The organism is Shewanella abyssi, assembly GCF_023284025.1.
Lineage (GTDB): Bacteria > Pseudomonadota > Gammaproteobacteria > Enterobacterales > Shewanellaceae > Shewanella > Shewanella abyssi.
In genome coordinates, this window is record NZ_JAKIKR010000025.1 from 1 (window position 1) to 54740 (window position 54740).

General features: G+C 45.0%; 65 protein-coding genes and 1 other RNA gene (1 of these 66 running past the window's edge). 48 read left to right on the forward strand and 18 right to left on the reverse strand.

The window, feature by feature from the left end:
• Positions 1-289 precede the first annotated feature (289 nt).
• Together L2755_RS12035 and L2755_RS12040 are read left to right on the forward strand one after the other, a co-directional pair.
• Positions 290-583 (forward strand): helix-turn-helix domain-containing protein, encoded by a 294-nt coding sequence (locus L2755_RS12035; protein WP_248980942.1) that lies wholly within the window; start codon positions 290-292, stop codon positions 581-583.
• On the forward strand, positions 567-1874 hold the full coding sequence (locus L2755_RS12040; RefSeq protein WP_248980943.1) for a HipA domain-containing protein: 1308 nt from the start codon (positions 567-569) through the stop codon (positions 1872-1874). The genes L2755_RS12035 and L2755_RS12040 overlap by 17 nt, the downstream gene beginning before the upstream one ends.
• A 141-nt stretch (positions 1875-2015) precedes the next feature.
• On the opposite strand, the gene L2755_RS12045 is transcribed toward L2755_RS12040, so the two are convergent.
• Positions 2016-2408, reverse strand: coding sequence for a hypothetical protein (locus tag L2755_RS12045; RefSeq protein ID WP_248980944.1), 393 nt, complete (start codon positions 2406-2408; stop codon positions 2016-2018).
• Positions 2409-3117: 709 nt separating this feature from the next.
• Here L2755_RS12045 and L2755_RS22305 point away from each other — a divergent pair.
• Positions 3118-3993, forward strand: coding sequence for a DUF2971 domain-containing protein (locus tag L2755_RS22305; protein WP_248980945.1), 876 nt, complete (start codon positions 3118-3120; stop codon positions 3991-3993).
• Positions 3994-4422: 429 nt separating this feature from the next.
• Here L2755_RS22305 and L2755_RS12055 read toward each other — a convergent pair whose 3' ends face one another.
• Genes L2755_RS12055 through L2755_RS12070 form a run of 4 tightly spaced genes read right to left on the reverse strand, consistent with a single transcriptional unit; the run spans position 4423 to position 7212 of the window.
• Complete coding sequence (locus L2755_RS12055) at positions 4423-5010, reverse strand: hypothetical protein (RefSeq protein WP_248980946.1); 588 nt, start codon at positions 5008-5010, stop codon at positions 4423-4425.
• Between the two features lie 7 nt (positions 5011-5017).
• Positions 5018-6091 (reverse strand): phage integrase, encoded by a 1074-nt coding sequence (locus tag L2755_RS12060; protein WP_248980947.1) that lies wholly within the window; start codon positions 6089-6091, stop codon positions 5018-5020.
• Positions 6051-6515 carry a hypothetical protein gene (locus tag L2755_RS12065; RefSeq protein WP_248980948.1) on the reverse strand — a complete coding sequence of 155 codons (465 nt, stop codon included), beginning with the start codon at positions 6513-6515 and terminating at the stop codon, positions 6051-6053. The genes L2755_RS12060 and L2755_RS12065 overlap by 41 nt, the downstream gene beginning before the upstream one ends.
• 22 nt (positions 6516-6537) lie before the next feature.
• Positions 6538-7212 carry a helix-turn-helix domain-containing protein gene (locus L2755_RS12070; protein WP_248980949.1) on the reverse strand — a complete coding sequence of 225 codons (675 nt, stop codon included), beginning with the start codon at positions 7210-7212 and terminating at the stop codon, positions 6538-6540.
• A 93-nt stretch (positions 7213-7305) separates the two neighbouring features.
• On the opposite strand from L2755_RS12070, the gene L2755_RS12075 reads away from it, so the two are divergent.
• The 11 genes from L2755_RS12075 to L2755_RS12125 all read left to right on the forward strand — a co-directional run bounded on the left by L2755_RS12075 (position 7306) and on the right by L2755_RS12125 (position 14967).
• On the forward strand, positions 7306-7512 hold the full coding sequence (locus L2755_RS12075) for a DNA-binding protein (RefSeq protein WP_248980950.1): 207 nt from the start codon (positions 7306-7308) through the stop codon (positions 7510-7512).
• Between the two features lie 67 nt (positions 7513-7579).
• Complete coding sequence (locus L2755_RS12080; protein ID WP_248980951.1) at positions 7580-8119, forward strand: phage regulatory CII family protein; 540 nt, start codon at positions 7580-7582, stop codon at positions 8117-8119.
• A gap of 29 nt (positions 8120-8148) precedes the next feature.
• A complete protein-coding gene (locus L2755_RS12085) occupies positions 8149-8628 on the forward strand; it encodes a hypothetical protein (RefSeq protein WP_248980952.1) in 480 nt (159 codons plus the stop codon).
• Positions 8629-8702: 74 nt separating this feature from the next.
• Positions 8703-8948 carry a hypothetical protein gene (locus L2755_RS12090; RefSeq protein ID WP_248980953.1) on the forward strand — a complete coding sequence of 82 codons (246 nt, stop codon included), beginning with the start codon at positions 8703-8705 and terminating at the stop codon, positions 8946-8948.
• 2 nt (positions 8949-8950) lie between these two features.
• On the forward strand, positions 8951-9187 hold the full coding sequence (locus L2755_RS12095) for a hypothetical protein (RefSeq protein WP_248980954.1): 237 nt from the start codon (positions 8951-8953) through the stop codon (positions 9185-9187).
• Complete coding sequence (locus tag L2755_RS12100) at positions 9184-9762, forward strand: DNA methyltransferase (RefSeq protein WP_248980955.1); 579 nt, start codon at positions 9184-9186, stop codon at positions 9760-9762. The genes L2755_RS12095 and L2755_RS12100 overlap by 4 nt, the downstream gene beginning before the upstream one ends.
• Positions 9762-12257, forward strand: a complete 2496-nt coding sequence (locus L2755_RS12105; protein ID WP_248980956.1) for a replication endonuclease — start codon at positions 9762-9764, stop codon at positions 12255-12257. Before L2755_RS12100 ends, L2755_RS12105 begins: the two co-directional genes overlap by 1 nt.
• Complete coding sequence (locus tag L2755_RS12110; protein WP_248980957.1) at positions 12244-12477, forward strand: hypothetical protein; 234 nt, start codon at positions 12244-12246, stop codon at positions 12475-12477. Before L2755_RS12105 ends, L2755_RS12110 begins: the two co-directional genes overlap by 14 nt.
• A 5-nt stretch (positions 12478-12482) precedes the next feature.
• The gene (locus tag L2755_RS12115; RefSeq protein ID WP_248980958.1) at positions 12483-13907 is read left to right on the forward strand and encodes a DNA cytosine methyltransferase; all 1425 of its coding nucleotides are present in this window, start codon (positions 12483-12485) and stop codon (positions 13905-13907) included.
• Positions 13907-14218 (forward strand): adhesin biosynthesis transcription regulatory family protein, encoded by a 312-nt coding sequence (locus L2755_RS12120; RefSeq protein ID WP_248980959.1) that lies wholly within the window; start codon positions 13907-13909, stop codon positions 14216-14218. Before L2755_RS12115 ends, L2755_RS12120 begins: the two co-directional genes overlap by 1 nt.
• Positions 14219-14745: 527 nt before the next feature.
• Entirely contained in the window at positions 14746-14967 is a 222-nt protein-coding gene (locus L2755_RS12125; protein ID WP_248981012.1) for a hypothetical protein, read from the forward strand.
• Here the strand turns inward: L2755_RS12125 and L2755_RS12130 are convergent.
• Entirely contained in the window at positions 14891-15142 is a 252-nt protein-coding gene (locus L2755_RS12130) for an Ogr/Delta-like zinc finger protein (protein ID WP_248980960.1), read from the reverse strand. The two genes, L2755_RS12125 and L2755_RS12130, sit on opposite strands and share 77 nt — an antisense overlap.
• Positions 15143-15277: 135 nt before the next feature.
• On the opposite strand from L2755_RS12130, the gene L2755_RS12135 reads away from it, so the two are divergent.
• Positions 15278-16807 carry a tetratricopeptide repeat protein gene (locus L2755_RS12135; protein WP_248980961.1) on the forward strand — a complete coding sequence of 510 codons (1530 nt, stop codon included), beginning with the start codon at positions 15278-15280 and terminating at the stop codon, positions 16805-16807.
• Positions 16808-16872: 65 nt separating this feature from the next.
• On the opposite strand, the gene L2755_RS12140 is transcribed toward L2755_RS12135, so the two are convergent.
• Together L2755_RS12140 and L2755_RS12145 are read right to left on the reverse strand one after the other, a co-directional pair.
• Positions 16873-17892 carry a phage portal protein gene (locus tag L2755_RS12140; RefSeq protein ID WP_248980962.1) on the reverse strand — a complete coding sequence of 340 codons (1020 nt, stop codon included), beginning with the start codon at positions 17890-17892 and terminating at the stop codon, positions 16873-16875.
• On the reverse strand, positions 17880-19661 hold the full coding sequence (locus L2755_RS12145; RefSeq protein ID WP_248980963.1) for a terminase large subunit domain-containing protein: 1782 nt from the start codon (positions 19659-19661) through the stop codon (positions 17880-17882). The genes L2755_RS12140 and L2755_RS12145 overlap by 13 nt, the downstream gene beginning before the upstream one ends.
• A gap of 212 nt (positions 19662-19873) precedes the next feature.
• Between L2755_RS12145 and L2755_RS12150 the strand changes: the two genes are divergently transcribed.
• The 25 genes from L2755_RS12150 to L2755_RS12270 all read left to right on the forward strand — a co-directional run bounded on the left by L2755_RS12150 (position 19874) and on the right by L2755_RS12270 (position 37716).
• Positions 19874-20779: a GPO family capsid scaffolding protein gene (locus L2755_RS12150; protein ID WP_248980964.1), complete on the forward strand. Its 906-nt coding sequence runs from the start codon at positions 19874-19876 to the stop codon at positions 20777-20779.
• A 49-nt stretch (positions 20780-20828) separates the two neighbouring features.
• Complete coding sequence (locus L2755_RS12155) at positions 20829-21866, forward strand: phage major capsid protein, P2 family (protein ID WP_248980965.1); 1038 nt, start codon at positions 20829-20831, stop codon at positions 21864-21866.
• An 84-nt stretch (positions 21867-21950) separates the two neighbouring features.
• Positions 21951-22541, forward strand: coding sequence for a hypothetical protein (locus L2755_RS12160; protein WP_248980966.1), 591 nt, complete (start codon positions 21951-21953; stop codon positions 22539-22541).
• A gap of 41 nt (positions 22542-22582) precedes the next feature.
• Positions 22583-23248, forward strand: coding sequence for a phage terminase small subunit (gene gpM / locus L2755_RS12165; protein WP_248981009.1), 666 nt, complete (start codon positions 22583-22585; stop codon positions 23246-23248).
• A 147-nt stretch (positions 23249-23395) separates the two neighbouring features.
• Positions 23396-23851 (forward strand): head completion/stabilization protein, encoded by a 456-nt coding sequence (locus L2755_RS12170; RefSeq protein ID WP_248980967.1) that lies wholly within the window; start codon positions 23396-23398, stop codon positions 23849-23851.
• Positions 23848-24363, forward strand: coding sequence for a phage tail protein (locus tag L2755_RS12175; RefSeq protein WP_248980968.1), 516 nt, complete (start codon positions 23848-23850; stop codon positions 24361-24363). Before L2755_RS12170 ends, L2755_RS12175 begins: the two co-directional genes overlap by 4 nt.
• A complete protein-coding gene (locus L2755_RS12180; RefSeq protein WP_248980969.1) occupies positions 24360-25010 on the forward strand; it encodes a hypothetical protein in 651 nt (216 codons plus the stop codon). The genes L2755_RS12175 and L2755_RS12180 overlap by 4 nt, the downstream gene beginning before the upstream one ends.
• 4 nt (positions 25011-25014) lie before the next feature.
• Positions 25015-26118 (forward strand): DUF2586 domain-containing protein, encoded by a 1104-nt coding sequence (locus tag L2755_RS12185; RefSeq protein ID WP_248980970.1) that lies wholly within the window; start codon positions 25015-25017, stop codon positions 26116-26118.
• A gap of 36 nt (positions 26119-26154) precedes the next feature.
• Positions 26155-26604 (forward strand): phage protein, encoded by a 450-nt coding sequence (locus tag L2755_RS12190; RefSeq protein WP_248980971.1) that lies wholly within the window; start codon positions 26155-26157, stop codon positions 26602-26604.
• A 22-nt stretch (positions 26605-26626) separates the two neighbouring features.
• A complete protein-coding gene (locus tag L2755_RS12195; RefSeq protein WP_248980972.1) occupies positions 26627-26830 on the forward strand; it encodes a TraR/DksA C4-type zinc finger protein in 204 nt (67 codons plus the stop codon).
• On the forward strand, positions 26827-27375 hold the full coding sequence (locus L2755_RS12200) for a glycoside hydrolase family 108 protein (protein WP_248980973.1): 549 nt from the start codon (positions 26827-26829) through the stop codon (positions 27373-27375). The genes L2755_RS12195 and L2755_RS12200 overlap by 4 nt, the downstream gene beginning before the upstream one ends.
• Positions 27376-27385: 10 nt before the next feature.
• Entirely contained in the window at positions 27386-27955 is a 570-nt protein-coding gene (locus L2755_RS12205) for a hypothetical protein (RefSeq protein ID WP_248980974.1), read from the forward strand.
• Positions 27952-28218: a hypothetical protein gene (locus L2755_RS12210; RefSeq protein WP_248980975.1), complete on the forward strand. Its 267-nt coding sequence runs from the start codon at positions 27952-27954 to the stop codon at positions 28216-28218. Before L2755_RS12205 ends, L2755_RS12210 begins: the two co-directional genes overlap by 4 nt.
• Positions 28215-28481, forward strand: coding sequence for a putative phage tail assembly chaperone (locus L2755_RS12215; RefSeq protein ID WP_248980976.1), 267 nt, complete (start codon positions 28215-28217; stop codon positions 28479-28481). The genes L2755_RS12210 and L2755_RS12215 overlap by 4 nt, the downstream gene beginning before the upstream one ends.
• A gap of 41 nt (positions 28482-28522) precedes the next feature.
• The gene (locus tag L2755_RS12220) at positions 28523-28675 is read left to right on the forward strand and encodes a DUF6890 family protein (RefSeq protein WP_248980977.1); all 153 of its coding nucleotides are present in this window, start codon (positions 28523-28525) and stop codon (positions 28673-28675) included.
• Positions 28676-28699: 24 nt separating this feature from the next.
• Positions 28700-31168 carry a phage tail tape measure protein gene (locus L2755_RS12225; RefSeq protein WP_248980978.1) on the forward strand — a complete coding sequence of 823 codons (2469 nt, stop codon included), beginning with the start codon at positions 28700-28702 and terminating at the stop codon, positions 31166-31168.
• Positions 31165-31527: a DUF2590 family protein gene (locus L2755_RS12230; RefSeq protein WP_248980979.1), complete on the forward strand. Its 363-nt coding sequence runs from the start codon at positions 31165-31167 to the stop codon at positions 31525-31527. Before L2755_RS12225 ends, L2755_RS12230 begins: the two co-directional genes overlap by 4 nt.
• Positions 31508-32695, forward strand: a complete 1188-nt coding sequence (locus tag L2755_RS12235; protein WP_248980980.1) for a baseplate J/gp47 family protein — start codon at positions 31508-31510, stop codon at positions 32693-32695. The genes L2755_RS12230 and L2755_RS12235 overlap by 20 nt, the downstream gene beginning before the upstream one ends.
• Positions 32695-33273, forward strand: a complete 579-nt coding sequence (locus tag L2755_RS12240; RefSeq protein ID WP_248980981.1) for a phage tail protein — start codon at positions 32695-32697, stop codon at positions 33271-33273. Before L2755_RS12235 ends, L2755_RS12240 begins: the two co-directional genes overlap by 1 nt.
• A gap of 10 nt (positions 33274-33283) precedes the next feature.
• Entirely contained in the window at positions 33284-33865 is a 582-nt protein-coding gene (locus tag L2755_RS12245) for a phage tail-collar fiber domain-containing protein (protein WP_248980982.1), read from the forward strand.
• Positions 33862-35130, forward strand: a complete 1269-nt coding sequence (locus L2755_RS12250) for an SUMF1/EgtB/PvdO family nonheme iron enzyme (protein WP_248980983.1) — start codon at positions 33862-33864, stop codon at positions 35128-35130. The genes L2755_RS12245 and L2755_RS12250 overlap by 4 nt, the downstream gene beginning before the upstream one ends.
• Positions 35131-35226: 96 nt before the next feature.
• Entirely contained in the window at positions 35227-35520 is a 294-nt protein-coding gene (locus L2755_RS12255) for a hypothetical protein (RefSeq protein WP_248980984.1), read from the forward strand.
• Between the two features lie 23 nt (positions 35521-35543).
• A complete protein-coding gene (locus L2755_RS12260; protein ID WP_248980985.1) occupies positions 35544-36095 on the forward strand; it encodes a baseplate complex protein in 552 nt (183 codons plus the stop codon).
• Between the two features lie 653 nt (positions 36096-36748).
• On the forward strand, positions 36749-37501 hold the full coding sequence (locus tag L2755_RS22310) for a hypothetical protein (protein WP_346348092.1): 753 nt from the start codon (positions 36749-36751) through the stop codon (positions 37499-37501).
• A gap of 17 nt (positions 37502-37518) precedes the next feature.
• Positions 37519-37716 carry a hypothetical protein gene (locus tag L2755_RS12270; protein WP_248980987.1) on the forward strand — a complete coding sequence of 66 codons (198 nt, stop codon included), beginning with the start codon at positions 37519-37521 and terminating at the stop codon, positions 37714-37716.
• Between the two features lie 557 nt (positions 37717-38273).
• Here L2755_RS12270 and L2755_RS12275 read toward each other — a convergent pair.
• The 3 genes from L2755_RS12275 to smpB all read right to left on the reverse strand — a co-directional run bounded on the left by L2755_RS12275 (position 38274) and on the right by smpB (position 39889).
• Complete coding sequence (locus L2755_RS12275) at positions 38274-38651, reverse strand: hypothetical protein (protein WP_248980988.1); 378 nt, start codon at positions 38649-38651, stop codon at positions 38274-38276.
• A gap of 278 nt (positions 38652-38929) precedes the next feature.
• Positions 38930-39284: a transfer-messenger RNA gene (gene ssrA / locus L2755_RS12280) on the reverse strand.
• Positions 39285-39394: 110 nt separating this feature from the next.
• Complete coding sequence (smpB, locus tag L2755_RS12285; RefSeq protein WP_248980989.1) at positions 39395-39889, reverse strand: SsrA-binding protein SmpB; 495 nt, start codon at positions 39887-39889, stop codon at positions 39395-39397.
• A gap of 192 nt (positions 39890-40081) precedes the next feature.
• Between smpB and L2755_RS12290 the strand changes: the two genes are divergently transcribed.
• Both L2755_RS12290 and L2755_RS12295 read left to right on the forward strand, forming a co-directional pair.
• The gene (locus L2755_RS12290) at positions 40082-40513 is read left to right on the forward strand and encodes an SRPBCC family protein (protein WP_248980990.1); all 432 of its coding nucleotides are present in this window, start codon (positions 40082-40084) and stop codon (positions 40511-40513) included.
• The gene (locus L2755_RS12295; protein WP_248980991.1) at positions 40510-40842 is read left to right on the forward strand and encodes an RnfH family protein; all 333 of its coding nucleotides are present in this window, start codon (positions 40510-40512) and stop codon (positions 40840-40842) included. The genes L2755_RS12290 and L2755_RS12295 overlap by 4 nt, the downstream gene beginning before the upstream one ends.
• Positions 40843-40965: 123 nt before the next feature.
• On the opposite strand, the gene L2755_RS12300 is transcribed toward L2755_RS12295, so the two are convergent.
• A complete protein-coding gene (locus tag L2755_RS12300) occupies positions 40966-41463 on the reverse strand; it encodes an outer membrane protein assembly factor BamE (protein WP_248980992.1) in 498 nt (165 codons plus the stop codon).
• Positions 41464-42811: 1348 nt separating this feature from the next.
• Between L2755_RS12300 and aceB the strand changes: the two genes are divergently transcribed.
• Positions 42812-44437: a malate synthase A gene (gene aceB / locus L2755_RS12305; protein WP_248980993.1), complete on the forward strand. Its 1626-nt coding sequence runs from the start codon at positions 42812-42814 to the stop codon at positions 44435-44437.
• A gap of 536 nt (positions 44438-44973) precedes the next feature.
• Positions 44974-46434 carry an HDOD domain-containing protein gene (locus tag L2755_RS12310; RefSeq protein ID WP_248980994.1) on the forward strand — a complete coding sequence of 487 codons (1461 nt, stop codon included), beginning with the start codon at positions 44974-44976 and terminating at the stop codon, positions 46432-46434.
• Positions 46435-46491: 57 nt separating this feature from the next.
• Here L2755_RS12310 and L2755_RS12315 read toward each other — a convergent pair whose 3' ends face one another.
• From L2755_RS12315 to L2755_RS12330, 4 genes are all read right to left on the reverse strand, one after another.
• Positions 46492-46938: a nuclear transport factor 2 family protein gene (locus L2755_RS12315; RefSeq protein WP_248981010.1), complete on the reverse strand. Its 447-nt coding sequence runs from the start codon at positions 46936-46938 to the stop codon at positions 46492-46494.
• Between the two features lie 87 nt (positions 46939-47025).
• Entirely contained in the window at positions 47026-47850 is an 825-nt protein-coding gene (locus tag L2755_RS12320; protein ID WP_248980995.1) for a M90 family metallopeptidase, read from the reverse strand.
• 275 nt (positions 47851-48125) lie between these two features.
• The gene (locus L2755_RS12325; protein WP_248980996.1) at positions 48126-48587 is read right to left on the reverse strand and encodes a CopG family transcriptional regulator; all 462 of its coding nucleotides are present in this window, start codon (positions 48585-48587) and stop codon (positions 48126-48128) included.
• The gene (locus L2755_RS12330; protein WP_248980997.1) at positions 48547-49290 is read right to left on the reverse strand and encodes a division plane positioning ATPase MipZ; all 744 of its coding nucleotides are present in this window, start codon (positions 49288-49290) and stop codon (positions 48547-48549) included. Before L2755_RS12330 ends, L2755_RS12325 begins: the two co-directional genes overlap by 41 nt.
• A 570-nt stretch (positions 49291-49860) precedes the next feature.
• On the opposite strand from L2755_RS12330, the gene L2755_RS12335 reads away from it, so the two are divergent.
• From L2755_RS12335 to L2755_RS12350, 4 genes are all read left to right on the forward strand, one after another.
• The gene (locus tag L2755_RS12335) at positions 49861-50088 is read left to right on the forward strand and encodes a DUF3820 family protein (protein ID WP_202288925.1); all 228 of its coding nucleotides are present in this window, start codon (positions 49861-49863) and stop codon (positions 50086-50088) included.
• 182 nt (positions 50089-50270) lie between these two features.
• Positions 50271-50573 (forward strand): NrfJ, encoded by a 303-nt coding sequence (locus L2755_RS12340; protein WP_202288926.1) that lies wholly within the window; start codon positions 50271-50273, stop codon positions 50571-50573.
• Between the two features lie 134 nt (positions 50574-50707).
• On the forward strand, positions 50708-51247 hold the full coding sequence (locus L2755_RS12345; protein WP_248980998.1) for a GNAT family N-acetyltransferase: 540 nt from the start codon (positions 50708-50710) through the stop codon (positions 51245-51247).
• On the forward strand, positions 51228-51728 hold the full coding sequence (locus tag L2755_RS12350) for a GNAT family N-acetyltransferase (RefSeq protein WP_248980999.1): 501 nt from the start codon (positions 51228-51230) through the stop codon (positions 51726-51728). Before L2755_RS12345 ends, L2755_RS12350 begins: the two co-directional genes overlap by 20 nt.
• Positions 51729-51805: 77 nt before the next feature.
• Here L2755_RS12350 and L2755_RS12355 read toward each other — a convergent pair whose 3' ends face one another.
• Together L2755_RS12355 and L2755_RS12360 are read right to left on the reverse strand one after the other, a co-directional pair.
• Positions 51806-53548 carry a bifunctional metallophosphatase/5'-nucleotidase gene (locus L2755_RS12355; RefSeq protein ID WP_248981000.1) on the reverse strand — a complete coding sequence of 581 codons (1743 nt, stop codon included), beginning with the start codon at positions 53546-53548 and terminating at the stop codon, positions 51806-51808.
• A gap of 122 nt (positions 53549-53670) precedes the next feature.
• On the reverse strand, positions 53671-54740 hold the 3' portion of the coding sequence (locus L2755_RS12360; RefSeq protein WP_248981001.1) for a CNNM domain-containing protein. It continues 1 nt past the right edge of the window; only the last 1070 of its 1071 coding nucleotides appear in the window; its start codon straddles the right edge of the window (only 2 of its three bases are visible, at positions 54739-54740); its stop codon occupies positions 53671-53673.

Genomic DNA, 54740 nt, shown 5'->3' on the forward strand with positions numbered 1-54740 from the left:
AATAGACTTATAGAACAGATTATAGGCTGAGCACGATAAAGTCTATATTTTTAGACTTTTAGCCAAAAGGTATGTTCAGGAAGCATAAAGTACATAAAGTTAGACTTTATGTACTTTATGCTTCCTGAACATACCTTTTGGCTAAAAGTCTAAAAATATAGACTTTATCGTGCTCAGCCTATAATCTGTTCTATAAGTCTATTAATATAGACTTATACGATTACATTAGCGTTTAACTAAGCAGTTTAAATTAACCCTGTATGCAGGAGCTCACGGTAGGAGATATTAGATGGCCAAATCTGTAAAAGCCATAGCAAGCCCGGATCTCTCAAAGACCTTTTCGGTTGAGTTATTAGGGGCTGCAATAAAAGCTAAGCGCACCCAAAGCGGCATAACTCAAACAGACGCAGCGGCATTGTGCGGAATTGCTAAGCAGACCTACATTAAAATAGAGCAGGGGCGAGATGACATTCGTCTATCTGCGGTAATGGATGTAATGCAAGGATTAGGCGTCCAGCTCTCAATAAAACCATGGGACCAGGTATCTAGTACTGAAAGTGAGGCTAATGATGGTTGGGTCTAACGCATATAGTTTAAATGTTATTTTTAATAATCAGACTATCGCTGACTTAAGTTTTGATCCAGATACTGATAACTTTCACTTTGTATACCAACCACAATGGAAGCAGCAGGGCTTTGCGCTGTCACCACACTTACCTCTAGAAGGTAACATTCAATCAAGTGCTATTCGGCGCTACTTACAAAACCTACTGCCAGAGAACCAAGGTTTAGATCACTTAATCGACTACCTTGCGGTGTCTAAGCAAAATACCTTTGCACTGATCCATGGGATAGGGCAAGACACATCGGGGGCCGTCTTGTTCGTTCGCCAAGGTGAGCAAAATGAAACAAGGACTGAGTTTAGAGCAATTACCACTCCTGAGTTAGTTCAGCGCTTAACTGACCCAAGCTTGTTTGCTATGGAGGTATGGGATGATAAACCAAGGCTCTCTGTTGCTGGTGTGCAGTCAAAAATTAACGTTTTGCAGCTAAACGGTGAGTTTGGTTTTGGTAGCGGTGACTTATGCTCAACTCACATTATCAAATTTGAAAAGAGTACTCAGCAGCACCTAGTTATTAATGAGTTTGTGACGATGAAGCTCTCCCAGTTAGTAGGGTTACAGACAGCTAATGTTGAGTTGCACTACTTTGACCAATATCCCGCGCTGGTGGTTGAGCGCTTTGATCGTAAATTGATTAATGACGTGGTAAAGCGAAAACATCTTATCGATGCCTGCCAAGCCTGTAACTTGGGAGTTGATAGAAAATATGAACGTAACTTAGGTAAGCAGCGAGATGTTGCTCATATTCGGGATGGTGTCAGTCTTAAAAAGTTGTTTGAGCTAACTCAAGTGTGCCAGAACCCCATTGCAGCAAAGCTAACACTATTGAACTGGGTACTGTTCAACCTGTGTGTGTTCAACCACGACGCCCATGGTAAGAACATGAGCTTCTTTGTCAGTAATGCTGGATTAGAGCCAACACCCTTGTATGACTTAGTTAATGTGCAGATGTACCCAGAGTTTGAACAAGAGCTTGCGATGGCAATAGGGGATGAGTTTGAGCCCCATGCCATCAATGCTTACCAGCTCATGGAGTTTGCCGATGATTGCCAGATCAACAGCAAGCTGCTTATGCGCCAGCTACAAAAAATAGCCAAATCTATTACTGACCAGCTTAGCTGTGCAATTGGTCTGTTAGGGGAGCTAAGTCCAGCTCAACAAACGTATATGGCTAAATACCACCAGCAAGTAGAAAAACGTTGTCAGCATTTTATTGAGCAAGCGCAAGAGATCCCTAAGATAGAGTTGTGAGCACCTAGTGAAACACCAAGAGCAACTCACTAAGCTGAAAGACGTATGGAGGGCACTTGCATGTTGAACACGACTAATGAGTATTACCTGAGCGTGTCGGGTGGCTTTCTATGTGTAGGTCTAAACCACTCGCACCGAAATTTACTCCCAGCTTTTTGATAAACTACCATGCTGACTTCGTTTAGCGAGTTCTGCATGGGTTAGCAGCCACTGAATCGTCGTTGAATTGCAAGGTGCCGAAGCAATATTGCAAATCTCCTTGATGCAGAGTTCACTAGCACTGAGCACTGCATACACGTCCACCAGCTCTCTAGTGGAAACAAATTTCTTGTTTGACTCACCTACTCGAAAGTAGATATTGCCGTTTTCATAAATATCTAATATTACCGAAGTTACTCTTGGCTTATGAATGATGTCACCCACCTGAATCGCATCGTATATTGTCGATACAAACCCACTCTTGAAGTGGTCAACTAATTTTGGCCACAAACACGGCAGCAGCCCCACACCAAACCAAGCGAGCGTAGCAGCCAAGCATCACAAGCCAGTAACCAAAAGGGGAGGCTCGACCCCATCACGAAGTAAATGTACACATAGTATTATTATACTCTGTGTACAGTTGCACAGCCCTGTACCTAAGCAGGGCTTTTTGTTGCCTGCAGTAAAGCCACATTTATCTATACTCGATACGATTCAACCAAAGCCAAACGACTCGAGCAAAATATAAAGCACTCACATTGAAACTATCGACGCGGGTTCGGTTCCTGTCGTGGGGCTCGAACCCGCGTCTAACTTTAGCCATTCAGCTTTGAGCCACGGAAACCAAGCCACGGAGAAAGAAACACACGGAATCCGCACTCTTCCTCCCCTCCTGCGCGCTTCTTATCATTTTTCTATTTCATTTATCGATTATTGCAGTTCATAGGCGCAGCCAGCGCTGCTCCTAGGGCTTTAACATGATCGGAGATCTGAAACGATCGCGATTATTTTCACTGTTTTACAGTTCTCTATGAGGCATGGATGCATCGCGTCCGCTTGAAACCTGCTTGAATACTGAATTGCACCAGATTACGTGGTAAGACTTTCTGTGAGTGGGAGTTAGCAATGAAATGAAAATTAATTAAATAACAGTAGGTTATTCTGAAGTAAAACTGAAATAAGGTAATCACATCTCCAGCTTGAACAGGTTAATATATCTGTTTATAGTGCATCATGAATGAAGTTGTAACTAACTGAGGCTATTGTGAATTTTGAACAGCTAACCAAAGATTGTGTATTTAGATACAGGTTTTTTAACGATAACACCCTGTCGGAAATCGTTGATAGCAAGATTTGGCACGGATCCCTTGAGAGCTTGAATGATCCTTATGAATTACCATTTATATTCGACTGGTCATGTTTCGATGCTGAAGACTTACCAAGCGCTTTAGCGCGTATAAATAAAAGGCTGTTACTTTTTGACCCTATGGATAAGTTGACTTCTTATTTGGTTAACGATGAAGCCGTGGCCGCCGCTGATGAGATGAAGTCAATACTTAGCAGTGCAGTTAACCGATTGAAAGAACACTATAGTTACTCACTTGTTACCTGCTTCAGTAAAGAGCCATTTGATGGTTTAATGTGGTCTCATTATTCAGATGGGATGAGAGGTCTTTGTATTGCATATAATGTTGATAAACTTAAAGAAACTGATGAGTTTTCCACGTTTTATGATGTGAAATATATCGACGAAGTCGTACCATTTACTTATTTCGATTTCGACCTAACGAATCCTGATTCTAAGAAAGGTAGGCTGACTTATAGTCATTCCTATGAACGTGAGGTTACAGTAATTGGTAAACAACTCGTTTTACGCAATACAGACCATATTTTCCAGAAGCATACTCGTTGGAAATATGAGCAAGAAGTTCGCAATGTTATAATTGCACCTACTGAAAAAGTGGCTGGAAAGTCTGTGTCTATCAGAAAGGATTCTATAAAAGCTATTATGTATGGCTCAAATATCCGCTCTACGAATCTTCACATCCTTAAGTTAATTTGCAAAGAGAGAGATATAAAGCTATTCGAAGTTTCACCAGATAAAACTAATTTCGGAGTAATAATCAAGCCTGCAATATAGGTATATTCCTTGTTGCGGCGGTCAATAAATGGACTTCCACTAACAGGTTCAATTCCTTAACAGCTTTCTCCAGTGATTAATTTATTGATAATGCCCGTTTGTTATAGAATAAAAGACTATCTAGTCATAGGTGTTTTAATTAGGCTGTCGCCACTTTGCCGCCATTCAGCCATTTTCTGCCATTAATAAATGATGAAATAATGGTTATTTAGGAAGGCATTCACGCTGAATAACGGGAAGGGTTGGCGCGCAACTGCTTGAAATTAAGCGTAAAAAAAGGCCAACCCGTTAAGGTTGGCCTTTTTTAGTATTTGGTGGAGGCGGCGGGGCTCGAACCCGCGTCCAAAAAGCCTACATCCTATCCACGGTGTATGTTTATCAATGACTTACAGTGTTTTCAAAAGCTTACGTGTTTGTGACTATAGTTCACTATCGGTAGCTGTCGGCCTCTGTGGGCACTTTGTGGGCATTTGGTAATTCAGAATCTTCATTACCTTGATTTATGTAGTTCTCAATGGAAGAGCTTTTGAAGTTCAATTCTTCATAAATTTCGGTGACCATTTTGATGTTATTAGAGGTTGATGAAAAGTCTTTACAAACATTTTCTAATTCAGCGCAAAGGCTACGATGGTATAGACTTTGAATTTTTTTCTGTATGAAACTCACAGTTAAGAATAAAGTTAATGCAGGAAGGGCTAACCATATCAGCCCAAAGCCCACAGGGTACTCGGTACGCATTAGGACTAATGCCACCAAACATAAGAAGATTGCCGCGCTCATCATTCCATCTAGCGTGTCGAGTAAGTCCCACCAAATGGTTTTACGTTTCTTTTTTTTAAAAATAAGGTCGCGAATGTCAGAAAAAGCATAAAGCAAGCAGTACGATAAACAGCAAGTAGCTAATGTCACTATCAAGAAAAAATAATCAGTTCCTTGATTAACTTCTGGAAGCTGAAGTGTGAATAGCAGTAATGACCAACTTAATGCAATATGTACCGCATATGATTTCTTCATCATTAGATGTTTATTCCTTTGACAATAAAGACGCTATTGGGTTTTTGGTGATAGCGTCGTCCAGGTGATCGGGGGCGAAGTGGGCGTAACGCATGGTGTCTTTAATATCTGAGTGACCGAGTATCTGTCTTAGTACCAGAATGTTACCACCGTTCATCATAAAGTGGCTGGCAAATGTGTGGCGTAAGATGTGGGTCATTTGTCTATCTGGGAATTCTAAGCCGGTTCGTTTAATTGCTTGCTCAAATGATTTACGGCAAGGTCTGAACAATGGGCCACGAACGCGGGGCAGTATGTCGGCCAATTCATGGGCTATGGGGACTGTGCGGTTTTTCTTACCTTTGGTTTTAACAAAAGTAATGCGGTTGTGGGCAATTTGGCTACCGCGTAAGCCTTCGGCCTCTGACCAGCGGCAACCCGTGGCTAAGCAGATAAGCACAATGGTTTTAAGGTGCTCATATTTAGCATTGGCACATTCGCGCAGTACAACGGGTATTTCTTCTTTATAGAGAAATGCTAATTCGATATCTTCAATTTTAAACTGTTCAATACCATCTAATGGGTTCGGCAGTGACCATTCACCCAGTTTTTTAAGCGTATTGAATACCGTGTTTAAATAGGCGTGTTCATGGTTAATTGTGTTTGGTTTTACTTTTGTCTTGTTACCTTGCGCATCGGCGACTTCACCATCTAAGCGCATTTGGCGATAATTCGCAAAATCGTTAACCGTGATCTTGTTTGCGACGGGGTCACCCAGCGCACCGCAAATCATCTTGAGTTTGGTCATACGCTGAGCTGGCTGTGTCAGTTGTCGACCATGCAGATCATGCCAACGTTCGATTAATTCAGATAAACGGCGGTTATCAACTTTTTCACCTAGCCAAGGTTTAGCATCGACTTTCTTTAGCACAAAAGCTTCATAAGCAGCTGCTTCGCCCTTGGTGGCAAATGTTTTACGAATGCGCCTACTCTCTCGGCCATCGACACGCATGTCGAGCTTCCAAGGCTTATTACTGCCATCTTTAGTGTTTATTATCGACATATCAGTTGGCAGCATCCCACTCTGGCCGACATGCTTTATCAATATTTTTCCAGCTGTCGTTGATTAATTGGTATTGTTTGTTTACAGAGTAAGGTTGATTCGGAGATTTCTTCAGTTGCATATGAATATCACGACTCATTTGGCCAACTAAGAATTCAAGATTATGAGCTGCTTTTGATTGCTCCATTGATAATTTAAATACACTTGGGTATCTATTGCTAAAAGCATTACGCTGATCTTCAAAGCCAAAATCCTTGCGCCAATTATAAAAATTAAGATCGTTTGTAGATGGGTTTTCGTTAATATAAAAAACTAAGCCGTCAATAATAGGCTTGAGTTCTACTAGCATGGTCCCTGCAAGTTGGCAATCTGTTACGTTATCAAACTTATTTGATGATGCATAAGAGCTGGCGCTAGTAAATAAATAAGCGGAAACCATACATAATATTAGATTGGTTTTTAACATAGTCACATCCTTGTTTAATAAGTTAAACGCTCTTTAATTCAGAAACCACTTTGCCGTGGATCTTGGTTACTTCTGGGTTGATAGGGTATTTTTCATCACCCTCTAATAGATAGATGTTGCCATCGGGTAACAGTTTTAATTCTCCAAGTTGGTATCTATTATTTGTGGAGAATAAATACTTGCCTGAAACACCCTCATTTTCTTCTGAGTTGATAAATAGCAAATTATCAGCGTCTTTAATGACTAAGTCGTGATCGTTACCTTTAATCTTGAAGTGGCCAATGATGTTATCCGTCGCTTCAAATTTTTCGTAAGGCTCAAGATTACCATTCTTTATGGAGTAAACCTGTAAGACACCACGAGGATAAGGAAGTGTAGGTTCTGATATTTCGTTTCGAAAATCTTCCGTTGTTACATTACTCCCGCCACGTTCACCAGTGCCAAAGCATAGGTATTCCATAGACCAGCCGGTTAAAAGATGAATCCTAATCAGTAGTTCGTACGGTGTTGTTTTACGAGTTGTCCAAGTTGAAAAAGTACCTGGAGTTATCCCCAATAAGTCGCCCAGTTCAATTCTGTTTCTAACCTCAAATAGATGAATAAGACGTTCAATTAGATGCTTTCCTCCATCGTATTCAAGCGGAGCATTCAATTGTTTGAATTTTTTATCTTGTTTATATTTGACGAATCCACTCATTTGATCAATAATCCTGTCATTCGAATTAAAACGGAATCAGATAGCCTCGAAACCAATCTGATACAAACGCGATTAAATAAAGGATAACACCAAATGAGTAACTTCACATATCAAATTGATGCACCTTTCATTTCATTTGAAGAGTATGCCCGCCGCGCAGGCATTCAACCGAGTGCCGTACGTGCGCAGGTAAGAGAAGGGCGTCTTCCGATTAGACCGAAACTAAAGCCGCAAGAACGACCTTTCATCAACATGTTAGCGCTAGCAAAAGAAGCCGCTGAGTTAGCTGAAGCGCATTAATTATCACCCTATTCAAATTGTAATTTTTATCTTCAATTGAATATTAGCAAAAATGGAATTTGCGAACATGTATACAGACAACAGCAGTAAACAAGGTGAACAGGTTAGTCATTTGAATGGCGCTTTACGCCAGTTCGCGCAGGATGAGAACTTAAAAGAGGTCGCACAGGCTGCTGAATTTTATCGTCCTCAAATGTTACGCAATAAGCTGTGTTTGGAACAACCGCACCAACTCTCAGTTCACGAACTCGTTAACATCAGTAAAGCCAGTAATAACCGCTGCATTGTTGATGGCATTCTGCTTGAACTCAATTGTGCTCCTTCGGTCAATTTGGGCGACTTAGCGAATGCAGACCAAACCCCGCTGACTGATCGCGCTCTTGATATATCTGCAAACACCGCGCAACTCGGCGCACTTGCACTCGATGTTAAAACCACTAAGCGTGTCACTGAACGTATGCGTCACGAAACCCTAAAACGCGCGTCCTATGTGATGGCCGAACTCGCCATTTTTGTGCATGACGTTGAGCAAAAATTTCAAGCTATCCCTGTTCTAACAGTCGCTAGCGATGCTCTACAAGCAATGCCTATGCCTGGTCTGATGTAACTCATTTTTTCACTTAAAAAGGTTAAGCAATGAATACAGTAACAAAGCCACTCGTCAGTCAATTGGCTCATGCAGCCAACGAACACATACAAAGCAGCGATGCTCACGCAAACGCGATTTACGCAGTGCGCCAAATGCTAGGTAAAAGCAGTGCAGCAAGCCGTTTTGACAAGTTGCCAGCACAACAACGCGCAATGATTTTGATTACGGCTCGACTAAAACCGAGTGAGTACATCAACAAACCACTTTTGAGTATGTCGCCTTCTGATTGTGATGCGGTTCGTTTAGCCATAATCGGCCTCACTGACTTAGCAAAAACCTTTAGCTGTGTGCCTTTGGCCCGTGACCGCTTTATAACACCGCGCAAACCAAAGTCGGTTAAGCAAATCGGTGTGCAGCGTAATGCAATTGAAGATGAATTGAGCCGTGATCTAAAAGATATTAACGCGCTGGCGGCAGAGTTGGCGCTGGAAGTCGAGAGGGCAAATCAATGTTCAGTAAAACAGTAAATCGTAGAAAGCAAAAAGCCACTTTCGCTGTAACGAAAATGGCTCAAGTCAAATCAACTATCAAAGGCATCAATATGACAGAGCTAAATATAACAGACCAATGTTTAACAGTCGAGCAAGCAATAACACAAGAAGCAAACCGCGTTATTGCTTCACTTTTCTTTAGCACCCCAGCCGACAAAGACATGGTTGAAGCGGCACTTGAATCAATCAAAGCCATCGCTGATGTGGCCTGCCCACAAGTTGCAAAGACCATTCACATTCGTTTGGTTGCCATTCGTAACGGTATTCACGTCAACCAAATACAACTGGTGGCCTGATTATGAAAACACGTGATATTGAACCCACTGAAATTGAAGTGATGAGTGTCTTTGTGATCACTTGTTTTATGTGCAGTGAAAAACATTACGTCTCGCTAGTCAAGAGTGTCTCTGAGGCGATTCAATCAGCGAGTAAAGAGGGGTGGCACGGCTACGAAACTGACGATGAAACATGTTCTACAGCTTGCCCTAAATGTATAAAAGAAGCTCGAGAGAACGAAACCTGGTATGCAGCATGAGCAGCACTCACGGAAATGTAAGAGCAAACGAACTTTACCCTACACCCGACAATGTGGTTGATGCACTCATGGCACAGCTGGTATTGCGCCCAGATGATAAATTCTTAGAACCTTGTCGTGGTACAGATGCTGTTTATAACAAAGTGGCATTGCCTGATTCGCAAAAAAGCTGGGCAGAACTTGACCGTGGGGTTAACTACCTCACTACTGCATTTGCACAGCAAGATGTGATCATTACCAATCCGCCGTTCTCACTTACTGTTGATTTTCTGACTAAGTCATTAAGTGAGTTGGCGCCAGACGGTACGCTGGCCTATTTGCAACGGGTTAATTTTCTCGGCAGTAAATTGCGAGTGCCGTTTTGGGCTGAGGTTGGTTTCCCGAATAAAACACCCATCATAGTGCCACGTCCTCGCTTTGTCGGTGGTGGCAGTGATTCGTGTGAATACAGTTGGTTTATTTGGGATAGAGGCAATCGTTTCCCGAATATGCCACAAGGATTAAGCCATATCATTAGCGCGGATCCTGTTAAGCAACCTAAAGCGAAAAAGTTAAACGTTAAAAAGGCTGCTTAATGGACCTCCAGCAAATCGAACGCAAAGCGGGGATTAATCTCTCCGCTATTTTTTCGGCTCCGCATCAGCAAGAAGATCTCAAGTGGGCGCAAAAACAACTCGATGGCTTGCCCGATGGTGTTGCTGCGAGCTTGTTTAAAGAGTACGTACGCAAACATAAAAAATACAGCCGTAGCAGTAGTGCCAACATTTGGCTGCGTAACCGCATTAAATCCACCCGCGCCATGCTGCGTCAATTCCCGCTGCCGTTGTGGCATATCAATACCGAAGTTCGCCGCGCTGCGGTTGCGCAAGAGTGGGCAAATCGCTGCGCCAGTATTTTAAATAATATGACTTATGGCGGTACACAAGTTGACGCGGTTGAACTGCTCAAGGCGGTAAAGCAACCTGCTGATCAATGGGGCTTTAGTCCAGTGTTGCCAAGCCTTATCGGGTACGAACAGCGCAAAGCCAGTGGCGAGTTAGACGAAGATCCAACCTTATACAACATTATCGCGGGCGCGCTAGCCCGTTTAGTCGATGATGCTTGGTGGCTACGTAAACTCGAAAAATCATTTCGGCAATACAAAGAGCACGCCGCGATTATCACGGGCAAAGTGCGTGCAGGGGTGTCGCCATACGCCAGCGTTCACGCACTTAAAGAATATCAAAACCGTAAAAAAGCCGCCGAAAGATGGCTTAACGAAATGACTGTGGTTAACGATAATCTTGGTCTTGAAATCAGTTTAGCTGATGCCGTTGCCGCATCAGTGTCAAACCCCACAGTTCGCCGCGCAGAATTAATGGTGCGTATACGTGGCTTTGAAGAGCTCGCTAACGAGCAAGGCATGATGGGAGGCTTCTTTACCGTTACTGCGCCCAGTTGTTATCACAGTTACATGAAAAGTAAAAAGGGACCTACTTACTCAAACAAGCGTTATTTGGGGGCAAACCCTAAAGACACCCAAGCCTATTTATGCAAAGAGTGGGCAAAAGTGCGGAGTAAGCTAGCACGATTGGATTTGCCTTTATTTGGCTTTCGTGTGGTTGAACCGCATCACGATGCCACGCCGCATTGGCACATGTTGCTGTTCTTCAAGCCAGAGCACGAACAAGCGATCAGGTTTGTTATGGCTGATTACTTTACTCGCGCCAACCGTGATGAATTAAAAACCACCAACCGTGATTTTGACGAATGGGGTTTAACCCTTGATACATCAATCAATATGCCGATGCGCAGTATCTTCAAGAAAGCGCTAATCGCAGAAGCAAAAGCGCTAAATCATAATGATGAAAATCAGCATGCTTTTCTATTGACTCACATCGATAACGTGAAACAGCAGTACCGCACTAGATTAGAAAGTACCTTTAAAAAAATATCCCCGCGCTTTGACTACAAAGTGATTGACCCAAACCAAGGCAGTGCCACTGGCTACATCGCCAAGTACATCGCTAAGAATATCGACGGGCTTAATGTTGATGATGATTTAGAAGCAGAAAGCAGCGGCAAACATGGCGCAATGGGCGTAGCCACTTGGGCGAGTGACTGGAACATTCGCCAGTTTCAGCAAATCGGTGGCCCCGCCGTTACCGTATGGCGTGAACTGCGGCGTTTACGTGAAAGCATCGACTATGACGACATATTAGAGCTGGCTCGAAAAGCATCAGACGGTAACAGCTCTAACAACTGGAAACGCTACATCGATGTAATGGGCGGCACTTTTTGTAAACGTGCGGATCGTCCTATTCAGCTTTCAAAAGTGACCAATCCAGAGGCCAATCTATACGGCGAAGATATCACCAAAATCATGGGTGTTATGTCCATGAACAACGCAGTACAAACCCGCTTTGAGGGCTGGGAGATACGCCCGCAAGGCCAAAGCAAACCCACTGTGGCGAGTGCAAACCCCGTTTTTGATGTGGCTGTTGATTTGTCTTTTGACTCTTCTTTGAAAAGTGGCGACAGCCGCGCACCTTGGAGTTCTGACAATAACTGTACGCGGTCGATCAAAACAGCAAATTCGATCGCGAAAATACCATTAAAGGATCGTCAATTAATCAAGGAGGCCAAAAAACTCGGACTCGACAGCGATTCACTTAAACGCCTACGTGCGGGTGCTGTAATTGATGTTGTTGATCCCGTCGATAGTGATGCTCATAAATATGTACGCTTGCGTGATGGCATGTTGATTGTCAGTAAACAGTTGCCCAGCGGGCATCACAAGGCTGATAACGATTGGCGCGATAGCGCATTAGAGAGTCAGTTCGATGCTATTGAGCGTCAGCGCTTAAAAGTGATTGATGCGCAGCTGCGCGAACAAGCGTGGCGATTGCTCGATACCGGTTCAGATGTAGAAAATTGGATAAGCAGCAAAACACCCGATATGGCCAAACGCGCACTTGAACAATTGCGCCAGGTACTCGACACCCAAAAAGCCGAGCAGTGGGCGAGTTCATCTACTTATCACGATAACAAAAACACTGAACAGTCAGAGGATGAAAATGAACCTTTCTAATTTAATGACTGCTAGCGAACGCCAGCACCTTAACGCATTAAACGCAAAAAAGGGCGAGTGCTTAGAACGTTATCAGCGTTGCAAAACGCAATTAAAGCAATGTAACCGTGACGGCGTAAAGCAATGGCTCGCACGTTTACCAGAGGTTGAGCGCGAACAGTGCCGCACAGTACTCAATGGTTTAGTCAAACAACGCGCCGCCAAGCGCCAACAGGGGTAAAGAATATGTTTAGAGGTGATAATCAGTTTTCATTCAACTTAGACCAACATGAGTTAGTGATAGATAATTTTGCAGGCGGTGGCGGTGCTTCTACAGGTATTGAAATCGCTATTGGTCGACCTGTGGATGATGCTATCAATCATGATCCTGCGGCGCTAGCGATGCACAAAACTAATCACCCATTAACCAATCATCATTGCGAATCGGTATGGGATGTTAACCCTGTTGAACTGTGTGCTGGTCGGCCTGTTGGTCTTGCATGGTTTAGCCCAGACTGTAAGCACTTTTCAAAAGCAGCAGGTGGCAAACCTCTCGAAAAGAAAATCCGTGGTTTGGCATGGGTAGCAATGCGTTGGGCTGCTATGGTTCGCCCGCGTATTATTATGCTCGAAAATGTTGAAGAGTTTGTTTCTTGGGGTCCGTTAGTTGATGGTAAGCCTTGCCAAAAGCGCAAAGGTAAAACCTTCAACAGTTTTGTACACCAATTACGCCAGCATGGTTATAAAGTCGAGTGGAAGCAATTAATCGCCAGTGACTATGGTTGCCCGACCATTCGTAAACGCTTCTTTCTTGTTGCTCGTTGTGACGGCCAGCCAATCACGTGGCCAGCACCTACACATGGTAATCCAGAAAAGCAGCCAGTTAATGGTCCACAATTAAAACCGTGGAAAACAGCCGCAGACATTATTGATTGGTCAATTCCTTGCAAGTCAATTTTTAACAGGAAGAAACCACTCGTAGATAAAAGTTTAGCCAGAATATTTAAAGGCATTGTTAAGTTTGTTGTAGACAACCCCAAGCCATTTATCGCGCCTAGTTCAGCCACAATCGTTCCTTTTATCACTGAATATGCTAATGCAAGCAGCCAACGGAATATGGCAGCAAATGAGCCGTTAAGAACCATTTGCGCTCAAGTTAAAGGTGGTCACTTCGCACTTGTTACGCCAAAGCTTGAAAAAGTGACAGATTTAAACAGCGAACAGCAAGCGTTAATCGCTAGCTTTATGGTTAAGTATCGTGGGACAAATGTTGGTTTCCCTGCGAATGAACCTATGCATACGGTAACCGCTGGCGGTAATCATATTGGTGAGGTTCGCTGTTTTTTAGTTAAGTATTACGGCACAGGTGTGGGGCAAGATCTTAACCAACCATTGCACACCATTAGAACAGGTGATTGCTTTGGTTTAGTCATGGTTAAAGGGGATCTTTATCAAATTGTAGATATTGGCCTTAGAATGCTAGAACCCCACGAATTGTTTGCTGCTCAGTCGTTCCCGAGTGATTACATTATTGACGTTGATCATACAGGTCAGAAATATTCAAAAGCTAAACAGGTCGCTAGGTGCGGCAACTCGGTACCACCTTTGTTAGCTGCTGCGTTAGTAAGTAGTAATTACCAGGTACCCGATGCAATCGAAAAGGTGGCTTAATGCAAATATTAGTTCAAGGCCATGAAACGAGTGAAAGTATTGCAGTGCTGCTTAAACTCACTCGTATCAACAGCAAAAATAAAATAGATGCGTTAACTGCGCACTTGGTCGATGGCCTGCCACCCAATCGGGCTTATTGGCGTTATCAGGTTTCGCAGCAACATTTTAGTGAGGCCCTAGCCAAATTAAATGCCACGGCGGATCTTGCTCTGCAGTTTCAAGAGCAAAAAAAGCAGCTAAATAATAAAAATATCAAAATTTGCGGCTATCAACCTACAGATCGATTAACGTCACCACCTGGCGATGATTAGTCATTCAGTAAGTATTTAGTAATCACTTAAAAAACAGAAATTAACACGGTTTAACTAGTGTTAATTTTACTGTTTTTTACGTGGGAAGTGAGCATTCTCACTTTTCAACTTAGTAATCGACAATAGTCTATTTACAACAATATGTTACCACTTCCTTTAGTGTAAATGAGCAAGCTAAACGCGCAAGCGCACTATATAAATGTTTAGAAAGTATAGAGTTTTTCGCTTTTCTTACCCTTGACAAATGCTGTTGGGCGGCGTTAACCTTGGGCATCGAAGCAAGTCAGATTGTTGTTCATTTTACTGAGCTGTTGGTTTTGCAGCGTAGACGAATTGAGGCAAAAAAGAGACACATGAATGCATTTTTGTCGAAGTGCAAAGTTTTCAATGAAAACTCAGTTGCGCGTTTTTCAAAGCGTGTTTACACAGCTATTTTCAAATAGCGCAGCAGCTGGTTGCGCGATTTTTTATATGTGGATAATAGATTAGGCACCGCAGTTGGTGTGCCAATTATGGAAAATTGAATTATGACTGATGAATTTATGTTGTACGAAAAGATGGACATGCTAAATGGGTTGTTTGCAACATTACATACTGAGGCAGACAAGGTCGTGTGGCATGCCATGTTCGGAGACGTATTAGTGAGTTATGCAGTGCAATATAAGGATTTAACTATAGAAGGTTCAACTCCTGCTGCAGTTGCTGGCGTTGAGTTGGTGAAAGCGCACGAGCCAGCTCTGACACAATAGCACTAGACGTTCGTGAACTCGGACTTAGGGTGTGACTAAAGCTTAAATTGGTCACAAACGTGTGGCCGCACTCTGGGTCAGAGCATGAACAATACAGATCGGCATGGGCCAGACTCAGCCGATTTGTTTTACCTATTACTGCAACAGAACCACAGCCTGGACAAAGTACCCGCATTACAATCTCCCAATTGATTTAATCTGCTTAGCTTACGCTAAAGCACTGGGTTTTTGAACAGTGATTCATTTCATGTAAATATGTGTATTATATGCAGTTCTTGTTTATGAAAACTCTTTGAGGCTGGAAACAGTTATGTCACGCTTACTAATATTTCTTTTCATAATGTGCACAGTTGTCAGTGTGCCGGCTGTTTCCACGGATATTATTCCGCAAACACTAGATACTGAATTAGTGAACTCTTTGAATTCTCAGCAATGGTTTGCTGAGCAAGTGATAATTTTGCAAAAGGAGGTTGCCGTACTGGATGCTAAATTGCAGCAAGAGTCAAAAAATATTGAATCATCCAATGAACTCAAAACTGATTTTGAGCAGTTAAAGTCAAAGCTTAACCTTTTAACTATGGAAGTTGAGTCCTCGACGATCTCAATCGATACGCGGATTGAGGATGTGAAGTTCTATACTAATGCATATGGGTTCGGGATAGGTGCTTTAACTATGGTACTAACTTTTTCTGCTATAGCACTTGGTATTATTGTGCGAACTAATGCTATTTCTGAGGCCAAGAATCAGGCGAGTAAGCAAATTGATGAATGGATTGCTGAAAAACAAAGTACTATTGTTAACGAAATTAAAATTGAAGTTGAAAAAGATGTGGGAATACTAATTAAAGGTGGTGAGGTACAGATAGATAAATATGTAAAGGAAATGGAAGTAAAAGTAGGTGAAGCTAAAGAATCTCACAGAGTTATATTAAAGCTTCAGGAATTCATTGAAACTAACTCTTCATCAGCCACAAAGAAAAACGATTCTGAAAAAATAAGTGAAGTACATGAAAATGGTGATGATAGTTTATCTTATAGTAATAACAGTGAAGAAATGATTAATTCAGCTATTCAACATTACAAAGATGGTGAGTTCAGAATAGCTATGGATTATGCTAATAAAGTATTTGGAATAGAAAAATCTTTACTCTTAAATTCTAGTGAGCCAGTTTCTGAACTAAGAAGAGTCATTGTGACAGGTGCTCAGTTTGTTATGGCACTTTCTCACACGCGGATGGGTGATTATGAGGTTGCAATCGATATATTTACTGAAATTATAATTAAAAAGTCAGAGCCTAAAAGTTTAGAACAAGATGAAGAATTGTATTTAACATCGCTGGTAGTTAATAGTATTTTATCTCGTGGTTTTTGTTATGGAAAACTAGGGAAGTTGGAGCTTTCTCGTGCAAGTTATCAAAGCCTTATTGATAAATATTCAACCAACGAATCATTAGAAATTTCAAGTCTTGTTAATAGTGCTTATGTTAATCTCATTGAGTTATATTTAAAACTTTATAGTCCACAAGTTTGTCTTGATAAAATTAGTGAAATTGAAAAAATTGAAAAAATGACTGGATGGGACAGAATAGTTATAATGTTTTTTAAATTCTTACTGGATGATATCAGTCTTGATTTTCTAATTGCAGAAATGGATTTGTTATCAAATGACGAACTTGGCACTACGCAGTGGGAATTTGAATTAATAGAAGACTATTTAGGGGGGTTCGATGGTGAGAAATTATTACATGTAGGGTATGTGGTTGACTATATTGTTAACCATAACAATTTGTTAAAGTTGAAACAAGATATAGGTGAACTTGGTGTAGTCAGTAATGGGTAATGATTGTATATTGAGCTAAAGGAATAATGGCGAGATTATTCCTTTAGATTAGTATTACTTGGTTATCACTCCAAATCAAACACCAACTCCAACTTGCCGCCCACCTCTGCATCACGGGCCACGGCATCGACTAAATTGTTGATCAGCGGCTTAGTCTCGTTCTTAAAGTAAACCGCATCGTATTTTGCGGGGTCGCCAAGGCCTGCTGTGTTGGCGGGGATAATGCCTGCAAGCCCGGGTGGAAAGCGATGGGCGTTAAGTACGTCTTGGGCAGACACGTTCTTCACATTCATAAACTCATCTTTCGATTCAAAGTTGCCCACGGGGATGATCTGCAGTCCTTTCTCTTTACCGTTGGGAATATTCACAAACAGGCTTTTAAAATTACCTACGCCCTTAGAATCTTGGATCTTCTCTTTAATGTCTTGCTCAACATTCGGGTCCAGGTTCGGGTCGGTGGCGTACATGATAAAGCCCATGTGCGCGCCGTTAATGTAGTACTTACGGCGAAACAGCGTGGCGTCTTCATTCAGTAGCGCAGCTTGCAAGCCGCCGAGGTAATCGGGGCAACCGTAAATTTGTTGCACAGGATCGTACTGGCGCACCCAAATAATATCTTTGGCTTTATAACGCTTAAACTGGTTATCACGTTCAAGTACCACTGCGCCGCCATCGCTACCCACGCGGGTGCGGTAGCTGGGCAGTGGGAATAAACGCACCACTTGCCTAAATCCATTACGGATCTTGAGCAAGGCTACATCACCAAACTGCACCAGGTTTAAAAAGGTCGCGGTGACCTCTTGGGCACTCATGCCGCCAGAGGTAAAACGGCTCGCGGCCATATTGGCGCGGCTTTGCACTATGCCGCCATGTTGAGCATTACGGCGGGTTAAATTTGCCAGCAAGTGTCTATCAACGGGCGGTTCCCAGTATTGATCCCCATCGTTGTAATACAGTGAGTCATAGTCGGTGAGCCACATGTTGGGCATCACGGTTTCGGGCATACTGAATACCACGGGCGAATTAGTTGTTGGTTCGGTATCGATGTGTGTTTCATCGTTAGCGGCTTGCGTTACATCGACCATGTTGATGTCCTTTGATGTGCGTGGTTTAACGGTTCATTAATAACGGCATGGCTGATGGCAAAAAACACATCGGCGTGGCCTGTGGTGTTGTCGCGGCTGGCTTTAAAGGTAATGGCGCCCCCCGTGTCGGTGACGGTGCGGCGGATAGATAAACAGCTCATGGCAATGTCTTTGTGCGAGGCATCCCATTCGAGGCGACCGCCCTCAATCACATCAATCATTTTTAATACCAAGCGGCTTTTACTCGATACGCTGTAATGAATCGCGGTGGCTTCGCGTGGGAATAGGGTATTGATAGAGTCAAATACCCCCGCACCTATACCAGTGGTATCTACGCCAATGTAGGTGACGTTATAGCGGGCATAGATTTTTTGAATTTCACTAACGTGGTACGAAAAGTTCAAACCGCGCCAGTAGTGTTTTTCAAGTACTCTAAATTTTTCGCCTTTCTTTTCGCCTGGTGCCACCACTACGAGCGCGGCATTGTCGCGGGTGCGTGACGGGTCGTATCCTAGCCACACTTCACGGTTAGCAAAGGGCCGTGTATTTTTCGGTTTGTGATCCTGCCAACGTGCAGCATCAACCATGCATTTTTCAAGGTCGCTGAATTTAAACACGCTGTCGGCATCATCAACAAAGATGCACATAAACAGGTTATTAAAATCATCGGCGTTGTATTCGTCGCGCAGCTCGTCGATATCGAACAGTTCACAACCACCCCGTAATGCATCCTCGATAGTGACTACATAACGCCACTGTTTGTCTGGGCATAATCGGCCACGGTCGCGCATTTCTAAAAAGGTGGGGAACTCTACGGTTTCGCGCTCACTTCTACCTTGGCGCCAATGATCCCCCGTCCAAAATGAATATGCAGGGTGGGCTTTGGTTGATGGGGTCGAAAAGTAGGTTTTGCGCCAGTTCTTATGGGTGGCCATGGCCGAGGCCAGTTTATTAAGCACATCAAACTTACCAATCCAGAAGTATTCATCGACATACACATGGCCGTGGTAACTCTGGGCGGTTTTGCTATTGGTACTTAAAAAGCGCAGCTCTGCATCGCCATGCTTGGTGTGCAGCACAATCGGGTTACCGGTTAATTCAATCTCAAAAAACTGTTGGGCGATTTGTACAATATAGGTGCGGAATACTTCGGCCTGTGAGCGAGAGGCTGATAGGAATATTTGCGGATCCCCCGTTAATACCGCTTGCTCGAATGCTTCCCCAGCAAAGTAGTAAGTAGCACCAATTTGACGAGATTTAAGAATGTTACGAATACGACGATGCAAGTTTTCATGCATCACTTTTTGATATTCAAATAAAGAGGCGTACCAGGCGGCAAAATCCTCCTCAGTTAAATGGCTAACATCATTCTTACGTTTACGGCCTTTACGCTTGCTTGGCGCAGACTCACTGTGCTGATCGCCACCTTTACTATTTTTGCTGCTTTTATTACTGCTATTGGCCCCGAACGAATGGCCCTCACTGATTAAGCGTTGCTTTTTAAGCTTCACATGCTTTTCAATCAGCATGTCGAGTTCTTTAATTTGCCCGCCTGACTTATCTTGTATGTCAGTCAGCATCACAATGCGCCGAGCAATAGCCTCGTCGACTTCCTCTTCGCGCAGCATATCGCGCCAACTGTATTTATCCGCCCAAAAGTAGATCACCCGCGTATTTGGCAGGTTGAGTTCGTCGCGGATCTCATCTGGCGTCCAGCGTCTTAAATAGAGCCTTTTTGCGGCCTCGCGTAGTTCGGGAGAATAAGCCATAGGGCTAAAAATGCACTCGTATCAATGAAAACTTCCTGCAGTGTATTCAACTATTCCAAGGCTATAACGGACTTATGTTCGGCTAGATTCGGATAACACCCTGTATCCGAATTGTTCAGAATCAAACCGAGTGCCAGCACGGTTTTAGCTGGCTATGCTGCCTGCAATATCTAGTTAATATCGAATAACAACGTGCGGAGTGGGTAGCCAAAATGGGTAAACAGACAGGCTGGGTAATAGCGGCAACCGAGGGTGCCACCGTTGATGGTCGCACTATTACCAAAGATTGGATTAAAGATATGGCCGCGCAGTATTCAGTTGATGAATACACCGCCATGATCTGGCCTGAACATTTCCGCTCAACGTGGGGCCCATTTGAAGGTAAAAACTGGGGCTCTGTTGACGAAGTTAAAGCAGCCAGCGCCGATGGTAAGTTGCGCTTATACGTCAAACTCACCGCCAATGATTACCTATTAGAAGCCAACAAAGACGGCCAAAAGCTGTTTATGTCGATTGAACCAAACACTGACTACCAAGGCACGGGTAAAGCGTACCTACAAGGTATTGCGGTAACCGACTCGCCAGCCTCAACAGGCACTACCCGCCTTAAATTCTCGGTCGGCTCGGTGGATACCGAACACGAATACAGCCAGTTAGAACCCCTCGAATTTAAAGACTTTATTCAAGATACAAATAGCAAGTCGGTGCAAAGCCGGTTGTTTGGCGTGCTTGAAGCATTTTTCAGAAATAACACGCCTGAAGCGGCACCCGATATCGAAGAGGAACAACCAATGAACAAAGAACAGTTTCAGCAGTTAATGGATAAAGTCGATGGGATCGGCGGCAAGGTGGATGAACTGGAAACCAAGGTTGCAACGTTTAGCCAAAAGCCAGCGGATAACCCACCAGGTGATGATAGCCCCGCAGGCGATCCACCGGGTGACGACAAGCCAACAGGCGGGATCACTGGCGAACAGTTCTCAGCACTAATGAGCAAAGTTGATGGCATCGCAACTAAAACCGAAAGCCTAAGCACGGATTTTGCTGCGCTAAAAAAAGAAACAGGTGGCCAAGAGCCTGATCCCGCAGGGCAAGGCGAAAGCATCGACTTTATTTAACTTGGCGCGTAATTAACGCCTTAACGAATCTCAGAACGGAAAAAGTACTATGAGCCAAATATTAAACGAAGCCGCTGCTAAATTACTTCCACAATATTCAGCGGGAATAGCCAAAGCTTATGGCGTAGCTGACGCTAGTAAGCAATTTAACGTCAGTGCACCACTTGAAATTAAGCTGCGCGGTGCATTACTAGAGTCAGTTGATTTTTTAGGCATGATCACCGCACTACAAGTTGATCAACTGCAAGGCCAAGTGGTTAAAGTGGGTGACTATGGTATTGCCACAGGTCGCAAAACTGACGGTCGATTTAGTAGTGGTCAAAGTATTCAGGCCTCTACTTACGCACTAACAGAAACGGATTCTGTTGCAGCGCTGAAATGGAGCTTGCTATCAACATGGGCAAATAGTGGTAATCCCAAACAGTTTTTAACACTGATGAAATCGAATGCAACCAAGCGTTTTGCACTCGATATGATCCGCATTGGTTTCAATGGTAAATCAATTGCTGTTGGTGATACTGATCCTGAAGCAAACCCTAACGGCGAAGACGTTAATAAAGGCTGGCATCAGTTAGTTAAAGACAACGCACCGGATCAAGTTATGGGTGAAGCTATTTACTTCAATCCTGATGCCGACGTTCAAGCGCTAAAATCAAACGAGTATAAAACACTCGATGCGATAGTGACTGATCTTCGCTTGTCGTTAATTCATTCATCAATGCGAAACGACCCGCGCTTAGTTGTGTTAGTTGGTAGCGATTTAGTCGCCGCTGCGCAAATCAAGATGATGAACCTAGCAGATAAACCCACTGAGAAAGTCGCCGCCCAGCAAATGGATAAGTCGATTGGCGGCTTAAAAGCCTACACGCCACCGTTCTTCCCTGGCAAACGTATTGTGGTTACGCCGCTTTCTAACTTGCACCTTTACACCCAGAAAAATACCTCTTCACGTAAGTCTGAAAACAGCGAAGACCGCAAGCAGCATGAAGATAAATACTGGCGAAACGAAGGTTATGCGATTGAAGAGTATGAAGCGTATGCGGCCGTTGACGAAGAGTTAATGACTATTGGTGCACAGCCTGCGTAAAGGCTAGCCACTATCAGGCACTCGCTGAGTGCCTGAACCTCTTTACCGTTTAAGCATAAAAACCAGATCATCAAGGATATTGCTATGAGTGCTATTGCCAATTTCAAAAAACGCCGTGCTGCTGAAAAAGCTCAACATGATCACAAAGACACCGCAGCAACGCCCGTGCCAGCCAACGAAGCATTAACGCTATTGGCATACCTACTCGGTTGCGAAGAGTCAGAAGCGATCGAAAAGGGGAGTGTCGCTGTTGAGCAAAAAGCACGATTTGTTGAAATGGAAATTCACGTTGATCTTGCCTCTGGTGAAGACAAAAGCGTAACGGCATTAGTGACCACTGATAGCGATGGCAAAATTACTGATATTAGTGAGACTGCTGTCATTAGTGAGATTAAGACCGAACTCACCGAGAGTGCTGAAAGTGTTAACCATGCAGCTGAAAACGTGGAACTCGCCACTGACAACGTAAACCAAGCCGCTGAAACCATCGATACCGCAGCAAGTGACGTTAGCGAAGCCACTAACGATTTGGCTTATAGCGCTGATGATATTGCCAATGTAACCGCTGAACTCAAAGAAGCGACCACCGAATTAAAAAAGCCGTCGGCGGCGCCAAAATCCTCGCCTGGCGCGAAGAAAGAGACGCAAAAAAGCAGCTCGAGCAAGTCAGCCTAACCGGTGATGCGCAGCATGCGCCAAGCCTGCATTTACAGCTGATAGAGCTAGAGGCCGACTTAAAACGCCTCAAAGGGTTTGCAAGACGGGCGGATAAAGTCGCCCACAAACGTGATGTGTTACTGCCCAAATGGCTACCGATTGTCACCGACTATTTAGCTGAAATTGAAACTGAAATTGATAAGGACAAAGGCAATGATAAACCTAGTGATAACCCTATTTTTGCTTATTGCATTATTTGGCTGTTTGACATTGATGATCTCGGCCAAGCACTTGAGTTCGGTTTCAAAGCTATCGAGTTACGCCAACCTATGGCGCGCGCCATTCGCCGCCAATGGGCTGGGTTTATTAGCGATGCTGTGTTCGATTGGGCGGAAGTGCAAGCAGAAAACGGCCACAGCATTGAGCCGTTTTTCAGCCAGGTATTTAAGCGGGTTATTAACGATTGGAAACTGCCGGAACAAGTTACCGCCAAGTATTACAAATTCGCAGGTTTGGCATTACTGCGCACAACGAACGGCGACATTAAGCCAACCCAAGTGGGTGACATTGACCGCCTGCAGCAAGCTGATGCGTTATTGGAGAAAGCCGCCAACCTGCATAAGCATGCCCAAGTAAAAACGGTACGCAACAAGATTGAAATGAGAATACGTGCGCTAGAAGCCTATGGTTCGCAAGAGAACGGTTCGCAAGAACAAGGCAACTAACGCAAGGGACCGACTCCCACCCCTCCAGTGCACTGGCTGAGTGTTTAACGGGCGACCGCTAATAACCACTGTGACGCCAACTGCACTGAACCTAATTTAAACGGTTGTTATTGGTAACAGCCCTGAGCGGCATTTAAGAGAGCAAGCATGAGCGGATTTGGGTTTAATGCAGGTGAAGCAGATAGCATTGCTATCGACAAAGACAGTGGCTGGCCTGCGCTGTCGTCGGGTGAATTTCGCACCCATCGCCGCATACCTGAAACCTTTGAAGAACAAGCGCTTGCTGACTCACTCAATCGCAGTGTTGCTGAAATTCAGCAGCAGTTAACCGAGTACATTGCAGAGACCGACAAGGATGTCCCATTCGCCCTAGGTATTGGTTTAATCCCCAACTTTACTGAAATACAGATAAGCATTTATCGCGGCGCTGTTTATGCCCGCAGCCATGCTGATCTATTGGGCTATTTTTCTGCAGTCGACCAGAAAGAAGCCGGCAATAATAAGGCGCAAGACCCAGAGCAGCAAGACACCATTTTGGCCCAAAGTAGTCGCGGCATTCGTTTATTACTCGGCCTTGACCGTGTTGGGGTGCATTCATTATGAGTACTGACTCGTCACAACAAAACGCACCGCAAACTAAAACCCAGCTGCAGCAGTTAACCGAGTTTTTACTCGCTAGCCTGTCGCCGGTGATTAAGGCAAATAACATTGATGCCTGGCAAGAGCGCGGCACTCTGATTTTGAGCGGTGAAGACAAAGGCGCTGGCGGTTTTGAAGTGGCCAAATGGAAGCACAGCGCGGTGATTGCATTAGAAGATTTTCCGCACCGCAAAATTAACCCGTACAACTTATTGGCCATGGTGGCGGCTTATCTGCTTGATAGCGACTGGCCCCGTGATGCCTATGATTTAGCGGATCCTGATATCGATATTGATATGGAAAGCAAAGACACCACCACCGTATTGATAGAAGTCGAACTCCTCGATGACATCGAGCTGATCCCCGATGACACAGGGCCCGTGAAATTTAATGGTGGCCGTTATCGTGTGTCGCTGGTGCCGCTCAATATTGCCGACAGTATTGAAACCCATGTATCTATTGCGGGTGACGCATGAGCTTAGTGATTACGCCCAATAGCCGTAATGCGCTTACGGTAAAAGACCAGTTAACCATGCTTACATTACCAGCCAAGAAGCGCACTCGGATTTTAAAAACACTTGGTCGTTTTGAACGTGCAAAAGCACGTAAACGTATTAGTAAACAAAGCACGGTTGATGGGCACAAGTTTGTCGCTAGAGCCGATGGCCGCAAAGCCAAAATGCTTAAGAAAATGACCAGAAAATTAGAGCCGTATGTCAAAAGTGCTAAACGCTTAGAGCTTAAGCATAAGTCGCCCCAAACAGGTCGAGTGGCTGCTTTTCAGCAGGAAGGTGGTATTGAAAAGTACACCGCCAAACAAGCCAAGAAGCGCAATGGTGTACCAGATTACAAAGGACCATGTACGAGACGCCAAGCAAAAGCATTAGCAAGGTCGGGTTATAGAATCCGTAAAGGCAAAGGTAACCGTTACCGTCGCGCAACTATCACCGAGATTATGGAAAACATGACACTTGGCCAAGCGGGGTTAGTGCTACGCACATTACGCAGTACCAAAGCGGAATCAAGCTGGGATATTCAAGTCTCCCCGCGCCCATTTTTAGGTGATACGCCTGCCAATGTGCAAACCGAATTAGCCAAACTATTAAGCCAAACAAGAGGATAACCCCATGCCATTAGGTAACGTTACCGTAAACAACCAAAACCAAGCACAGGGTGAGGTGCAAGCCATTGAGCGCCACTTTCTGTTTGTCGGTTTAGCAGGTAAAGCGGAAGAGGCCAGCCAGCTGTTCTCGCTCAATGCCCAAAGTGATCTTGAGTCGATGTTTGTTGATAGCAACCTACGTACTCAGCTTATTGCCGCGCAACTGAATGCGGGCCAAAACTGGACGGCAGCGGCTTACCCGTTAGCCGCTGATGAAACCATTGCTACCGCCATTGACCATGCTAATGAAGTACAGAGCTTTGAAACCATAGTTGTCTGTGACGTGCAAGCAACCGCGCAAAAAATTAGCGAAGCCTCTGATTTGGTACTGGCACTGCAAGGCTCACATGGTCGTTGGTGTTCAGCCATCGTTGCGCTGCCTGGTATCGCAGAATTAGAAACATGGCCGCAGTACGAAGCCAAACTAGCCGCACTGGTTGCAGGCCTAGCGCTGCCATTAGTGGTGCCAGTGCCGCAACTTAACGGCAATAACGTTGGTGTGCTTGCGGGCCGCTTGTGTAACCGCAGCGTGAGTATTGCTGATTCACCGATGCGCGTGGCCACAGGCTCGGTCGCGGGGCTTGGCATTATGCCAGCGGCTACCGATGAAACCCCACTGTCACTGGCAACGCTTAACACCTTAGCTAAAGCGCGCCTTAGTGTGCCGCAGTGGTATCCCGATGTGGCAGGCGTGTATTGGGGTGACGGTTCGACATTAGAAGTAGAGGGCGGTGATTATCAGGTGATTGAAAACCTGCGGGTGGTGCACAAAGCCAGCCGCGAAGTGCGTATTCGCGCCATCTTACGTGTGGCCAATCGCATTCTTAATTCTAGCCCTGCCAGCATTGAGCTGAATAAAGGCTACTTTATGAAGCCACTGCGCGCCATGAGCAAAACTACCACGGTAAATGGGGTGCCGTTCCCTGGCGATATTACCCCGCCGAAAGTGGGTGATATCGAAATTGTGTGGCTGACTAAAACGCAAGTCACCATTGCCATGGTCGTTCGTCCATACAACAGCCCTAAGTCAATCACCGTCAACATCATGTTGGATCTTAGCGTTCTTTAAGCGCTAAGACTCACGCAAAGTATTGGAGAAAACAAGATGCGTTTATCTGGAATGAATTTTAGAACCCACATGGGTGATACCGCCATCCAAGTTGATGCGGCCACCGTGTCGATTACTGACAATAGCGGCGTGTCACAAACAGGCGGTGTGCCCGATGGTGCCGTCGACGGTGATGTCGCGGGTAACGGCGAAATTACCGTCAATGCCGCTAATTTCGCGCTTATTAGCCAGCAAGCAAAAACAGCCGGTTCATGGCGTGCATTGCCAACATTCGACATTCAGTTTTACGCCAAAACGTCAAAAGATGAAATGAAGGTTGAGTGTTTTGGTTGCCGTATCAAGCTTAGCGATCTGCTGGATATCGACAGTAAAGGCGGCAGCGCTAGCCTGTTTAAAATCCCGTTTGATATCACGGATCCTGACTTTGTCCACATCGATGGCGTGCCGTATCTGCGCCCCGATGAAATTGAACACATCGTACAGTAAGTGCAGCTAGGAGAAGCGAGTAATGGATGATGCAGATTTAGCGGTAAGACACGAAGTGCGTGCAGAGGCTAGAGCTAAAGAAGCGCGCTTGAATGCTAAACCTGCAGCGCCCAGTGCCCACCACTGTATTGAATGTGGTGATGACATTAGCCAAGCAAGGCGTAACGCGGTGCCAGGTGTTGAGCGGTGTATTGATTGCCAAACATTAAGTGAGAAAAAGCGATGAGCCAATTACGCAACAGATTGATAGCCGAGGTAATAGAGCGTGAGGGCGGTTATGTGAATGACTCTACTGATCGCGGCGGCGAAACCATGTACGGCGTCACGGTAAAAGTGGCACGTGAGTATGGCTTTAAAGGGGCTATGCATGATCTGCCTTATGAACTGGCTTTTAAAATCTATCAAGACCGTTACTGGGCACCGTTAAAGCTGGATGAAATCCAGCCATTAAGTGAAGTACTCACGGAGCAGCTTTTCGATTTTGGGGTTAACTCCGGTGTTAGCCGTGCAGGTAAATGTTTGCAGCGAGTACTCAACGTACTCAACAACCGCCAAACACTGTACCCAGATTTAACCGCCGATGGTGTGGTGGGTAGCCGAACGCTGCGCGCATTAATCAAATTTATTGATCATCGTAAGCAAAGCGGCTTGAAAGTACTCATTGAAGCTATTCGTGGTCAGCGCATTAGCTTTTGCATCAACATTGCAGTGAAAGACGAAAGCCAAGAAAAGTACCAGTTTGGCTGGCTTAAACGCATCGTGCATTTATAAGGAACTAGCCATGAACCTGTTAAGCATTCTAGGCAAAGTCGGCACCTCTATTTTAGCCGATGTGATCCCCGGTGGTAACACCATTCTAAAAGTGGTTAATCAGTTTTTACCCGACGATAAACAGCTCGGCGATAAAGCCACAGGCGCTGAAATACAAGATTCTGTTGCGGCCTTGCCCGCAGAGGTGCAAGCGCAGGTATTAACCAAACAGTTTGATGTTGAAATCACCGCCATTGAAGAACACACCAAGGTGATAACCGCCTTGGGTGATGTAGACAAAACAGGCCATTCAACACGGCCAGCCATCGCAATGATGATGGCAAAAATTGTGGCGTTCTCGGTCATCGTGTTGGTGTCGTTCTTAGCGGTCGCCATGTATCACGGTGACAGCCAAACCATAGTGGCGATTGGTGACAACTGGCCGTTAGTGATAGCAATACTCGGTACGCCAACCGCATTGCTACGTTCGTACTTTGGTATGCGCACTAAAGAGAAGCAGCAGAAGTATCAGGCGGTATCTAACGTGCGGCCAACATCGATATTGTCAGACGTCATTAGCCGAATAGGGAAAGCAAAATGAACGATGTTGCCACTTGGATAATGGTTGTTATCGCCTTTTTAAGTTTGGTATTAGGTGTACTAGTACCGGTGATTATTGCGATCTATAACGCTCATAAAAGCACAGCTAAAGAGCTGAGTGATCACAAGACCCACGTGGCCGAAACCTACGCCACCAAAGATGATGTAAAAGATTTGGGCGACCGAATTGAGCGCCAAATGAAAGACGGCTTTAACAACCTCAAAGAACTATTTAATAACCGAAAAGATAAGGATGCAGCATGAAACAAACAATCACACTTACCGTAGGTAACACCGAATTTAAATTTAACGTGACGGTGAATGACCATTCAGATTATATCGATACTATTTCTCGCGGTGGATCTATGACTGCGGCCTCACATAATTTTGTGCTGCGTGTCATCGATAAACCCCAGAAAGATGAATTGAAAAAAATCCTTGCCGAGTCACCTGGTGCAGAAGTGCAGATAGCGGGCACGCTAAAAGGTGAGTTCGCACCGGTGCTGGAAATAGCGGTAAAAAAATAACCGCGCTGGTTGAGTCAATCGACAACAACCAGTTAGAGCAGATGCTGATTATTAGGCGGCATCAGCTGCCACACGAAGATGACAGTGAGCAGTCCATTGCCCGAGCGCTGTGGCTGCATAAGAACCACTTGGAAAGCCTTGAAGTTGTCACTGCTAACGGCGTGAATAGGGCTTTTTCTGGCAAAGCGAATTAATAACATAGGGGAGAGTGATCACCAATGAGCCTACCAAAACCACTGATGTTTACCGTCGGCTTAGTTGACCAGATCACTAAACCTATCGCAAAAATCACCCAGCAATTTAGTGGGCTAGCGGCTAACTACCAAGCCGGAACCATGCAAATGGCCACCGGTATTGCTGGCATTGCAGCCAGTGGTTACGCACTGCAAAATGCACTGATGCCCGCCATTGAAATGGACCGCGCATTAGGTGAGGTTAAATCTCTTGGGGTGCGTCAATCTGCCCTTAAGCAATTAACCGATACCAGTTACGAGTACGCGCTCAAATATGGCAAGTCAGCTACTGACTTTATCGGCTCAAGTTATGATATTCAATCGGCGATTGAAGGGCTAAATGACTCGGATCTGTCGCAATTCACCCTAGCTTCAAACGTACTGGCCGCCGCGACCAAAGCAGATGCGGCCACCATTACCAGTTATATGGGCACCATGTATGGCATCTTTAAAAACGATGCTAACGCCATGGGCAAAAGTGACTGGGTTAGCCAAGTCACAGGCATGACGGCCACTGCTGTGCAAGCGTTCAAGACCACGGGCGCAGAAATGTCGAGCGCCTTTACGGCCATTGGCGCCGAAGCGCAAAGCGCTGGCATTGAAATGCATGAGCAGATGGCGATTCTGGGCACACTACAAGCGACCATGTCGGGCAGTGAGTCGGGTACTAAGTACAAAGCATTCCTTGCGGGTGTAGGTAAAGCTCAAAAGGGCTTAAACCTGCAGTTTACCGATGCCCAAGGCGCGATGCTGCCTATGGTCGAGATCCTCAACAAAATTAAAGGCAAGTATGGTGAAACACTAGACGTTGCCGAGGGTGATGCACTGGCTAAAGCCTTTGGCTCACAAGAGGCGGTTGCCACGGTTAAATTGTTAATGGGTAACATTGACGGTTTAGCGGGTTCAATCAATAAACTCGGTGATGTTAAAGGCATGGGGCAGGCCGAATTAATGGCCGCCGCGATGACCGACCAAAGCCAACGGCTAGCCCAAAGCTGGTATGTCATTCGCGCCGCGTTCGGCTCAGCTGTTCTGCCAGTCTTTAATCAGTTTGTCGGCTGGATAGCCGATATGGGCAAACAGGTACTGTGGTTTACCCAAACATTCCCTAACTTAACTCGTGTACTCGGTTATGGCGCCATTGCACTGCTCGGCCTTGTTGCTGCAGGCGGTGCATTCACTGTGATGATGGGCGTGGGCAAAATGGCCATGACCACCTACGGTGTGGCCGCAATGGCATGGGCGGGCATAAATACCGCGTTAACATCGGGCTTGGCATCACTGCGCGGCATGATGCTAGCCGTGAACATTGCCATGTATGCCAACCCCGTTGGCTTAGTGGTCGCGGGTATTGCTGCACTGATTGGTGTCGTTGGCTTAGCTGTTTACTACTTTGATGATCTTCGCGCCATGATGGTTGGCACAGCATGGGGTGAGCCGATATTGTTTGCGGTTGACGCTATTGCTGGGTTACTCAAAACGCTAGGCGGTATTGTGATGAGCGTGTTTGGTGGCTTTTTCAGTATTGTTGCCACCGTATTTAACGCGCTAAAACCCCTAGCGAGCTTTTTACTCGATGTTGTGGTGTTTAACCTCAAAATCATGGGCGGAGTATGGGCGGCAGTATTTGGCGTTATTGCTTATGGAATTGGCGGACTGGTTAGCATCGTTAATTGGGTGGTGACAGGCATTGTTGATGGCTTTACTTGGGCATTTGACGCTGTAGGTGCTGCTTGGAATGGCTTAGTCAGTTGGTTTACTAACGATGCGTGGGTGCAGCACTTACTCGGTAAAGCGCTTGATGTGGGCAGTTTCTTCTCATCGATGTGGGACGACATTAAAGCAGTGTTTGCAGAAACTTGGGGCTGGATAGCTGACAAGTTAAATATGCTGCCAGGTATCGATATCGATGTCACACCGATTATGGCCGATGTTGACCAAGCCGCGTTGCAATCAACCATTCCCGATGTACTTAAAAACCACAATCAACAAGCGGTGCCAACATGGATGCAGCAAAGTGCTGCCAATGATGGAAGGATCGCGGCACCTATGAATGGTCCGTGGTTGAATGCGGGACTAGCGCCCGCTGCCGCTTCACCTAATCTGCAAACACAGCAACAGCTGCAGTTAGTGAAAACTGACACTAATTTGCCTGCGCCTTATCTACCAGAGTCTTTAAGTCAGTCGCTTGAAGTGCAGCGCACCATGCCTGCGCCGTTTAAGCCCAATGCATTAACCCAACAACTTGACCTTAAGCCGGTCATGAATGAGCCCATGGCTAACACCATTAAGCCGCGCTTTAACCAGCAAGCAGCAATGAGCGCTAAAGCTAACCGCGTAGCAAATCAATCAAGCAGCAAGAGCCTCTCTTTTGGTGACGTGATTATTAAAAATCCACCGAAAAACTTCAGCCTTGCCGAAATAGCTGAGCAACAGGAGTTAATGACCGGATGAGCGATTTAGCCCAGTACAGTGATCTGCTCATCAAAGATGGCGCCCTTGCCATCGATGTGGGGGCGCAGCCGCAGCTCACCAACACCCGCGCCAGCATTGCCCAAGATGTAAAACACATGCTGATGGAATCGGGCCTTGTGACTAAGTTACTCGCCCAGCGCAGCGCCACCATGCGCAGCGATGTGTATACCGAGATGGAGCTGCTGATCGAAACCGATAATCGTTTAGTGCCAGGTTCTATCGAGCTAGATATTGCCAAGCCTGAATTAATCACCATTACCGCCACAACCTATGAGTTTGGGCAACTGACTCTCGATATAAACACTGCAGAGGTAACCTATGCCACGGCCACAAGTTGATTTTGAAAGCGTATTAGCCAGCGACGGTGTGCCATTAACAGCGGAAGGGGTGACCGCGTTACTAGAGGCCGATGTCACAGCAGCCAACTCAATTATCAGTAATAACAGCGCCATGAGCCCATTTTGGAAACTGTTCTCTGCTTGCGTGGTTACCCCTGTGTTATGGCTCATTAGAACTCTGCTGGCTAACCATGTTCTGCCCGCAATGTTTGCCGCCACGGCCACCGAACTGTATTTAGAGTTAAAAGCGTGGGATGTGGGACTTGAGCGCAAATTAGCCGCGAAAACCCAAGGCTATATCAGCTTTACCAAGTCAGACATTAGCGCCGCTGTGTGGGTGAAAGCGGGCACCGTAGTGCAAAGCGATAGCACATTAGGCGCTATTTATAATCTGATAGTACTCACAGATGTTGTGATCCCCACAGGCTCGTTAAGCTTACCTGTTTTGTGTGAAGCGACAGCAACAGGCGCGGGTTATAACTTAGGTGAAGGTTATTACCATTTACTGCCTGAATCCGTGCCAGGTATTGAGTCGGTGAGCAATGTCGGCGACTGGATCACCCAAGCGGGCGCAGACAAAGAAACCGATGACGAACTGGCACTGCGCATACGTGATCAGTTTGCCTCAGTCGGCAGTTATCACATTGATGCCGTCTACCGCGCGGCCATATCCACCTTTGCCGGCATTCGTAGCGACTTACTCTATTTTGAACATGACGCGCCGCGAGGCCCAGGCACGGCTAATTGCCATGTGATGATGGAAGTGGGCGAAACGCCGCAAGCGCTGATCGATGACATTAACCATTATATTAATGCCCAAGGCTACCACGGCCATGGTGATGATCTGCAAGCGCTGGCCATTGCTGGCAGCGTCACAGATTTAGTCATGACCTTTTGGCATGAGGCATCGCTTGAAGCCGATGAAATTAGCGCTCTAAAACTTGAGCTTGAGTCACGCATTCGCGCCGCGTTTCGAGAATCTGACCAGCACCCCACACTGACCAGAACACTACCCCAAAGCGTATTTGTGTTTTCGACCTTAAGCAGCGAGTTAAGCGCCATGTTACCGCAGCTTAAAAGTGTGCGCTGGGCAAACGACGACCTAACCAATGGTCTTGCTTTGCCGCGTATTACTAGCTTAACCATCAACAATGGCGGGTCAATTTAATGAGTAATAAAACCCCTGAACTCCCCAAGCTAACACCACCGTGGTGGATGGATGGTAAAACGTTAGCAACTACGACTGAACCCCAAGAACCCGCCATGTTGACCACGGGCATGCAGGGTTTTTGGCAGCGGGTGCGCGGTTGGTTTTTACGGATATTAGTGCAAAAAGACCCGCTAACCTGCTCTGTCCAGGTGCTAAACCTGTTGGCGTGGGAACGCTCTATAACGCGCTTTAATGATGAGCCGTTGTGGTTGTATCGCAAGCGGGTGGCCTACGCATTTGTTAACGCAAAAGACGCAGGCAGCACCCAAGGCTTTATTGCGATTATGCACCGCCTTGGGCTAGAAGTGACCAGCATTAGAGAACGGCAAGCGGGACTTGATTGGGACAGGGTATCGATTGAAATTGACGATACCGAAATAGCCCCTAACCAAGCGTTATTGGCCGAGTTAATTCGCAGTTATGGCAGAACCTGCCGCCGTTACGACCATTTGTCCGTAAGGCTCGTGGTTAACAATGTGGCGATTACCGAAGCCAACCATGACTTTCAAACATTAACAGTTTCAACGACACGCTAAGGGGAAACCAATGGCACGATTAACCAGATATGGCGAGCGGTATATTGCGCAAGCCGTTGGCGATGCACAGAGCTTTATTGTTGACGAGTTTGTGTTTGCCTTTATTCCAGGGCTCGATTTTAAAGCGCCAGAACCGCCGAACGAACCTATGCCGCCTGCAGTCAATATTGTGCATAGGTCAGCCCCATTAAAGCACGGCATTATTGACCAAAACAAAGTAACTTTTAGCCAAATGTTGTTGCCCGATGTAGGCAATTTTGACTTTAACTGGATTGGCCTAGTGCATAACAATCGCCTAATCGCCTTTGCCTATGTACCCGTGACCAAGAAGGTAAAAACTGACAACAGCCATGAGGGCAACACCATCAGCCGCAACTTTGTGGTGGAGCACAAAGGCATAGCCGATACCATGCCAACCCCTGTATCGGCTGAATCGTGGATGTATGACTATTCAAATGATGTCGCACAGCTTCAAATTAGCACCGCAGTTAATGCTGCCACCATGATTAAAGGTAACGCCGCAATCGTTAAAAATGCCCATTGGAACACCAAATTAAGCGAGCGACTTCGCGACTTAGAGGAAAGAACATGAGTGACACAATTAATAGCTTACTTGAAAGCATGGCGACAGCGGTTGACGCCTCAAATGAACAAACCGCCGCATCACAAGAACTCGCCCAAGAAGTCAGTGGCAAGATGGCTCAGATCGATAAAAAAGCCGATGATGCCATTGCTCGCGCCGAGGCCGATTACGGCGCCAAGGTCGGCGAGCTCACCACTCATGCGATAGAGGGCCATAAAAAAGCCATCGAAGATGCCAGCGGTGGCCGCAACACTATTTTAACTGACGAGCAGGGCAACACCAATATCATGGTGCGTGTGCCGCGATTTAATTACGAAGATCTCAACGCCAAAATATTAGAGCTCACCGGTGCTGATCTGCAGCTTGGCACGGGTACGCCAACCATGTTCATGACCGATGGCGCGCCCCGCGGTGAAGTCTATATCGCCAAGTATCTGGCCTCAGCTGGCGCCAACGGCGGCTGCTCAGTGGTTGGTGGCGTACAGCCGCGCACCTCAGTTAATTACGATGTCGCTAAAGGGCTGTGTACTGCAAAAGGCGCTGGCTGGCACATGATGTCAATTCACGAGTGGGCCGCGATTGCATTTTGGTCGCTGGCAAATGGCAGTGTGCCTCGCGGTAACACTAACTATGGCCGCAGTCACGAAAATAAATTAGAGACCGCGCGCCGTCATGACGACGGCATGCCTGGCGACACCGCAGGCACTTGTCGCACCGATACGGGCAAGGGGCCTGATACCTGGGCTCATGACCATGGCGCTTTTGGCATTCAGGATTTGGTCGGCAACGTGTGGGAATGGCTCGATCAAATGAAGCTGGACGATGGTCAGATTATCACCACGCTCGATAACGATCCCAGCATAGCCGAGGTCAACTGGCATCGCCACGGCGCTTATTTTGACTCGCCAAGTGACAGCCAAGATGGCGATGGCAATATTGGCGCGCCTATACTCAACAATGCAGTGACTAAGCGCAACGGTCCGGTCGATGACGACAGTCATGATTACCCCTACATGAGTGGCAGCAACTTTGCAGGCATTACTAAAGGGGTGAGTTATACGCCGTCGGAGATCTTGCGCCGCTTGCTGATCGAATCGGCCTCAGCGACCAGCGTAGCTGGCGCAATCCACGCGCGTAACTATGGCGATCGACTCCCGCGTCGTGGAGGCAGTTTGAGCGGTGGGCCCAATGCCGGCCTCGGCGCACTCGACATCAAGAATGCGCGCTCGTTTGCGCATGGTGGCTTCGGTTTCCGTCCAGCGTTCTTTGCTTAGTGATCACTGGAACTTTGGTTGCTGCGCGATAGCGCGGCGCTATTAATATTTTATTTTACTAATCAGCACGGATTTACAGCCATTTGGAGATTTTACATGTCATTTAATTATATTTACCAAGGTGAAACGCACACGGATACCACGGCAGAATTTATGGTCGCATTAGGCATGAATGAAGACCAAATATTATCCGTGTTGCAGCAGCAAAAATTTGAGTCGTCACAAGTTACCGTAAAGCGCCTTGCAGCGTATATATCGGAGTCAGACCCTATGTATGCAGAGTGGCAATATGAGCTGGCGAGCGGTAATCCAAGTGAGGATGAGTTTAAAGCTAAGTGGTTAGCTAAGGTGAATGAAATTAAACTCCGCCACCCTATTACTGCGGCCTAATCGCCGCTACTGGAGTTGTTAACATGAGCCAGATTGCGTTAGACGGTGAACTGATTAATTTGAAAAGCTGTAAGGTGCAGCTTTCAATGCAATTGGTCGAACAAGATATGTCGGGGCAAAGTTCGAGCACTGCCAGCAGTGAGCAAGGCGATAAAGCCAAAGAGCTAAAAGTCACCGGCTTAATCCCATTTACCGACAAAGGGCAGTTGTCACGCTTGTTTGAGCTGGCAATTGCGAAAGACGACAGCGGTAATCGTCTGGTTCGGCGTATTGGCTCAGATTTAGCCCGCGCGGTTAAAATCAGACAGGTTAAGTTTTTTGGCCAAATTACTGCGCCAGAACACCCGACGTTATTAGCGTGGAACGTCAGCTTTCAACTGCGTGAGTATTTGAGTATCCCCGAAGTGGCAGAACAGCGCCAGCCACAAACTGATGCCAGCACAGGCCAAAGCACCGAGAAAACCGCCAAGGTGATCCCCACTGCTGCCATTACCGAGGCACCGCCAAAAGTGGAAGTTTCATCAGTGGAGAAGTTCTTATCTAGCGTCGATAGCGTTATTGGGGATCCTGCATGAAATTAAGCCACCGCCTAACCGTTGGCACCGAGGTATTGCCGTTGGCGGATCATCACTTAGTGCTTGAGCTATCATCGGCTGGCCGCGCGGTATTTGAGGTACAAGGTGAGGTAAAACTCGGTCAAGTCGTGGCCTTTGATATCGGCTATAACAATAAACTGCAGCGGTATTTTAGCGGTTATATCACCAAAGCCACCCCGAGCAGCATGGGCATGCAACGTATTGTGGTGCGTGAGCTATCGAGCCTATTAGCCGAGCATTGCCCGGTTAATATTCGTCATGCAACCTTTCGCCAGGTGATCACCCAACTGGCCGCAGACACTGGCCTCAGTTTTGTCATTCCCGACACTGCAGTTTACCTTGATAACAAAGTGCCGAACTTTACCAGCCAAGGCACCGGTTACCAATTACTCGCCAGTTTAAGCGGTGTATTTGGTATCGATGATTGTATTTGGTATCAGCAGCCCGACGGGCAAATCTTTGTTGGCAGTTATCAAGATAGCCGCTGGCCATCAAAGCCACTGCCCATCAGTCAGGAATTCAGCAAAAAGCAGTTTAGTAACAGCTGGCAGTTAATGGCCATGCCCGCAATGCGACCTGGTGCCATGGTCAACGGCCATCGCGTTAAGCAAGTCGAACTTGAAAGCGACAGCATGACAATCACATGGACCGCAACTAAAGCTGATGAGCGCAGCGAAAAGCGTCGCATCACTAATATATTCCCAGAACTAGCCGCCGATTATCATCTGCCTGTTTGGGGCAAGGTGATTGCCCTGCCAGAATTGCCGACAATTGATGGCGAACGCGCGAGTGATGCATTTTATCCACGCTACGCAGTTGACGTGCAGCTGCTCGATGAGAACGGCAACGAAACTAAAGCACCCGCACTGCAAGCCGTGCCATTACCACTACCAGGTGCAGGCAATAAAGCTGGCCGATTAGAGCCGCCGGCTATTGGTTCAATAGTTGAAATAGGCTTTGCTTACGGCCGACCTGATAAACCATTCATTCGATGTGTATTGCCATTCGGCTGGGACTTACCCGCCATCAAACAGGGCGAAAGCCGCAACCAAGTACGTGACGGGGTTTATCAATTATTCGATGATGTGGGTAATCTCATTACCGAAACTGACAAAGACATTCGCACCACCATCGGCCAAATGCATCAGCTATTGGTGAAACAGTCACAACAGATAGAAGTACTTGAAGACCAACTCACCACGGTTAAAGGCAAAATGGACATGGTGATCACCAAAGACTTAAAGATCCAAGCCAAGAACATTACCGAGGATGCCGACACCATTAAACTCAATGGTGGTGCAAGCGTAGTCACTTGTGCCCACATCTGCCATTTCACTGGTGGTCCACATGGCGATGGTTCATCAACAGTCACTGCAGGCAAGTAACTCAATAAGGAGCTGATATGGCCCTAAGCAAATCATCACTGAAAGGCAAGATAGTCACCGAACTTAAAGCCCAAGGTTTTACCACTGAGGGTGAACATGCCTACGCTGCCAAGATGGCCGAAGCCATAGCTAATGCTGTCATCGATGAGATAACCAGCAACGGTCAAGTAGTTGTCAGCGGCGGCAGTTCATCAGGTACATACAAAGTCAGCTAGCCAGCCACAACACCAAGCCCAGCATTAACGCTGGGCTTTTTGTTGCCTGCAGTAGAGCCACATCTATCTAGACTTAATACCAATCAACCAAAGCCAAACAACTCGAGTAAAACACCAACCAGAAACTATCGACGCCGGTTCGGTTCCTGTCGTGGGGCTCGAACCCGCGCCTAACTTTAGCCATTCAGCTTTGAGCCACGGAATCCAACCCACGCAGAAAGAAACACACGAAATCCGCACTCTTCCTCCCCTCCTGCGCGCTTTTTATCATTTTTTTATTTCAGTTTTAGATTATTGCAGTTCATAGGCGCAGCCAGCGCCATTCCTAGGGCTTTAACATGATCGAAGATCTGAAATGATCGCGGTTTATTTCACTGTTTTACAGTTCTACACAGGCGCTACGAGGGGTTAAGTGATTGCGTAAGCCCATGAACAATGGGCTTACTCTCGATTTTGTGGGGTAAGCAAAAAAGATTGAGTATTTAATTGAAACGTAAAGTTGTTTTAAAACAGTTGGTTAATTGTCTTATGAAATGAAATCAATTTGAGTGCTTAAATTACTTTAAGGCTTTTTCCCGACTCAAACTTAAACTTCTCTTTCGTACAGCCAAACCTACCAAATTTTGATAATTAGATGCTGAGTACATCAGTGTCATCAATACAAGTATAGGCATTTTAATGCATATAACCCATTGAAAAATGCCAAAGTCATCAACAGATCTTATTGCTGGCAGGATGATGTCATACCATTGATAAATATAAATTATAATTAGTGATAGGAGTGTGTATTTACTGTCAAAGAAGGCGAATTTTAATTCTTGCCTATCTTCAACAAATTTTTTTTTGTAACCATGCAAGCAATTGATTTGTTTCCTATCTTGTTTAATTTTTTTTAGCCTATATTGACGTATAAGCTTTTCTGTACAAGAACTCATTAATTCCATCCACATGATAAAAAACAATTTTTATATGATATGACTTTATTATAGAAAAAAATAGAGTAATTCAGCAGTGCAGTCTACAAGATATCGATGAATTTACTTGGGTGACAATAACTGTTATGCCGCACTTGATAGTGATAAAGCGATAGCCTTTGGCCTGTGTCTTATCTCAAACTGTAATACTGTGGACAAATAATAAAAACTGCGTGGGCATTTTGTGGACATTTAGATGTGACAAAGGGTTAGCCTTTCGGCTAACCCTTTGTTTTAATTGGTGGAGGCGGCGGGGCTCGAACCCGCGTCCAAAAAGCCTACATCCAAGGCGCTACATGCTTAGTCTCTCTTTTAATTAACCAAGTACACTCCGAAAGACAGGATTGCAATTGGCGAGTTCAGTACTGTTTCGCGGTTCACCCCTGAACGTGGTTCCCTCGCTATCAAATGTGAGATGACCATCTATAAACCAAACCCATTTGAGAAGTTTCGGCAAGATGGCTAGCTAGCCTAAGCTGCTAGAGAGTAGTTAGAGTCGTTTGCAACTATAACAGTGAGGCTTTTTACGAGGCCAACCTCCCCTCGGCATGCTCCCAGGGTTTCGAGAATCTTGTCGAATCCAGAATCGCCCCCAAGTACAATATGATTGTAACGCGTCACATCTTGTTTTACCAAGCATAAAAACCGCATTAGCAACTGATTGTTCGTTTTATATCCGTCGTTGAAAGATACTGACGTTGAAACTACTGCTGTACCGCTTTTTTCATGGTACGTGCTTTTTCAATCTGCCATTCGCGATCTTTAGTATCGTCACGCTTATCATGTTCTTTCTTACCTTTACCCAGGCCAATCTCTATCTTTACCCATGCACCTTTTTGCCAGTACATAGAGATAGGAACGATTGAGTAACCTTTACGGTCCACTAAGCCTTGTAACTTATCGAGCTCTTTACGTTTGAGCAATAACTTACGCGAGCGCATTGGATCGCATACTACGTGAGTAGAGGCGGTATTGAGTGGCGCAATAGTACAACCAAAAAGATAGGCTTCGCCTTCCCTTAGAAATACATAGCTTTCAGACAAGTTTACCTTGCCCATACGAATAGACTTAACTTCCCATCCCATTAGGGATAGGCCGGCTTCCATTTTCTCTTCAAACTTATAGTCGAAAGTCGCGCGTTTATTACGGGCGATCGAAGCGGAAGTGTTCTTTGATTTTTTTGCGTTTTTCTTAGCCATAGGCTGGCTATTATACGCAGGCAAGCAGGATTTGGAATTAGGCAAACCAAAATATTCACTTATTTATGGATTCTCTGATGCGTTTGTCTGCTTTTTAAGCAGTCAAGGTGGGCCGAGTGCGTCAAAGATGCGTTTTTTTGTAGTCATGTTAAAATTCAGCAATCTTGTTTATATTCTGAGTACCCACCATCAATGCCGCAAATTTCCCGCAATGTATTAGTTCGTTTTAGTGCGATGCAGATGTATGACTTAGTCAATGATGTCGAATCTTATAAAGAGTTCTTGCCAGGTTGTGTCGGCGGCAAGGTGTTAGAGTTTGATGGCGAAACCATGGTTGCCTCGGTTGATGTGGCTAAAGTGGGGATAAGTAAAACATTTACCACACGCAATAAGGTGGTTGCGGGCAAGAGTATTCAGCTGCAGTTAGAAAATGGTCCTTTTAAAGAGTTGGTTGGTGAGTGGACCTTTACTGAGTTAACAGAAGATGCCTGCAGAGTTGATTTTAAAATTAACTTTGAGTTCTCTAGCCCCATTGCTGACTTGGCGTTTGGAAAGGTGTTTAAAGAGTTAATGTCGTCTATGGTGACGGCATTTACTTGCCGCGCTAAGGTGGTTTACAAATGAATACAGAGCAAGGCTTGTTTACGGTCGAAATAATCTATGCGTTGCCGCACCAGCAAAAGCTGATCAAGGTGAACATTGAGCCTGGTACCACCTGTATCGATGCAGTAAAGCAAAGTGATATGCTGCGTTTTTTCCCCGACATTGATTTAGAGACGGTTAAGTTGGGTATTTTTAGTCGCTCTGTTAAGCATTCTGAAGTACTGCAACCTGGACAGCGAGTTGAGATCTACCGGCCGCTAATAGCCGATCCTAAAGATGTGCGCCGTAAACGAGCAGAAAAAGCGAAAGATGAAGGGCGGGTGAACAAGATCACAGGCGCTAAGTTATAAAGATTGGTCTTCGTAAAAGAATAAGGTTTACGGTTAATCAAAGCATAAAAAATGCGAGTCTCCAATAAGAGATCCGCATTTTTTATGTTCGTTCAAAGCAGAGTTAAGCTGACAACACGGCGATTACTCTTGGCCTTTTTCCGATAGTGCTTTTGGTTGAGTTTGTTTCTCTTCCACCAAAGGCTCTGCTTGAGGGCGCTGTTCTGGTACTAAAGGCTCACCTTCTGGAATATTTAAACCAGGTAGCTTACTTTCTTCAAGCGGCGTATTAAACTCTTCGCTTAAATCATAATCGCCTTTCACTTCAACTAGAATATCTCCGTCAAAGTCAATGATCAGCTCTTTATGGATAATGCTGGCATCACGGCCACTTTTATAGTGATAAATGTAATACCAAGTATTGTCTGAAAAACTATCACGCAATACAGGACGACCTAAAACGTATTCAACCTGCTCTTTAGTCATGTCAATACGCAGCTTTTCTACCTGCTGGTCTTCCATGTAGTTACCTTGCGGAATGTCTGGCTTATAGATCAAATAGTCGAATACACCACAGCCACTGAGCGATAGTGAGAGCGCAGCAGCGCCCAAAAGGGTAAGACTTCTTTTTTTAATTGTCATTAAATGCGCTACTTCATCAAAATCTGTCGGTCATAATACCCAAGCAATCCCCTATCTGACAAGGGCTATTGTCGCAGAGTCTGCTCAGGTTGCTAATCTATGTTGTTTCTCGGTTTTAACACTGAGGTTACATAAGCTGCTTATATTGAGTCGTAAACGGGTAATTAGTTCATTCGTATTAGTATTTTTCTAGGTTTTAGTCACTCTTTACTTGCCATACTATGGGCAGGTAAAGGCCGTTGTTGAATTTTATTAGATTGACGATTTGTTATTAAGCTTATGATTTTAAGTAGTTTAACTGCTGACTTAACTCTGAACGATTCAAGCCGCAGTTTGCTGCCATCTGGTATTAGCATTCGCTTTAATAGTATTAAGCCTTATAGCCCGTCGCTGCTGGGCAATCGAAGCTTGGTGGTGAGCGCTAGCCATTATTCAGTCGCTATTTATTTTTTAATCATTGTCACAGATTCGATATTTGAGTCGATATTTGTATTGATCGCGCGTTTGGGCACGTTTTATCAGTGTGCTACACATTTGATTAAAGTCAGTTTCCTCAAATATAGGGGCGGGGGAAGTTTAGTGTTGCTGGTTTTTGAGGGTAAATAATGTACGCATTAGTCGGTGGTCGGTTTGTAAACGGTGCTATTTACGTTGTTTAAGGGCGACTTTTAAAAATAATTAACATAAAACCAATATATTTTGTGATGTTAGTCACTATTCTTCCTCTTGCGGTGATCCATACCTTTAGCCTACTAGGCTCCAGCTAACGTTAACGTCAAGTTAAAACAGTCGTTTACATTGTTGTTGATTAGTATGGTTTTTAACTTACTGGTAATTATGGGTTTAATTGATTTACGCCCAAGGTAGCTGTAAACGGAGCTCTGCATTTGCCCTATTATCAAACTTCCCACTGGCTGTATCAATTTAATGACGTTAGGTAATTAAATTACGGTGTGGAATTCAAGCGTGCTTGCTTGGTCAAGTTGCCTTACAACTGTCTTTTTTGTTATCTTCAAATACTACCATCGCATGCTATATCATTGTATTTGTAGGTTTTAAGTTCTTACTTTTCACCTTGGGTAATACTGTTTTACGTCAATTTCATATCCGCTACAAAGTCTCTGCCGAGCTTAGCCTTGCTTGCATCGAACGCTATTTGTGGTTAGTTTTTGTTGCAAATAACCATATGTGGCCTCGGTAATGCCTTTTTGTTTGCTTGCCTTTTATATTAAAGGAAAGTGATGCCGAGCATTTAAAGAAGTCGACTTTAGCAATGCTAAATAAATCACAGTAGGCCGGTGGCCTCATCAAGCAAACATAGTGACGATACAGTTTGGAGAGAAAATTTATGGCACAGCAGATAACCATCGACAATAGCGTTGTTGCAGATGAAGTCGTTATTAGTGGGAAAACGGTCATCGGACAAGAAACGGTATTAACAGAAGGTGCGTTAAGTTTACTTAAAACACTCTGTAAGCATTTTGCTAGCGATGTACCTTCGCTATTGGCTCATCGAAAGATAAGGCAGGGGCTTGTCGATAAAGGTCAGTTACCAGATTTCCTAGAGCACACTAAAACGATACGTGAAAGTGACTGGCAGGTGAGGGGGATCCCTCTCGACTTGCAAGATAGACGCGTTGAAATAACCGGACCAGTTGATCGCAAAATGGTGATTAACGCGCTCAATGCAAATGCAAAAGTGTTTATGGCCGATTTTGAAGATTCACTTGCACCGAGCTGGGATAAGCTGGTCGAAGGGCAGATTAATTTACGCGATGCGATTAGCGGTGATATTAGTTATACCTCGGCAGAAACGGGTAAATCCTATGCGTTAGCCGCAGATCCTGCGGTGTTGATCTGTCGTGTACGTGGTCTGCATATGCTAGAGAAGCATGTTAGCTATGCTGAACAAGCTATACCTGCAGCGCTATTTGATTTCTGTATCTATTTTTATAATAACTATCGTCAATTGCTCAGTAAGGGCAGTGGTCCATACTTTTATATCCCTAAACTTGAGAGCCATCTTGAAGCGCGTTGGTGGGCAACCGTTTTTGCTTTTGTGGAGCAGCGTTTTTGTCTACAGCCTGGCACGATTAAATGTACCTGCTTAATTGAAACCCTGCCTGCAGTATTTGAGATGGATGAAATCTTATATGAGTTACGTTCAAACATTGTCGCGCTTAATTGTGGCCGTTGGGACTATATATTCAGTTACATTAAGACGTTGAACAATCACAGTGACCGTATATTACCCGATAGACAGTCAGTCACCATGGATACACCATTTCTGAGTGCATATTCGCGTTTGTTAGTTAAAACATGTCATAAACGCGGCGCGCTCGCGATGGGGGGAATGGCAGCGTTTATTCCTGCAAAAGATCCAAAAGCTAATCAACAGATCCTAGATAAAGTGCGTCAGGATAAACAACTTGAAGCGCGTAATGGCCATGATGGCACCTGGGTTGCCCATCCTGGTTTGGCTGATACCGCAATGGAAGTCTTCAATGAGTACATTGGCGAAAATCATGTCAATCAGTTGCATATTACTCGTGATGTTGATGCACCCATCCTAGCTCATGAACTATTGTCGGCCTGCAAAGGTGAGCGAACAGAGGATGGAATGCGTCGAAATATCCGTATTGCGCTGCGATATATAGAGGCATGGATCAAGGGTAATGGCTGCGTGCCTATATATGGCTTAATGGAAGATGCTGCGACGGCGGAGATCTCTCGCACCTCGATTTGGCAGTGGATAAAGCATCAGCAGCAGCTATCGAATGGCACAATAGTAACCAAACCTTTGTTCAAAGAGATGTTGCTTCAAGAATTGGCTCAAGTTAAAGAGGAGGTGGGGGCGGATAGATTCACCCATGGCCGCTTTACCGAAGCGGCCGTTATTCTGGAACAAACGACTACCGCTGATGAACTGGTCGATTTTATCACTCAGCCAGGTTATGAACTGCTTATTGCATAGGGTTTATTTAATCAGGTGGTGAATGACAGAGCTTCGCTCGTTTTTGTTTGATAAGTTATTTAGATTGAGTCGGTAAATTAGTTTGGCTGCCTTTCGCGGCTTGTGCCCCCCGCGCAGTATACCTACGTGCTACGCGGGTTTTTAATAAAAACAGTGATCTCCCTCTTCCCAGTATGGTGATGACAGTTTACGCTTGTGATTGGCGACTCTTCGGGGTCGCATTTTTTTTACTCTCCTTAAATCCCCATGTTTGTTATCAACGTCAATCAAACATCGTAGCAATAGCGGGCCTATACTGCACTTTGCGCTAATTGCGTATACAATTAACTCTATTAGTATCTTATACGAATTGCATTGAATATCTATTCATCAGAGCCTTGAATTGAAAAGCTTGAGTGTTTCTGAACTGGCTAAACACTTAGTGCAATCGGTATTGGAGTCTGCGCACATCATCAATTAGGATGGGCGCTATTTAATCATTGAAAACTTGGCAGTATTAGCCGTCATAAGCAGAGTATTATTTGAAAGCTAACAGCATGCAAGAAAGCACGTTAAGAGGTGCTGATTATTGGACGCAGCGGATCAGTGAGCAAGAGATGCCCGCGCTATGTTCGACGGTTAAAACCTTAGAGAGACTGGCGAAAGATGATGTGTCATCTCTTGCGATATTAGGTCAGAGCGTTATGCATGATAATGCGCTAACATCCCGTATTCTGCGTGTTGCGAACAGCGTGACATACAATAAGGGCAGCACTCAAGTGACGACGGTGAGTAAGGCGGCGGTTGTCTTGGGCTTTGATGCAATCAAAAATATATGTATTACTGCAAAGTTACTGAGTAGTTTGTTAGAGTCGGAAGGCTTATCTGAAAGTGTTTATCAGCGGCTGATTAGTTTGATGGCAAAGTCGTTTCAGGCGGCGATGTTTACTAAAATGCTGATGCAGGATTATGATGATGAGCTCCAAGAAGAGGTGTTTATTGCCTCACTGCTTTACCATTTGGGTGAGAGTGCGTTTTGGAGCACAGGTTCCACTGAAACCCTTGTATTAGACAGTAAACTTAATCAGTGTGAGTCATCACTTGAGCGTGATCAAGCGGTAAGAGCGGTATTAGGGACGAGCTTTAAACAGCTTTCAGCGGGCATTGCACGTAATTGGGGCCTAGGCAGTATTCTCATTATGTCTTTAAGCCAACCGGATGAACGAACACCTGAAATTCGCAGTATCTTTCTGGCAAATAAGTTGAGCGATCTTCTATCGCAACCCTTGCCTTCGATGCTTGAACTATCAAAAAGGTTGAAACAAACCGCCGATATCCTTGATATTGAGGTTGATGAACTAAAAGGACGTATGATCAGTTGCCATAAAGCGACGGCACTAATGGCTGAGGCCTATGGTGCGAAAGTTTTAGTGGATTATTTGCCTGATGTGAAGCACCTATTAATTGAACACCAGGTTGAAGTTCAACAGCCAGTTATACGGGGCTCAAACCCGCTAGAACAGTTGAGATGCCTGCGAGCCTTAACCCAATGTGCATTAAAAAAGTCTGACTTTAATCAGGTTTTATCAATAGCGTTAAAGGGCGTTCTGCAAGGGGTTGGCGTAGACCGGTGCGCGGTATTGTTGTTAACGCCGAACAGAAAAGTGTTGCAGCCACGCATCGTATTAGGTGATGGTGCCGCCGAGATGAAAAAAAACTTCTCGATAGAACTCGGCGGGACGAAGAATTTGTTTCAAGAATCGATTCAATTCAAAAGTGCACTGTTTGTCGATAATCCTCATTCAGCCAAATGGAGGCTTTATATGGATGACGCATTGAGAAGCCTAGTATCACCGACAGGATTTATGTTGGCGCCGCTGATAATGAACCACACGGTTATCGGTGTGTTATTCGCCGATAGAGATAGTTCAGGCAGACGTTTAAGTGAAGAGGATTTCTTAGGTTTTAGCCACTTTGCTGAACTTTCAAATGTTTGCTTTTCAGCGACAATGAACTGAACAATATTTGCAGCAGAAAAAGCGCTTTGTTATTGCTAATAAAGCGCTTTTTCTATTTTACTGAGGCTCGGCGGCAATAATTTCCGCGGTAATCGCTTTAGCTATCTCATTGGGAATGGGAAAGCTCAAGTGATACTGGGCTATCTTCCAACCCTGCGCTGTTTTTATCAAGGTGCCCGTGCCACGGCTGACTCCGTAAGATGGGCTATTAAGGAGTTCATCAAACCAGATGACGTCACCGTGCTGAGTCATGGCGCGGCTGGTTAGGTCATAACGCCAGCCTTTTGTGGGTCGCGCATATTGTTCAAATTGCACCTTATCCCAGTGTTCATTGGCGTCGGTACCGATAAAGATGCCATTGTCTGCGTAAAGATCAAAATAGTTATCCCAGTCAGCATTTGCCGAATAGGTATTGAGGTTGTTGAGTAGAGTCGCTGCTTGCTGCTTGTCATCACTTTGGCTGACGGTTTGCGCGGTGGTATTGAATCCAAACAGGACGAACATGAGTATTACTGCCCGCCAAACGGTGGATGTTCTATGGTGTAGATTTAGCATAAATCCCTCAATATTTTTGTTAGTTCAAATCCACTTCTAATGCCAGTTTACGGGATCGAGCTTATAAAAAGAACTCAACTCGTTGTAGAGCGCTGTATGTAAAGCAAGAAAATCTTGCGGCTGTTCGAAAAACACTTCGCTAATGACTGCAAAAAATTCAGCAGGATTTGTCGCACCATAATAGCTAAACAAAGAGTATTGTTGGCATTGGCTTGCCTCAACTAAGTATTGATACTCTTGCATCATCACCGTTGACCAAGATGCATAGTCTTGTGAGCGGGTTAAGATCGGCGCGCCGTTGGCATGGCCATCTTCTTGGTCAAGCTGGTGAGCAAACTCATGGATAACCACATTACTGCCGTCATTGGGCACAGCTGCACCCTCTTTAGCCGTTTGCCACGATAGAATGACCTTGCTGTGCTGCCAAGATTCGCCCGATAGGACGCGACGGCGCTCCGACACCAGCCCATTTGAGTCGCGTTGCTCATTGTTCACGATGAACACCGAGGGATAGATAAGGATCTCTGTTAAGTGTGGGTAGAAATCAGTTTTTCTATTGAGTAGCAGTAAACATGCCTGGGCGGCGACGGTGACACGAATATCATCATCAATCTCTAATCCATCACAACCGACAAACTGCTTTTCGGCAATAAACACTTGGATATGTTTTTTCAGCTGTAACTGCAGATCTGCCGGAAGTGAGCGGAAAAAAGGGATCCGCTTTTTGAGGATAGATCGCCAAGCATGGGGGAAGGGCGTTCGAGTTAGCCGTTTTCTGCGCCTGGTTACTCGCCACGTACGGCTGGCAATCCACAGGATAGCGCTAGCGCTAATCAGTATTATTAATAAAATAGCGAGCATTAGAACCCCTTATTAATACCAATTAGTATAAGAACTCTCGCTGAGCGATCAAATCTTTATAATAATGGGTATAACATGTTGAAGCTAAGCTTCTGGTTGCCGAAGTATGCTACGGCTAATGTTAATGATATGCGGGTGGAGAGGGTAGAATTCAACAATGAATCGCTAATACAGTGATTGTTTATCAAAAATCAACGGAGGATGGGGGGATTTAAAAAAGGCTGGCAGTTCAATAATTCAAATCTTTTCCATTTCTGCCAGCTAAATTGGGAAGGTTACTCAACAATAATGCGTCTCTCTATCTCTTTTCTCTCTTGTGCTGTCATATTGAAATGATGTTCAATCAAAAAGCGCACCAATTTGGACTTGGCTACATCGCCGTCCTCGGCTAAAGCGGCTAGGTGAGCAATGGCTGATTCACTCAAGGTGAATGTTGATTTTCTAAACGGTGCATCTCCTTTGGTTATTCTCTTAACATTTGCACTGCTCGGCTGCACTACAACGCCGATATTGTTTGCGAGTACCTTTAAACTCGATAAATTCGATTGGCTCTTGTTAATGTTTAGCGCTATCACCTTATTTGTTGCGGGAGCGAGTTGCTCCTCTCCAACGGCATAGCGATTAGCATCATTAATAAAATCATCAATTAAATCGTCTAAGGCTAACTGAGAGCTATGGATTTGTTGATGAGCTGACTTAGACAGCGTAGAGCTTTTCTTGAGATCGGTCAGACCCATATTCACCTCTCATCTTTTTCATCTGTTTTTCGGCGATGCGATTGCGTATCTCAGTTGAATTAGCAACTTGCAGCAATTCGGTGGCAATGCCACGGATCTCGTTGGCTGCTTTTCCTTTTGGCTCAATTTCTAAAACAGATAAGCCAGATTCTTCACTGTCATCATAGATATTTCGGCTATAGGTAATGGCATTGAGAACGTTGATGTCATAGGTTTTGCACACCTCTTTAGCTTCAAAAATACGGTTGGCTTGGTTGGGTAAGCTAGGGCATTGGGTGATCACAAATGTTGCGCGCAGTTTTGGGTTAATCATCATGCATGTGGCGACGATATCATCCATGTGGCTCACGGTTTTAAGGTCCCGTCGTTTGGGCCTAAGTGGCATCAGTACATGGGATGCAACAGACATCGTTGCGCGCAGAGCAAGGTTATCTTGGCCACCACAATCAACAATGACGTAGTCATAGTGTTGTTCCAGACTGAGCAAGTCATTACGTATTTTTCCATATAGCTGTACGCAGTTTATACTCGGCAACTGTGGATTGTTATTTCTGGCATGGATCCAATCTGAAGTGGTACGTTGAGGATCGCAGTCAACCATAATCACTGAAGCTTGGCATTCTGCTGTTAAGAAAACGGCAATATTTTGCGCTAGACAGCTCTTGCCACTACCGCCTTTTTCACCACCCACTAATATAATCATGTTTTATCCTCAAGTACGCGTTTATTTATCTGACCGTTTGCAAGCTGCTGGATGTGTACTGGTTTGATTGGATAATCTAGATTGACTTATTGTTACCCAATGCAACAGCTGTGATATTAATTTATGCAGAGATAGGCCTAAGGTCAACTGGTTGATTTTTGACGCTTTTATTTCAATTGACTGGCGAAGTTTTTTTGACATAAAAACCGCTTTCGTTGTTTTTTTGACGCGCTAGTGTCGCGGCTAGCTAATAGGTGGTGTTTGGTATGATTATTAGTAGTTTAAGTTTTTTTAAAACCCGAACAGTAGGGCTAAAACCGACGAATTGATTCGCGCTGATGGTAATCGCGTTGTCATTCTAAAGATTGATATTTCAAAATTTACCATCAGCACCAATCTTTATGCGAATTAATTATATATGGTTGCTTGGGTATAGCCGCTCGATACATAGTAACTTGTCGATAGTGTTAGCCTAGCATGGTAAAAATTGCTCCGATGAATCGCGCTCCATGTGCACTCCATGTTAGTCTTTGCCAAAATATAAGTGGTCATAAACACGGATGCAGCACAGTGGATGAGAAGCTATTACAACAAGCGATTAGCCAGAAAATGCCCTTTGGCAAATATGCTGGGCGTTATTTATTAGAGTTACCCGAACCTTACTTAGTGTGGTTCCACTCAAAAGGTTTTCCGGAGGGCAAGCTTGGCCAGCAACTGGCATTAATGTATGAGGTGAAGCTCAATGGACTCGAAGGTATGTTGCAGCCCCTGCTCGATAAGGTAAAACAGGCAAGATAAACCATTTCATCTTGAATAAAGTTCCGTAAACGGGCTAAATTTCTTTTGGAATGAGAGTTGGATCTAATAGTTGATGATTTGATTATGATTAGTGACGAGTATTAGAGATTTATGCTTTATTGCATGCTTTAATATATTTGAATTGAGATATTAAATTGATAACTTTTGAAAGGAAATTCCCGATGATAGCTAAATTAGTTAAATTGGCTGCTGCAGCAACACTTGCTCTTGGTATGTCTAGCGCTTGGGCTCAAGGTGTTATGCATGAAGGTACTGTCATGGATACTATGAATGGCGGCGGTTATACCTATGTACAGATTAAAGAAGCTGACCAAACATTTTGGGCTGCTGGTCCACAAATCGAAGTTAAGAAAGGCGACAAGGTCGTTGTTCAAGAGCAGATGTGGATGAATGACTTTGCCAGCAAAACCTTAAATCGTACTTTTGACAAGCTGTTGTTTGTTGGTCGTATTGATAAGAAGTAATAGCGATATCCGTTGTCGCTAAGGCTTCAACTTGTATCACTGTAAAAAGAAAACGGCGCAGACTTTGTTTGCGCCGTTTTCTTTTGCCATCAACTAGCGCAAAATAACGCTATTGTTTCGTCTATTTGATTGTCATGCTCAGAATTATTCCCTACAGCAAGTGTTATGCGCTGCAAGTCAGTCAGCTGTTTCATCTGGCTATTAACGCCATTGACGATGATGTGTACTCGACTGCTGAGCAACAAGCTTGGTCGTTCGCCCCTCGTTCCAGCTACCATTGGCATAAAAGGCTATCTCGTTCAAAAGCCTGGCTTATGATAGATGACTCCCGTGATGTACAAGGCAACCCTTTATGCTGCGGCGTGGTTAACCTTGAGACGCATTTTCATAGTCGCGGTTATATCGACAGTCTTTATGTCCACCCCGAATATCAACATCGAGGGATAGCAGCAGCACTGTTTAGCCAATTAGAAACCTGGGCTATTAGTGCCAATATCAGTAATTTATCCGTTGATGCGTCTAAATTATCAAAACCATTATTTTTAGCTCATGGCTTCAGACTCAACCATCGCAGTTATCAAGAAAAGCGCGGTCAAATTGTAATGGGCTATTTAATGAGTAAAGCCCTGACAACTAATGGGCAAGGTTTAGATGATGAATGTGAGGTTGTTTAACGCGCAGGATGTAGATCAACTCGCGACCTTGTTTCACCTCAGTATCTCACAAGGTGCCAGCGGTCATTACAGCGTTGAGGAAAGAGCTGCTTGGTCAGCTTCGCCTCGGAGCCACGAAAATTGGCTTAGCAGATTGCAGCCAACTACAACATGGGTAGCAGAAGAGGGTGGTATTATTGCTGGGTTTATCAACCTAAAGCCGGCAAAGCTTAAGCCGTCGGATAATGAAGAATGGCTAAGCGCTGATATCGATTGCCTCTTCACCCACCCAGACTTTACTGGTAGAGGCGTCGCGACTGCGCTTTATAAAGATTTACAAGAGTTTGCCGTAGCGCAGCAGATAAAGGAACTTACGGTAGAGGCGTCTTTTCTGGCCAAACTCTTTTTCGAAAAGCAGGGTTATGAAGTGCTTTCTAAAAACCAGCATCCGCGCGCGGGTCAAGTATTAGTTAACTTTAGCATGCGTAAACTGTTGCTCTAACGATTGTCTTATGTCATCAACTAAATAGCCCATAAAATGACGGACTGTTTAGTTGGGTTCAGTTAGAGATGAAAGTGTTAACTTCTATGGCTAGTGTAATGCACTTGTGGCTCTATCACTTCAGCTAAGGTTTCGGCTCGACTGATGAAACGAATAAAGGCGCTGGGTAAGGTTAATTGTTCGACACTGCGCTGCCAGTTGGACTGCAATATAGCTGAGTAACCCTCCTTCCCCGATGCGGTATACGCTGATGACACGCCGATATAGTGCTGCTGCGGGTCAACATCAAGCCACTGCGCTAGGCCATCGACTTGGCGCATGATTTCGAGTTTAATGATGCGTTTACCTAAGGTTTGTCTACCATCGTAAAAGTACTTAAGACCATAGGTGTATGGGAAGCTGCCCGCTCCAGTGCCGATAACACTGTTATTCGTCGCTGCATTAATGGCAGATTCCAGCATCTCAAAAATAAACTGACCTTGAATTTGGTAGGTCACTAAAGGCAAGTCAAACGGCAGAATGCGGCCAATAACTTCAGCAAGGCTTAATTGACCTTTATTGAGTGACTGCCTTACTCCACCGGCATTATGTAGCGCAAAATCAACCTCAATACCAATCTCAGTGGTTTCTTTAAACATACTCCGACTTACCCAAGGTGCTATCTCACTGCCGTGTGGCAGAGCTTTGCTAGGCAAGCGGGTATGAACTAAGTTTCTTGGTACAAAACCGAGGATTTGATTGTCTAGCGCATCAAGAGTTGGGCGATATTTTTTGAGGATGGTTTGCTGAATGACGCTGTCTTCACCGTCCCAATAAATAGCCGGGTTGGCGTCCAGCTTGGCGCGGATCGCCAGATAATTATCTGCGCTCACTTCGCCTTCGCCAGCTTGTAAAATAAATTGCTGGTCTAGCATAAAGTAATTACCGCCGTTAAGGCTGGTCACCATCCCCCTGTCGTCAAATGTAACATCTGCAATGCCGATAGTTTCGGCGTACTTTCCAGCATGCAATATAGGCGTGTTGTTGACGCGTTCAGCATAAGGCATATTGCTTAAGCCCAACTGGCGAAAATCACCTTGAAGCGTATGGGAGTGTCCGCCAACAATCAAACTGATCCCATCAACCTCTTGGGCGAGTCTTTTATCTTGGTCCAGGCCGAGATGACTCAACACTATGATGTGATATATGCCTTCAGCATGAAGTTTAGCAACGGTGCGTCTGGTGGTTTCAATGGCATTGATAAAATGGGTATCTTCGTCGGGACGAGCAATCTCTTTCATTTGATCAAGCGTGATGCCGACGATAGCGACTTGCTTGTCCTGCAGCGGCTTTAAAATATATTTTGCCGTCTGCGAGTCATTGTCGTAATCATACAGGTTAGGGTGGCATGCCAGCCGTGCTGTTTTGTCTAAACGCTCTTGGCTTAAGTCCATATTACCGGCAAGTAACGGGAATTGGATATCGTTAAGAAAATCTAACACTGGTCCGTTACCGGCATCAATTTCATGGTTTCCGAGCACCATGGCATCGGGCTTTAGCAGATTCAGCAGATCAGAATTGGCTTTGCCTTTGAACTCATTAAAGTAAAGTGTGCCTTGAAAGCTGTCGCCGCCATGTAAGAACAGAAACGATTGCTGCTTGGCTTTGGCCGATAACTTGGCCTGAGAAAGTTGGTAACCGATGCGTGCATACCCGCCACTATGGGTGTACAGGGTTAACTCTTGTTGCTGTTCTGATACGGTAAATTGCAGACGATTTGCGTCGAAATGAGAATGTGTGTCGTTGATGTGGGCAAGTTTTAAAGTGTAATTAGACGTCATCTTAATCCTCAGAACCAAACAAGAATTATAGCACTAACCCTTACTGTTTGGTGAAATACTGATTTTGGCGGCTAAAAAAGGGAGCCAAGCTCCCTTTCTCTACAGAGTGAGTTAACTAGCGCTTACTCGGGCTTGTTATCAAACTCGCCGTCGTCTGAAAGCACAATGCCTTTGTGCTTCATTCTACGACTCCACAATTTACGCGCTAATTGCTGCATATCTGTGACAGGATCATTCGAATCGACAATTTCTAATCCGAGCAGGGACTCGACGATATCTTCCAAGGTCACAATGCCTTCACCGGAACCGTATTCATCAACCACCATCGCAATCTTGGTATTGCGCTTAATCATTAACTCAAACAGCGGTAGAATTTTTGCAGTCTCAGGAATGACCAACAAGTTCTTCTTCAACACGGCAATCGATTCTTTCGGCGTCGTACGCTCTGCAAGCAATACGTCATTGCGGTTGATATAGCCGATAATGTTATCAGGCTCATCTTGGTACACCGGAATTCGAGTAAAAGGCTTGGCCATAAATTTAGCCGCAAAATCACCTTGAGTTAAGGTTATTGGTAGCTTAAACATCACCGTTCTTGGCGTCATAATCGTGGTGACTGGCATCTCTTTAACCGACAACATTTGCGTCAAAATCTTAGATTCTTGCTCGTCTAGCTCACCCGAAATTCTTCCTATTTCAGCCATAGCACTCATCTCTTGACGAATATATTGGCCTTCATCGCCTTTACCCATAAGTTGAGTGACCTGCTTAGACATCCAGATAAGTGGCATCGTTGCACGCTCCATCCACACTAATGCGATTGAAACTGTGGGTGCCAGTGAACGCCAGTAGTTTGCACCTAGTGTTTTAGGGATGATCTCTGAGAAGAACAGAATGAGAAAGGTAAGCACACCAGAGAATACGCCTAACATCTCGTCACCAAACACTTTAGCGGCTTGTGCGCCAGCGACTGCGGCTCCAACTGTGTGAGCTATGGTATTTAACGTCAGGATAGACACGAGTGGAGATTCAACGTTTTCTTTTTGTTTCTTCAATCTTGCAGCTGCAGCGGGCTTTGTTGCGGCAAGCGTGGCGATATAACTGGGCGTGACTGAGAGTAAAACTGCTTCAAACACACTACAAAGAAAAGAGATAGTAATGGCGACAAATACTATAATGATAAGAGTTATCA

What these genes read in the sequence shown, in the direction of transcription:
- L2755_RS12035 (WP_248980942.1), top strand. Translation starts at nt 290, where the DNA reads ATGGCCAAATCTGTAAAAGCCATAGCAAGCCCGGATCTCTCAAAGACC.
- L2755_RS12040 (WP_248980943.1), top strand. Translation starts at nt 567, where the DNA reads ATGATGGTTGGGTCTAACGCATATAGTTTAAATGTTATTTTTAATAAT.
- L2755_RS12055 (WP_248980946.1), bottom strand. Translation starts at nt 5,010, where the DNA reads ATGATGAAGAAATCATATGCGGTACATATTGCATTAAGTTGGTCATTA.
- L2755_RS12065 (WP_248980948.1), bottom strand. Translation starts at nt 6,515, where the DNA reads ATGTTAAAAACCAATCTAATATTATGTATGGTTTCCGCTTATTTATTT.
- L2755_RS12070 (WP_248980949.1), bottom strand. Translation starts at nt 7,212, where the DNA reads ATGAGTGGATTCGTCAAATATAAACAAGATAAAAAATTCAAACAATTG.
- L2755_RS12075 (WP_248980950.1), top strand. Translation starts at nt 7,306, where the DNA reads ATGAGTAACTTCACATATCAAATTGATGCACCTTTCATTTCATTTGAA.
- L2755_RS12080 (WP_248980951.1), top strand. Translation starts at nt 7,580, where the DNA reads ATGTATACAGACAACAGCAGTAAACAAGGTGAACAGGTTAGTCATTTG.
- L2755_RS12085 (WP_248980952.1), top strand. Translation starts at nt 8,149, where the DNA reads ATGAATACAGTAACAAAGCCACTCGTCAGTCAATTGGCTCATGCAGCC.
- L2755_RS12090 (WP_248980953.1), top strand. Translation starts at nt 8,703, where the DNA reads ATGACAGAGCTAAATATAACAGACCAATGTTTAACAGTCGAGCAAGCA.
- L2755_RS12095 (WP_248980954.1), top strand. Translation starts at nt 8,951, where the DNA reads ATGAAAACACGTGATATTGAACCCACTGAAATTGAAGTGATGAGTGTC.
- L2755_RS12100 (WP_248980955.1), top strand. Translation starts at nt 9,184, where the DNA reads ATGAGCAGCACTCACGGAAATGTAAGAGCAAACGAACTTTACCCTACA.
- L2755_RS12105 (WP_248980956.1), top strand. Translation starts at nt 9,762, where the DNA reads ATGGACCTCCAGCAAATCGAACGCAAAGCGGGGATTAATCTCTCCGCT.
- L2755_RS12110 (WP_248980957.1), top strand. Translation starts at nt 12,244, where the DNA reads ATGAACCTTTCTAATTTAATGACTGCTAGCGAACGCCAGCACCTTAAC.
- L2755_RS12115 (WP_248980958.1), top strand. Translation starts at nt 12,483, where the DNA reads ATGTTTAGAGGTGATAATCAGTTTTCATTCAACTTAGACCAACATGAG.
- L2755_RS12120 (WP_248980959.1), top strand. Translation starts at nt 13,907, where the DNA reads ATGCAAATATTAGTTCAAGGCCATGAAACGAGTGAAAGTATTGCAGTG.
- L2755_RS12125 (WP_248981012.1), top strand. Translation starts at nt 14,746, where the DNA reads ATGACTGATGAATTTATGTTGTACGAAAAGATGGACATGCTAAATGGG.
- L2755_RS12130 (WP_248980960.1), bottom strand. Translation starts at nt 15,142, where the DNA reads ATGCGGGTACTTTGTCCAGGCTGTGGTTCTGTTGCAGTAATAGGTAAA.
- L2755_RS12135 (WP_248980961.1), top strand. Translation starts at nt 15,278, where the DNA reads ATGTCACGCTTACTAATATTTCTTTTCATAATGTGCACAGTTGTCAGT.
- L2755_RS12140 (WP_248980962.1), bottom strand. Translation starts at nt 17,892, where the DNA reads ATGGTCGATGTAACGCAAGCCGCTAACGATGAAACACACATCGATACC.
- L2755_RS12145 (WP_248980963.1), bottom strand. Translation starts at nt 19,661, where the DNA reads ATGGCTTATTCTCCCGAACTACGCGAGGCCGCAAAAAGGCTCTATTTA.
- L2755_RS12150 (WP_248980964.1), top strand. Translation starts at nt 19,874, where the DNA reads ATGGGTAAACAGACAGGCTGGGTAATAGCGGCAACCGAGGGTGCCACC.
- L2755_RS12155 (WP_248980965.1), top strand. Translation starts at nt 20,829, where the DNA reads ATGAGCCAAATATTAAACGAAGCCGCTGCTAAATTACTTCCACAATAT.
- L2755_RS12160 (WP_248980966.1), top strand. Translation starts at nt 21,951, where the DNA reads ATGAGTGCTATTGCCAATTTCAAAAAACGCCGTGCTGCTGAAAAAGCT.
- L2755_RS12170 (WP_248980967.1), top strand. Translation starts at nt 23,396, where the DNA reads ATGAGCGGATTTGGGTTTAATGCAGGTGAAGCAGATAGCATTGCTATC.
- L2755_RS12175 (WP_248980968.1), top strand. Translation starts at nt 23,848, where the DNA reads ATGAGTACTGACTCGTCACAACAAAACGCACCGCAAACTAAAACCCAG.
- L2755_RS12180 (WP_248980969.1), top strand. Translation starts at nt 24,360, where the DNA reads ATGAGCTTAGTGATTACGCCCAATAGCCGTAATGCGCTTACGGTAAAA.
- L2755_RS12185 (WP_248980970.1), top strand. Translation starts at nt 25,015, where the DNA reads ATGCCATTAGGTAACGTTACCGTAAACAACCAAAACCAAGCACAGGGT.
- L2755_RS12190 (WP_248980971.1), top strand. Translation starts at nt 26,155, where the DNA reads ATGCGTTTATCTGGAATGAATTTTAGAACCCACATGGGTGATACCGCC.
- L2755_RS12195 (WP_248980972.1), top strand. Translation starts at nt 26,627, where the DNA reads ATGGATGATGCAGATTTAGCGGTAAGACACGAAGTGCGTGCAGAGGCT.
- L2755_RS12200 (WP_248980973.1), top strand. Translation starts at nt 26,827, where the DNA reads ATGAGCCAATTACGCAACAGATTGATAGCCGAGGTAATAGAGCGTGAG.
- L2755_RS12205 (WP_248980974.1), top strand. Translation starts at nt 27,386, where the DNA reads ATGAACCTGTTAAGCATTCTAGGCAAAGTCGGCACCTCTATTTTAGCC.
- L2755_RS12210 (WP_248980975.1), top strand. Translation starts at nt 27,952, where the DNA reads ATGAACGATGTTGCCACTTGGATAATGGTTGTTATCGCCTTTTTAAGT.
- L2755_RS12215 (WP_248980976.1), top strand. Translation starts at nt 28,215, where the DNA reads ATGAAACAAACAATCACACTTACCGTAGGTAACACCGAATTTAAATTT.
- L2755_RS12220 (WP_248980977.1), top strand. Translation starts at nt 28,523, where the DNA reads ATGCTGATTATTAGGCGGCATCAGCTGCCACACGAAGATGACAGTGAG.
- L2755_RS12225 (WP_248980978.1), top strand. Translation starts at nt 28,700, where the DNA reads ATGAGCCTACCAAAACCACTGATGTTTACCGTCGGCTTAGTTGACCAG.
- L2755_RS12230 (WP_248980979.1), top strand. Translation starts at nt 31,165, where the DNA reads ATGAGCGATTTAGCCCAGTACAGTGATCTGCTCATCAAAGATGGCGCC.
- L2755_RS12235 (WP_248980980.1), top strand. Translation starts at nt 31,508, where the DNA reads ATGCCACGGCCACAAGTTGATTTTGAAAGCGTATTAGCCAGCGACGGT.
- L2755_RS12240 (WP_248980981.1), top strand. Translation starts at nt 32,695, where the DNA reads ATGAGTAATAAAACCCCTGAACTCCCCAAGCTAACACCACCGTGGTGG.
- L2755_RS12245 (WP_248980982.1), top strand. Translation starts at nt 33,284, where the DNA reads ATGGCACGATTAACCAGATATGGCGAGCGGTATATTGCGCAAGCCGTT.
- L2755_RS12250 (WP_248980983.1), top strand. Translation starts at nt 33,862, where the DNA reads ATGAGTGACACAATTAATAGCTTACTTGAAAGCATGGCGACAGCGGTT.
- L2755_RS12255 (WP_248980984.1), top strand. Translation starts at nt 35,227, where the DNA reads ATGTCATTTAATTATATTTACCAAGGTGAAACGCACACGGATACCACG.
- L2755_RS12260 (WP_248980985.1), top strand. Translation starts at nt 35,544, where the DNA reads ATGAGCCAGATTGCGTTAGACGGTGAACTGATTAATTTGAAAAGCTGT.
- L2755_RS22310 (WP_346348092.1), top strand. Translation starts at nt 36,749, where the DNA reads ATGACAATCACATGGACCGCAACTAAAGCTGATGAGCGCAGCGAAAAG.
- L2755_RS12270 (WP_248980987.1), top strand. Translation starts at nt 37,519, where the DNA reads ATGGCCCTAAGCAAATCATCACTGAAAGGCAAGATAGTCACCGAACTT.
- L2755_RS12275 (WP_248980988.1), bottom strand. Translation starts at nt 38,651, where the DNA reads ATGAGTTCTTGTACAGAAAAGCTTATACGTCAATATAGGCTAAAAAAA.
- smpB (WP_248980989.1), bottom strand. Translation starts at nt 39,889, where the DNA reads ATGGCTAAGAAAAACGCAAAAAAATCAAAGAACACTTCCGCTTCGATC.
- L2755_RS12290 (WP_248980990.1), top strand. Translation starts at nt 40,082, where the DNA reads ATGCCGCAAATTTCCCGCAATGTATTAGTTCGTTTTAGTGCGATGCAG.
- L2755_RS12295 (WP_248980991.1), top strand. Translation starts at nt 40,510, where the DNA reads ATGAATACAGAGCAAGGCTTGTTTACGGTCGAAATAATCTATGCGTTG.
- L2755_RS12300 (WP_248980992.1), bottom strand. Translation starts at nt 41,463, where the DNA reads ATGACAATTAAAAAAAGAAGTCTTACCCTTTTGGGCGCTGCTGCGCTC.
- aceB (WP_248980993.1), top strand. Translation starts at nt 42,812, where the DNA reads ATGGCACAGCAGATAACCATCGACAATAGCGTTGTTGCAGATGAAGTC.
- L2755_RS12310 (WP_248980994.1), top strand. Translation starts at nt 44,974, where the DNA reads ATGCAAGAAAGCACGTTAAGAGGTGCTGATTATTGGACGCAGCGGATC.
- L2755_RS12315 (WP_248981010.1), bottom strand. Translation starts at nt 46,938, where the DNA reads ATGTTCGTCCTGTTTGGATTCAATACCACCGCGCAAACCGTCAGCCAA.
- L2755_RS12320 (WP_248980995.1), bottom strand. Translation starts at nt 47,850, where the DNA reads ATGCTCGCTATTTTATTAATAATACTGATTAGCGCTAGCGCTATCCTG.
- L2755_RS12325 (WP_248980996.1), bottom strand. Translation starts at nt 48,587, where the DNA reads ATGGGTCTGACCGATCTCAAGAAAAGCTCTACGCTGTCTAAGTCAGCT.
- L2755_RS12330 (WP_248980997.1), bottom strand. Translation starts at nt 49,290, where the DNA reads ATGATTATATTAGTGGGTGGTGAAAAAGGCGGTAGTGGCAAGAGCTGT.
- L2755_RS12340 (WP_202288926.1), top strand. Translation starts at nt 50,271, where the DNA reads ATGATAGCTAAATTAGTTAAATTGGCTGCTGCAGCAACACTTGCTCTT.
- L2755_RS12345 (WP_248980998.1), top strand. Translation starts at nt 50,708, where the DNA reads ATGCTCAGAATTATTCCCTACAGCAAGTGTTATGCGCTGCAAGTCAGT.
- L2755_RS12350 (WP_248980999.1), top strand. Translation starts at nt 51,228, where the DNA reads ATGAATGTGAGGTTGTTTAACGCGCAGGATGTAGATCAACTCGCGACC.
- L2755_RS12355 (WP_248981000.1), bottom strand. Translation starts at nt 53,548, where the DNA reads ATGACGTCTAATTACACTTTAAAACTTGCCCACATCAACGACACACAT.